The 41,339-nt window shown below is 37.4% G+C and carries 38 protein-coding genes and 1 riboswitch; of the genes, 27 read left to right on the top strand and 11 right to left on the bottom strand.

The features are described from left to right. Positions 1-90: 90 nt before the first annotated feature. Positions 91-288: a helix-turn-helix domain-containing protein gene (locus JOC73_RS13235; protein WP_204404036.1), complete on the bottom strand. Its 198-nt coding sequence runs from the start codon at positions 286-288 to the stop codon at positions 91-93. Positions 289-533: 245 nt separating this feature from the next. Between JOC73_RS13235 and JOC73_RS13230 the strand changes: the two genes are divergently transcribed. After that, positions 534-728 carry a type II toxin-antitoxin system HicA family toxin gene (locus tag JOC73_RS13230; protein ID WP_204404035.1) on the top strand — a complete coding sequence of 65 codons (195 nt, stop codon included), beginning with the start codon at positions 534-536 and terminating at the stop codon, positions 726-728. A 280-nt stretch (positions 729-1,008) separates the two neighbouring features. Further along, on the top strand, positions 1,009-1,449 hold the full coding sequence (locus tag JOC73_RS13225) for a type II toxin-antitoxin system HicB family antitoxin (RefSeq protein ID WP_204404033.1): 441 nt from the start codon (positions 1,009-1,011) through the stop codon (positions 1,447-1,449). A 535-nt stretch (positions 1,450-1,984) separates the two neighbouring features. Here the strand turns inward: JOC73_RS13225 and JOC73_RS13220 are convergent. Both JOC73_RS13220 and JOC73_RS13215 read right to left on the bottom strand, forming a co-directional pair. Further along, on the bottom strand, positions 1,985-2,506 hold the full coding sequence (locus JOC73_RS13220) for a DUF2812 domain-containing protein (protein WP_204404031.1): 522 nt from the start codon (positions 2,504-2,506) through the stop codon (positions 1,985-1,987). A 3-nt stretch (positions 2,507-2,509) separates the two neighbouring features. Continuing rightward, complete coding sequence (locus JOC73_RS13215; protein ID WP_204404029.1) at positions 2,510-2,842, bottom strand: PadR family transcriptional regulator; 333 nt, start codon at positions 2,840-2,842, stop codon at positions 2,510-2,512. Positions 2,843-3,054: 212 nt separating this feature from the next. On the opposite strand from JOC73_RS13215, the gene JOC73_RS13210 reads away from it, so the two are divergent. The 3 genes from JOC73_RS13210 to JOC73_RS13200 all read left to right on the top strand — a co-directional run bounded on the left by JOC73_RS13210 (position 3,055) and on the right by JOC73_RS13200 (position 5,838). Next, positions 3,055-3,927: a DegV family protein gene (locus JOC73_RS13210; protein ID WP_204404040.1), complete on the top strand. Its 873-nt coding sequence runs from the start codon at positions 3,055-3,057 to the stop codon at positions 3,925-3,927. Between the two features lie 166 nt (positions 3,928-4,093). Further along, positions 4,094-4,978: a metallophosphoesterase gene (locus JOC73_RS13205; RefSeq protein WP_204404027.1), complete on the top strand. Its 885-nt coding sequence runs from the start codon at positions 4,094-4,096 to the stop codon at positions 4,976-4,978. 146 nt (positions 4,979-5,124) lie between these two features. Next, a complete protein-coding gene (locus JOC73_RS13200) occupies positions 5,125-5,838 on the top strand; it encodes a pirin family protein (protein WP_204404025.1) in 714 nt (237 codons plus the stop codon). A 67-nt stretch (positions 5,839-5,905) separates the two neighbouring features. Here the strand turns inward: JOC73_RS13200 and JOC73_RS13195 are convergent, their stop codons facing one another. Then, a complete protein-coding gene (locus tag JOC73_RS13195; RefSeq protein ID WP_204404023.1) occupies positions 5,906-6,502 on the bottom strand; it encodes a nitroreductase family protein in 597 nt (198 codons plus the stop codon). A 222-nt stretch (positions 6,503-6,724) separates the two neighbouring features. On the opposite strand from JOC73_RS13195, the gene JOC73_RS13190 reads away from it, so the two are divergent. Continuing rightward, positions 6,725-7,297 carry a class I SAM-dependent methyltransferase gene (locus JOC73_RS13190; protein WP_204404021.1) on the top strand — a complete coding sequence of 191 codons (573 nt, stop codon included), beginning with the start codon at positions 6,725-6,727 and terminating at the stop codon, positions 7,295-7,297. Positions 7,298-7,372: 75 nt separating this feature from the next. Here the strand turns inward: JOC73_RS13190 and thiT are convergent, their stop codons facing one another. After that, entirely contained in the window at positions 7,373-8,011 is a 639-nt protein-coding gene (gene thiT / locus JOC73_RS13185) for an energy-coupled thiamine transporter ThiT (RefSeq protein ID WP_243427978.1), read from the bottom strand. Positions 8,012-8,087: 76 nt separating this feature from the next. Then, positions 8,088-8,179: riboswitch (TPP riboswitch) on the bottom strand. 210 nt (positions 8,180-8,389) lie between these two features. On the opposite strand from thiT, the gene trhA reads away from it, so the two are divergent. Further along, on the top strand, positions 8,390-9,028 hold the full coding sequence (gene trhA / locus JOC73_RS13180; RefSeq protein WP_204404019.1) for a PAQR family membrane homeostasis protein TrhA: 639 nt from the start codon (positions 8,390-8,392) through the stop codon (positions 9,026-9,028). A 109-nt stretch (positions 9,029-9,137) separates the two neighbouring features. After that, positions 9,138-9,851, top strand: coding sequence for an FAD-dependent oxidoreductase (locus JOC73_RS13175; RefSeq protein WP_204404017.1), 714 nt, complete (start codon positions 9,138-9,140; stop codon positions 9,849-9,851). A 49-nt stretch (positions 9,852-9,900) separates the two neighbouring features. Here the strand turns inward: JOC73_RS13175 and JOC73_RS13170 are convergent, their stop codons facing one another. Then, complete coding sequence (locus JOC73_RS13170) at positions 9,901-11,517, bottom strand: cell shape-determining protein (protein ID WP_204404015.1); 1,617 nt, start codon at positions 11,515-11,517, stop codon at positions 9,901-9,903. Positions 11,518-11,830: 313 nt separating this feature from the next. Here JOC73_RS13170 and JOC73_RS13165 point away from each other — a divergent pair, with 313 nt between their 5' ends. From JOC73_RS13165 to JOC73_RS13145, 5 genes are read left to right on the top strand one after another with little or no spacing between them, the layout of a single operon-like run. Further along, positions 11,831-12,991, top strand: coding sequence for an efflux RND transporter periplasmic adaptor subunit (locus tag JOC73_RS13165; RefSeq protein ID WP_204404013.1), 1,161 nt, complete (start codon positions 11,831-11,833; stop codon positions 12,989-12,991). After that, positions 12,988-13,680, top strand: a complete 693-nt coding sequence (locus JOC73_RS13160; RefSeq protein WP_204404011.1) for an ABC transporter ATP-binding protein — start codon at positions 12,988-12,990, stop codon at positions 13,678-13,680. Before JOC73_RS13165 ends, JOC73_RS13160 begins: the two co-directional genes overlap by 4 nt. Positions 13,681-13,690: 10 nt before the next feature. Further along, positions 13,691-14,902 (top strand): ABC transporter permease, encoded by a 1,212-nt coding sequence (locus tag JOC73_RS13155; RefSeq protein ID WP_204404009.1) that lies wholly within the window; start codon positions 13,691-13,693, stop codon positions 14,900-14,902. Positions 14,903-14,920: 18 nt separating this feature from the next. After that, positions 14,921-16,438 carry a sensor histidine kinase gene (locus JOC73_RS13150; protein WP_204404007.1) on the top strand — a complete coding sequence of 506 codons (1,518 nt, stop codon included), beginning with the start codon at positions 14,921-14,923 and terminating at the stop codon, positions 16,436-16,438. Further along, positions 16,416-17,105 (top strand): response regulator transcription factor, encoded by a 690-nt coding sequence (locus tag JOC73_RS13145; protein WP_204404005.1) that lies wholly within the window; start codon positions 16,416-16,418, stop codon positions 17,103-17,105. The genes JOC73_RS13150 and JOC73_RS13145 overlap by 23 nt, the downstream gene beginning before the upstream one ends. A gap of 314 nt (positions 17,106-17,419) precedes the next feature. Here JOC73_RS13145 and JOC73_RS13140 read toward each other — a convergent pair whose 3' ends face one another. Next, a complete protein-coding gene (locus tag JOC73_RS13140; protein WP_204404003.1) occupies positions 17,420-18,652 on the bottom strand; it encodes an LL-diaminopimelate aminotransferase in 1,233 nt (410 codons plus the stop codon). A 253-nt stretch (positions 18,653-18,905) separates the two neighbouring features. Between JOC73_RS13140 and JOC73_RS13135 the strand changes: the two genes are divergently transcribed. Together JOC73_RS13135 and JOC73_RS13130 are read left to right on the top strand one after the other, a co-directional pair. Further along, the gene (locus JOC73_RS13135) at positions 18,906-19,637 is read left to right on the top strand and encodes a M48 family metallopeptidase (RefSeq protein WP_204404001.1); all 732 of its coding nucleotides are present in this window, start codon (positions 18,906-18,908) and stop codon (positions 19,635-19,637) included. Between the two features lie 51 nt (positions 19,638-19,688). Continuing rightward, entirely contained in the window at positions 19,689-19,928 is a 240-nt protein-coding gene (locus JOC73_RS13130) for a YdbC family protein (protein ID WP_204403999.1), read from the top strand. Positions 19,929-19,994: 66 nt separating this feature from the next. Here the strand turns inward: JOC73_RS13130 and JOC73_RS13125 are convergent, their stop codons facing one another. From JOC73_RS13125 to JOC73_RS13110, 4 genes are all read right to left on the bottom strand, one after another. After that, positions 19,995-20,783 carry an ABC transporter permease gene (locus JOC73_RS13125; RefSeq protein ID WP_204403997.1) on the bottom strand — a complete coding sequence of 263 codons (789 nt, stop codon included), beginning with the start codon at positions 20,781-20,783 and terminating at the stop codon, positions 19,995-19,997. Positions 20,784-20,798: 15 nt separating this feature from the next. Next, positions 20,799-21,422, bottom strand: a complete 624-nt coding sequence (locus tag JOC73_RS13120; RefSeq protein ID WP_204403995.1) for an ABC transporter ATP-binding protein — start codon at positions 21,420-21,422, stop codon at positions 20,799-20,801. Between the two features lie 15 nt (positions 21,423-21,437). Next, positions 21,438-21,746 carry a PadR family transcriptional regulator gene (locus JOC73_RS13115; RefSeq protein ID WP_204403993.1) on the bottom strand — a complete coding sequence of 103 codons (309 nt, stop codon included), beginning with the start codon at positions 21,744-21,746 and terminating at the stop codon, positions 21,438-21,440. Positions 21,747-22,185: 439 nt separating this feature from the next. After that, the gene (locus JOC73_RS13110; RefSeq protein WP_204403991.1) at positions 22,186-23,190 is read right to left on the bottom strand and encodes a calcium/sodium antiporter; all 1,005 of its coding nucleotides are present in this window, start codon (positions 23,188-23,190) and stop codon (positions 22,186-22,188) included. Positions 23,191-23,904: 714 nt separating this feature from the next. On the opposite strand from JOC73_RS13110, the gene JOC73_RS13105 reads away from it, so the two are divergent. From JOC73_RS13105 to JOC73_RS13050, 12 genes are all read left to right on the top strand, one after another. Next, positions 23,905-25,647: an ABC transporter ATP-binding protein gene (locus tag JOC73_RS13105; RefSeq protein ID WP_204403989.1), complete on the top strand. Its 1,743-nt coding sequence runs from the start codon at positions 23,905-23,907 to the stop codon at positions 25,645-25,647. Beyond that, positions 25,644-27,425 (top strand): ABC transporter ATP-binding protein, encoded by a 1,782-nt coding sequence (locus tag JOC73_RS13100; RefSeq protein ID WP_204403987.1) that lies wholly within the window; start codon positions 25,644-25,646, stop codon positions 27,423-27,425. The genes JOC73_RS13105 and JOC73_RS13100 overlap by 4 nt, the downstream gene beginning before the upstream one ends. Positions 27,426-27,727: 302 nt before the next feature. Next, positions 27,728-28,099 carry a hypothetical protein gene (locus tag JOC73_RS13095; RefSeq protein WP_204403985.1) on the top strand — a complete coding sequence of 124 codons (372 nt, stop codon included), beginning with the start codon at positions 27,728-27,730 and terminating at the stop codon, positions 28,097-28,099. Positions 28,100-28,543: 444 nt separating this feature from the next. Beyond that, positions 28,544-28,969, top strand: coding sequence for an NUDIX domain-containing protein (locus JOC73_RS13090; RefSeq protein WP_204403983.1), 426 nt, complete (start codon positions 28,544-28,546; stop codon positions 28,967-28,969). A 215-nt stretch (positions 28,970-29,184) separates the two neighbouring features. After that, positions 29,185-30,318 (top strand): efflux RND transporter periplasmic adaptor subunit, encoded by a 1,134-nt coding sequence (locus tag JOC73_RS13085; protein ID WP_204403981.1) that lies wholly within the window; start codon positions 29,185-29,187, stop codon positions 30,316-30,318. Next, the gene (locus tag JOC73_RS13080) at positions 30,318-33,434 is read left to right on the top strand and encodes an efflux RND transporter permease subunit (protein WP_204403979.1); all 3,117 of its coding nucleotides are present in this window, start codon (positions 30,318-30,320) and stop codon (positions 33,432-33,434) included. The genes JOC73_RS13085 and JOC73_RS13080 overlap by 1 nt, the downstream gene beginning before the upstream one ends. 15 nt (positions 33,435-33,449) lie before the next feature. Further along, a complete protein-coding gene (locus JOC73_RS13075; protein WP_204403977.1) occupies positions 33,450-34,031 on the top strand; it encodes a TetR/AcrR family transcriptional regulator in 582 nt (193 codons plus the stop codon). Between the two features lie 670 nt (positions 34,032-34,701). After that, complete coding sequence (locus tag JOC73_RS13070; protein ID WP_204403975.1) at positions 34,702-35,259, top strand: GNAT family N-acetyltransferase; 558 nt, start codon at positions 34,702-34,704, stop codon at positions 35,257-35,259. 19 nt (positions 35,260-35,278) lie between these two features. After that, entirely contained in the window at positions 35,279-35,836 is a 558-nt protein-coding gene (locus JOC73_RS13065; RefSeq protein ID WP_204403973.1) for an AAA family ATPase, read from the top strand. A 367-nt stretch (positions 35,837-36,203) separates the two neighbouring features. After that, positions 36,204-36,419, top strand: a complete 216-nt coding sequence (locus JOC73_RS13060) for a hypothetical protein (protein WP_204403971.1) — start codon at positions 36,204-36,206, stop codon at positions 36,417-36,419. Positions 36,420-36,889: 470 nt separating this feature from the next. Then, the gene (locus JOC73_RS13055) at positions 36,890-38,056 is read left to right on the top strand and encodes an exonuclease SbcCD subunit D (protein WP_204403969.1); all 1,167 of its coding nucleotides are present in this window, start codon (positions 36,890-36,892) and stop codon (positions 38,054-38,056) included. 1 nt (position 38,057) lies between these two features. After that, positions 38,058-41,207 (top strand): AAA family ATPase, encoded by a 3,150-nt coding sequence (locus JOC73_RS13050; protein WP_204403967.1) that lies wholly within the window; start codon positions 38,058-38,060, stop codon positions 41,205-41,207. Positions 41,208-41,339: the final 132 nt, after the last annotated feature.

Genomic DNA, 41,339 nt, shown 5'->3' with positions numbered 1-41,339 from the left:
AATTCTATCAGAAGGAGTATTCTTATTGTACTATATTGGAAATTATTCTCCGTTTTTGTTTGCCAAAATCTCTCCATTTTATTTTACCATTTACAGATGTGAACAGTTGTTAAAAGCTCTACCATAAGATCCAGTCTTTTTAAGTATTATATGTTTTTTTATTTCTTTAGATATAGAAGTGCAATCACGATGGAGCTCTCTTGCGATAGCTTTAAAAGAAAAAGAATCCTTAAGCATGTGTTCTATGGAAACTCTTTCATCTAGGGTAAAATGTTTGAACTTAGCCATAAATGGTCTCCTTATTTAAAGAGAGGTATCGCTAATTGGGGTATAGTATAATTGTAAATATTTGCAACACTAAAGTCCACTCCATAATTTGTAAGACTTATTTCCACTATTAAATGAAACTAGGGTGGAAGTTAATTTTACAATTGAGTAATTGTGAAAATATTGTAAGTTTATGTAAAAAATAGGTTGACACGGCCTAGGATACGTGCTATAATTTCCTTAATTTAATATACAGAGGTGATACCATGGCTACATATGCTTCTAAGGAACTGTTAAAGTTACTATTTGAGGATGGATGGTATGAGAAAGCTCAAAAAGGTTCTCATGTTCATTTAGTTCATTCAATAAAAAAAGGTAAAGTTACTGTTCCTCATCCCAGGAAGGATGTTCCGGAAGGAACTGCAAAAAATATCCTTCGCCAAGCAGGGCTTTTAAAATAAGCCTTGTTTGGAGGGAAAATGGCATATAAGATACATTTTGGGTAATAAAGTATTACACAATATATGTTACTTGTATGGTATAGAGATACTTGGATCGAAAGACATGTTTAGAGGCTATGTAGTCTAGTTTCACTTCTGTTATTAAAGAGAATAGCGAAAATTATCGTTTGTTTTGAAACTGATAATATTTCGCTATTTTTATAAAATGCATATTGACACGCATAAAAGTACGTATTATAGTATATAATATATTATAAAATTATATTAAGAGGTGTTATAAATGGATAGATATGTTTATGTTGCTATATTTACAAAAGATAATGAAGTGTACAATATTAGCTTTCCAGATTTACCAGGTTGTTATACCTATGGAGGTACAATTGAGGAGGCATATAATATGGCTAAAGAAGCATTGGAATTACATTTATATGGTATGGAAGATGATGGAGATGAAATTCCAAGCCCAACACCTGCAGAATCTATACAAATTAATGATAAAAAATCATTTACTACATTAGTAGAAGCATATATGCCACTGGTGCGTAGTCAAATGTTAAATAAATCAGTGAAAAAAACGCTAACTATTCCTAAGTGGCTAAATGATCTAGCTGAAAAGCACAATGTAAACTTTTCTCAACTACTACAAGATTCTTTAAAAAACTACTTAGGTGTTTATGATCATAAACACCTTTTTGAAAACAAAGCAGCATATAAAAAATGAATTAATATTTAAATTTTTGTTATTTGACTTAGAACTTTTTATGAATATGCTTTTGTAAAAATGATTAGACTTTTTTTAAAAATATAATATGATCGAAAATTATATAAAGTTTAATCTGATCAAACTTTTTAAAAAAACTAAGTACTTAATTTTATAATAAATCAATACTTTCATCACTTGTTTTCATCAAACTTTTTTTAAAACCAACAGTTATTTGATTCCTAAAGCCCTGAGGGTATTTGCAGGAGAAGTCTTACGAGTATTCACAGGGTTTTTTATTTTTTGCTGTGTATGTAACCCCTGCTAAGACTAGTCATGAGTATCGCACATAAAAAAAAATAAATAATAAAATAAATAAGTATGGTTGTAGGCTAGTCTATTCAATGCTTTGAACCACTTGATATAGCCGTAGGCTTGTCACCAATCTTTACTATGAATTAACATCCACCTATAAAAAGGCGATTATCCCACGATAATCGCCTTTCCTTATTATTACAATCAAGTCAAATACAAAACTATCTCTTTTAATAACGCCCTACCCCTTTCTTAACCTTCTAACCCGAATCCCATAAGCCAAATAAGGCATACCAGTGAAGACCAAAACAACCATTGTCACCAATAATAATGCAAGGATAACTGGACTCACCCAGATCGTTAGTAGAGTAAGAGCCCAAACAACAGACAATACGAGGGCTGGTAAAGCAACCTTCTTCATCTGGACCTGTTCCCGTTCATATTTTTCAATCAAAGACACTTCATCCGTATAGATGGGCTTTGTTCCCGATGGAGCACTGAAAATATGCATTTCATTACCGGCAGAACACACATGACTCCAGCCAGCCGACTCAAAGAAGGAGAAATATTCCTCATCTGGCTTAGTTTGATAATCAAGACTATATTGAATATCCTGAGGCGCTCCTTTTCTAAGCCTATAGAAAAGAAAACTACTAAAACCCTCCAGTATCCAACCTTCTTGAGCCAGCTTACTCAATTTTTTAAAGTCTTTCTCCTCAAAAAAAGCTAAACCTCCACAAGCAACAAGTTTTGTATCATTCAATTTTTACACTCCCTTTTCATTAAATATTTTCTCAGCATGGGATACCATATCTTTGCGTCGTTGGACTTCCTTCTTTAGTAGTTCGATCCCCTTATCGGTGGTTATGTAGGTCTTTCTATTGTCGCTATGATCTTCCACCAGTCTGATCAAGCCCACCGACAACAATTTCTTGATGGTGGTATACATAGAGGCAGGACCTATGGAGAATTTACTGTCGGTTAGTTCTTCAATAGATTTCATAATCAGGTACCCATGATTAGCCTCGATTAGCGTTAGCAAAATATAATAGGCGGTGTCGGTAAGTTCACCTGTTTCCAATGAATCATTTCTTGGCAAGGTCATTCCTCCTTCTGTATCATTAAATGATATATCATTATATATAATATATCATTTAATGATATATTATTCAATAGTAAATTAAAAAAAAAGAATATTACTTAAATAAAAAGTAGCAATAAAGTCTGTTTAAATATTATCCAAATAATGATAAAATAATAAAGAATATAAATATGAAAATGTTCTTACTATTTTTATAAGGAGGGGTATTTATTAAAACTAAAATTATTACCGATTCATGTTGTGACCTTTCTCCAGACTATCTTAATGAAAATAATGTACATGTAATACCTTTCACATTTCACCTTGATAATCTAGACTATGAAGATGATTTTGGTAAAACCTTGGGATACAAGTCATTTTATGATTTAGTACGTAGTGGAAAGATGTCTACCACATCCCAGATTACAGCCTATACCTTTGAGAAAGCCTTTTCTAAGTATATAGAGGAGGGACAAGCGGTAATTTATATTGGGTTTTCCTCTGCCCTAAGTAAAACCTTTGAAAATGCATTGATGGCCAGCAATAATATACTAGAAAAATATCCAAATGCAGATCTTAGCGTTATCGATTCCCGCAGTGCTACTGTAGGTTTAGGGTCACTGGTATACTGTGGCTGTGAAATGCTCAGTGGGGGAAAAAACAAAGAAGAAATTGTTAATTGGTTGGAGGACAACAAACTCAAACTAAACCACTGGTTTACAGTTGATAGTTTAGATCATCTAAAAAGAGGTGGTAGGATATCCGCAACCAGTGCTGCTATAGGGAGTTTATTAGATGTAAAACCTGTCCTAAATGTAGATGACGAAGGAAGACTTAGAAGCATTAAAAAGGTGCGGGGTAGAAAAAAAGCAATCAAATCATTAGCTGATGAATTAAAGGCACAAATTGTTAATCCAGAAGAACAGACGATTTTTATTAGTCATGGAGACTGTCAAGAGGAGGCAGAGAATTTAAAAAATCTGATCACTAAGGATGTTAAAGTAAAAGACGTCATGATAAACTACATAGGACCAGTCATAGGAACCCATACAGGTGCAGGGGTATTGTGTGTAACCTTCTTTGGAACTGGTAGAGATTCATAGCTTTGTAACAGTAACAAAACAGTATAATCAATTTTTAATGGGTGTTCACTCTACTTGAACACCTGTTTTTTTATGGGCAGTTAGAAAGTTTACACCCTAAAATGAATATGATAAGATTAATTAAGCAAATTTCTTAGAGAAAAAATATAAATAATGGGGTAAAGAGATGATTAAGATAGAAAAACTCTTCAAAAGAAAAGGTCTTAAAAAAATAGCATTCCTTCTTATACTAATACTGGGAATCCCAGTCTTTCTATATCAACAGAATAATATGATCACAACCACCAATATTATCGTAGAGTCCAATCGGCTACCAGAACGCTTTGATGGTTATAGAATCCTACACTTATCAGATCTTCATAGCAAATCCTTTGGAGAAAACCAAAAGTACTTAGTCAATAAAGTTAAAAAAGCACAGCCAGATATCATTGTATTTACTGGTGACTTAATCGACAGTAGGCGATACAATGAAGAGCATAGCATCATACTAATGGAGGAACTTGCAAAGATTACTGAAGTCTATTACGTGAATGGAAATCATGAAGCACGGAGATGGAACGAATACCCAAATCTAGAAAAGACTCTTCAGCAGATGGGTGTCAAGGTTCTTCGGAATACCCACCTTCCCATTAATAGAGATGGGGATCAAATCTATATCATAGGCATTGATGACCCTAACTTTGATTATGCAATGAATAGAGAAGGCAAATCAGTAAGGGATGTACTGGAGATAAACCGATGGAAAATTGATGAAGCTCAGACGAATTCCTTCAAGATATTACTTTCCCACAGACCAGAGCTGTTTTCTCTTTATGTAGAAAGCAATATCGATATAACCTTTTCAGGTCATGCCCACGGAGGACAAATTAGGCTACCTTTTATAGGGGGTTTATTCTCACCAGGACAAGGTTTTTTACCAAAATATAGTTCTGGTAAGTATGAAGAAAAAGATTCAACATTGATTGTCAGTCGGGGGTTAGGTAATAGTATTTTTCCCCAAAGACTCTTCAATAGACCTGAAATAATTGTAGTAGAACTCAAAAACAAGTGAGTATAGGTAAAGTCCTATGACTCATTTTTTTTTCTAAGCATATATAAAACATAGTAATGAATTTAATATTGTTAAATACTATTATATATATTGAGTCGGGGTATATAAAAAATAACACTCAACATACAAAAAAGGAGGTAGTTCAGTTGATTAAGAAAATAGATTATGAAAACATGGGAAAGAACAAATTATCATGGCTTGAAGCCACCTACCATTTTTCTTTTGGAGACTATCACAATCCTGAAAATATGGGGTTTGGGGCTTTAAGGGTATTAAACGATGACATCATCTCAGGCAATAGGGGGTTTGAAACCCATCCCCATCGAGATATGGAAATTGTCACTTATGTTGTAGAGGGTCGGTTGACCCATGAGGATAGTATGGGTAATAAAGGCTCTATAGGTAAAGGACAAGTACAATACATGAGTGCAGGAACCGGTGTATATCATAGCGAACACAATCTAGAGGATCAACCCATCAGAACGTTACAGATATGGATTCTTCCCGATAAAAAAGGCCATACTCCCGACTACGGAGATTATAAATTTGATTGGAATGCCCGATTAAATACATGGTTACATTTGATCTCCAGCAAAAAAGGAAGTGCGCCAATTAAGATGAATCAGGATGTAAATTTCTACGCCCTAGAGCTTGAATCAGGGAAAGAAATAGACCTTGCAGTTAAGGATGGCCGCCAAGCTTATTTAGTACAAATAGAGGGAGTTTCAATAATCAATCAACACATACTAAATGAAAGGGATGGGATGAAAATTGTAGAGGAGGATGTTAAAATTAAGGCTACTAAAACCTCCCATATATTAGTCATTGAGATGGCAAAGAACTCTGGTAAAACCCATTAGCATAAAAAAGGTGTTAGCTCTTTGGAACTAGCACCTTTTTTATTCAAGTAGTTGTTTGGCTGTTAACTTATTTGAATACTTTTATGCGACCTTCCAATGGCATAAATTCCTTAGCTGCTGCTGGTGCAGTAGGTTTACCAAAGGGCATTTGAGCAATAAGCTTCCAATCCTGTGAAATATCCCATTCTTTTTTTACTTCGTCGTCAATCAACGGATTATAGTGTTGTAATGAAGCACCTAAACCTTCTGCTTCTAAAGCAGTCCAAATTATGTATTGTAGCATTCCGGAGGACTGTTGGGACCATATAGGGAAGGTTTCTTGATAGCTGGGGAACTTCTCTTGAAGTCCTCTTACGACTATTTGATTTTCGAAAAATAGAATGGTTCCATAACCACTACGAAAAGATTTGATCTTCTCCTCAGTTGATGCAAACTTTTTAGCAGGAACAATTCTTCTTAAAGTTTCTTTAGTAATATCCCATAGTCGATCATGATGCTCTCTAAATAAAACTAAAATCCTTCCACTTTGGGAATTGAAGGCAGTAGGGGCATAGGTAACAGCGTGATTAATGATTTCCAGAATCTTTTCGTCGGAAACCACCTCTTCTTTACTAATTCCATAAATGGAGCGACGGTCTTCAACTGCTTTATAAAAGTTTTTCACGGTTTTTCCCTCCTAAAGTAATGAGTATTATAAACTTATAGTATTCTTACCCACAAAATGAATGGATATGTAAAGAAATTAACGTATATTTGGGGAAAGATTAGTTAATGAATATACTACATACTTAATGGATTTGTAGTTGATTTGATTTGCTACATGGGTCTGTGCTACAATATAAAAATTAGAGTTAGTATTAAATAATCAAAAGGTAAAGGTGATTAAATGGCTCATAAATTTAATATTGCTAATAAAGAGAGACTAGACAATGAGAAACGGCGGGCAGCTCTACCCCCCTATAAAGTATTAGAGAACTTAGGCTTACAGGAGGGGGACATCTGCGCTGATATAGGTTGTGGTATCGGATACTTTACGATCCCAGCAGGAGAAATAGTAGGGGAGTCGGGAAAAGTATACGGAATGGATATTTCCTTAGAGATGATTGAAGAACTGGAGAAGAAAATTGAAGAGCAAGAAATCCTAAATATCAAAACCATCATCACTAAAGAAAATGATATGAAGGTTGAGGATGATTTTATTACATATGCTTTTATTTGCACAGTTCTCCACGAGGCGGATGAGATTCAATTATTTCTAAAGGAAGTACAAAGAATTCTGAAACCAAAAGGGAAAATTGTCATCGTAGAGTGGAAGAAGGAAGAACAAGACTGGGGACCACCGATGGAACATAGATTACAGCAAGAAGAAATAGGACAAAGCCTACAGGAAATAGGGTTTAAAGATGTAAAGTATCATGAAGTGGGAGATTATTTCTATGGAGTTGTAGCAGAAAAATAAAAATATAAACTAACTCAAAAAGTAGAAAAAGACTTGGATCAGAGATTCAAGTCTTTTTCATTAACTAAAATATAGTTAGAGGGTGGCATTTCCTTGTACATATCGAGTAATATTTCTAATCTGAGGCAGGATAGCAATGGCAGCACAGATCAGTAAATCAACCCCAAGAAAAGAACCATTATAGATTAATGAATAGAGGGCAACCGGTGTACCTTCTGGGGCATACTCTGCGAAGAAAATAATTCCCGATAAAAAGTGCATCGTAAATCTACCTAATCCACCGATAAAAGTAGATACCACTAGATTTTTTCTATAAAGACCAGCTAATCCCAATAGGCCAAAAGCTAATGGGTAGTCCAGGAAAAATTGTGCCCAGTGAACAACATAGCCATCTTGGAAATATTGAAGCATACCATAGGCAAGACCTGCAATGATGCCAGGAATTGGACCAAACATAACAGCAAATAAAATCATTGGTAGCATACTGGCTGGTGTAATGGTTCCCCCTTGAGGCAACCTACCTAATCGAATAAAAGATAATACAAAGGATAAAGAGATACAAAGACTCCCGTAAACAATCATACGGGTGGTAAATTGTACTTCTTTACTTTTCTTTAAGAATACTAAACCACCAATACCAATAATAGCCAGTACAGCTAATATTGAAAGGGTAGCAGGTGTAAATTCAAACAACTTCTCAAACATTTCCTTCATCATACATCCTCCTAGTCTTTTTATTTATCACTAGAAATAAAAAAAACATGAAAAGGAAACTTTTCATGTTTTAAATGCATTCATGTAATAGCTTCCCTACGCAGGTATTAACCTACAGGTTCAAAGGGTCGGATTATCCTCTCAGCAAAAGCTCCCCTAGCGATAAATATTTATTTAAACCATTATATCATATTAGAATCAAAATGATAAGACATATCAATGACATTACAAAATATTTTCCTAATTTGCTAGTTGCTTTTTCCAATTTAACAAGTATAAATCTCCTACTTATTATGATAAAATGGTATTAATGAAACATAATACCAAATATATTGTAGTGTAATTTAATCGCAATGTAGTTTGAAAAGGAGGAATTTTATGAAGAGATATACCATAAAGGAAGAAATAGCCAATAGCATTACCCATGGCATTGGAATACTCTTTAGTATTGTAACCTTAACGATTCTACTGGTTTTTGCAATACAACAACGGAATCCCATTTCAATTGTCGCCTTCAGTATATATGGTTTTTGCTCCATAGCACTATACAGTTCATCCACCCTATACCATAGTTTTCAGAAGGAAAAATTAAAAAAAATTTTGAGGGTATTTGACCACGCCTCTATTTTTCTTTTTATAGCTGGTACCTACACACCTATTTCTCTAATTACCATGAAGGGCTATTGGAGAATAGGTATATTATCAGCAGTATGGGCCATAGCCATAGGAGGAATTTTATACAAAGCCTTCACCTACAATAGTTTTGATAAACACAAGGCGATATCCTTGGGTTTATACATTCTAATGGGATGGTTAGTAGTGATAGCCATCAAACCGATGTTGAAATCAGTACCGATTGGATTCTTTGGTTGGTTGTTGTCAGGAGGCTTGGTCTATACAGTAGGAACCTTCTTTTATGCCATGAAGAAAATACCCTTCAATCATGCCATATGGCACGGATTCGTATTAATGGGGAGTGTATTTCATTTTGTTGGAATTGTAAAATATTTAGTTTAAACTAAAATTAGTGGTTAGTTAGAGAAAAAAATGGTATTAATACCATATAAAAAAGCCTTGGAAAATTAACATTGAGGTTTTAAAAATCATGATAAGGGAGTGAAGTGTAATGGGTTTTTTACAGGATATCCTACCAATCTTTAAGAAGCATACTTTAGTACTTCAAGAAAAAAGGAATGAAACTGGAGATATAGTAACCTTCATTTTCAAACCCCAAGAAAAACTACAATGGAAGTCTGGACAGCATGGTATTTTCTTTATAAATCACGTGAAGATAAAAAAATCCTCTAGAGCCTTTAGTATTGCCTCCACCCCAGATGATGGAGAAATAATGATCTCCATGAGAATAACAAAAGAACCCAGTGAATATAAAAAAGCTTTAATGACAATGGCAGAAGGCACAACCATTACCATGAGGGGACCGATTGGCTCCTTCTATGTAGAGGAGAATAATCCTGTGTTGATGGTGGCTGGAGGAATCGGTATAACCCCATATCGTGCATTGATAAAGGAAGTTTCTCAATCTCAGAACACTAAAATACTGCCAAAATCAATTACACTTCTCTATCTAGATAGCAAAGAACAATACATCTATCATAACGAATTCCAAGAGATGAGTCAGGATCCTAAGATTAACATTAAACACTTGAATAGTCGAGAATCGTTAAAGAAGGAGATGGAGGATTTTATTAACCAACATAACAATGAAGGGAAGTATTATTTATCAGGCTCAGGGACTATGGTAAAGGAACTGAAACAGACACTAAAGGACAAGGGAATTAGCAAAAAACAAATTAAAAATGATATATTCATCGGTTATTAAACAAAATAAAAACACAGGTAGGCCAAGATAAAGCCACCTGTGTTTTTTTTTAATTATTTGTCCCTGCTTCACCAATATCAAGATTTTTGAAATTAGATAGGTTGACACTGGAGGATGGACTATCAAAGTAATGAATCCTTACCTGATCCCCCTCTTTTGTAAGGGGTAGTTGATTACTCATGGAAAGGGGCGCAATGAAGACTTTTTCTGCCTTAGTATCCAGCAACAGATAGTAGTAGGTGGCGGCATCTATGGTTGTCGTACCGATTCTCACTACTTTACCCGTTAGCTCCACCTCTTCATAGGCATTTTCAAGTGGTGACCATTGTCCTCTATCCCTTAGACGAGCGACATAATTTGAACTGGCCTGTTGCTTTGATTCACCAATACCAACAATACTATAGTCCTTCACATTAACAAATGCAAATTGCTTAATTAATCCTTGGCGATCCAATAGAGTCATATAGTAGGTGGGTTCCCCCTCAAGATTGATTAAGACAGGGAAAGTAGCCGTATATTCAAATTGTTGCACGGCTCCTTCGGCTGACCGCATAGCAGCATTCTCAGTAGCTCCAGAAATACGATACAGTACAGACTCCTTACTTCTAGTATCCACCAACATAAATCCGATGGTGGATTCATCTGCTCCAGCAGAGGTGATGCCAGTATAATAATAGCTTCTACCGTTGTTGTAGACAATTTTTGTCCCATCGGTTGTTTGAAGCATTCCCCTCTTCGAAGGGTTCCACCAACCATTTACATAACGGCCCCAATAATTGATTTGATCTATAGCAATATCCATTGGGATTGCCCGATCTACCCATGTGGGCATATTGTCTAAGTCATATTCCTCCATGTCTCCTGTGGCAGGGTCAACAATCACCACCCCCACTGGATCAGACCCAGAAGCACCTACACGATTTTTATATAGCGTTACAACCCAATGGGGTTTGAATTCATCGTCCAGCTCAAAGGAGAAATCTGTCAGACCAATATTTCTATATCCAGAACGATAAATCTTTCTTTTTAAATCGTCCCCTAGAAAACTGCTGGGTTGATATTTGATACGGATTGCCTCACCATCAATTTCCCTGACAAGCTTTACATCCCTTTGATTTGCTGCATTAATAATTATATATCCTGGGGTTCCTTCCTTATTATCCAGCCATCTGAAAAAGCCTGAATGGGCTAAGGGAGCAACATAATACAATTCACCATCCACATGGTTTGCCCAAAAAGATTGCAAAGTCACTTGACTACCCAAAGCAAGGTCTTCACCCAGACGTTTATCCCCGAGATTTAGTGCCATATTTGGGGTGACTTCCGGTAATTTAGTCAAGTCAACTGGAGAGATTTCGGTGGTAAATTGCTTTTCTTGGATATCACCAATCAGTGCCCTCTTTTCGGCATGGTGAAAAATACTGGTACTTCTAAAAAATTGCCCCACAATTAAAACCAATACGATAGCCACCAATAAAAGACTAGAGTAGGCCACTTTCTGTCGGACTAATCCAATAATGACCCCTGATGCAATTGCGGCTAAAACCAGTAGAGCAATCAATGTCAAAGGATAGTTTAAAGACCATACTGGCATGATGACATAGTCAATGAAGAATACAAAGCCGATAATTAAAAATCCTAAAAAAAACAGACCGATTTTTTTCAATTTCCTTCCCCCTTTTACTTATAGTTGAGGAAATTACATAATTCCTTAACAATGGATGTCATTAGAATCCAAATTTTGAATTAATACAAATCTAAAATTTTATATGCAATTTCCTCGGGTATAATCCACCAAAATAGTTGTATCTCTATATAACTATTATATCAAAATAATAAATATAGTATAGAACTTAAATAATTTAGTGATAGTTAATAATAATTTAAGAAATGATTTATACTGAGTTTAGATTAAAGGGTTACAATTAGAGATAGGAAGATGATAGAGCTAAAAAGAGCTAAGACCTAGGAGGTATTTTATGAAAAAAAGATGGATTATTGCAATTGTTGTTGGATTAGCACTATTGGGGGGATTATATACCCGTGACAATGCCCAAGGCAGGAGGGGCATAGAGGAAGTAAAGACAGCCACCGTGGAAAGGGGAAATATCAAGTCATACCTATCCACCACAGCTGTCATTCAGTCAAAAAATAAGAAGGACTACTATGGACTACAGGCTAGAGTAGAGGAGGTGCATGTGAAGGTGGGGGATATTGTGAAGGAAGGAGATACACTGATTTCCTATGAAGTACAGGATATGAGCACCTCCCTTCGACAAGCAGAGATCCAATATAGCAATGCCCTACTACAACAGAAAGAATTATTGAATCAAGATAAGCAAATTCGAGAAAAAATTACAGAGCTTAAGGTAGAAATTAAAGAGCTGGAAGAAGAGAATAACCCCATGAATCAAGCAAAGTTAGAAACCCTCAAGCAGCAGAAAAATTCCCTGCAGCCAATATCAGAGGAACGTCTCCAACAGTCAGAGAACTCTGTAGAGCTTGCAAAACTATCTGTGGAATCAACAAAGGATAGAATCTCAGAAAATAAAGATAGAATAGTGGCAGAGAATAGTGGCGTGGTGACGGCAGTATCAGCGACAGTAGGAGCAGTGGGTAATGCTATGCAAGCAGCGGTGGTGGTACAGGATATTGAGAATTTAAAAGCAGTAGCTTCAGTTGGAAGATATGATGCAAATCAAGTGGCGGTGGGACAAGCAACCATCATTCGTAGTGGCAATGAAGAATACAAGGGGGAGGTTTCTTTTGTTGATCCAGTTGCCACAAGAACCATGTCGGCAGCAGGCAGCGAGACCCTACTGGGAATTGAAATTGATATTTTAGAAGCGGCCCCCCAGTTGAAGGTGGATTTTGGAGTAGATATAGATATTTTATTGGGTGAAGCAAAGGATGTCCTGAAGATTCCAGCAGAAAGCATCCGTACCAACAAAGAAGGTAGATATTATGTTTTGGTAATGGAAGAAGAAGAGGCAAAGGAGAAGGAAATCACCCTAGGGCTTCAATCGGATATGGAAGCACAGGTGGTACAAGGGCTTGAAGAAGGGGAAGAGGTTATTTTAAATCCTAGGGCAAATATAAAGGATGGAACCCCTGTAAGAACAGGGGGCGATAAGGAATGATTGTCGTAACAGATGCAATTAAAACCTATAGATCTGGAGACGAATCCTTCAATGCTTTGAACAATATTAGTTTGCAAATCAACAAGGGGGAATTTACCGCCATTATGGGTCCCTCGGGGTCAGGAAAATCAACTCTGATGAATGTCCTTGGATGCTTAGATCGCCTCAATAGTGGGGAATACACCCTAAATGGGAAGCAGGTCTTCAAGATGTCAGATGAAGAATTAGCTCATATCCGAAATAAAGAGATCGGGTTTGTTTTCCAAGCCTTTAACCTTTTACCAAGGATGAACATATTAGAAAATGTAGAACTCCCTATGGCATATGCAGGGTTTCCACTTAAAGCAAGAAGGGCAAAGGCTTTAGAGGCTTTAGAAAAAGTAGGGCTAGGGGATAGGATTACCCACAAGCCCAATGAAATTTCAGGAGGTCAAAAGCAACGGGTGGCCATAGCTAGGGCAATTGTAAACAACCCAAATGTGTTGATGGCGGATGAACCAACAGGAAATTTAGACTCAAAATCCTCTATAGAAATCATGAGAATCTTTCAAGACTTAAACAATGAAGGTTCGACAATCATTATGGTGACCCATGAACCAGACATAGCCCAACATTGTAAAAGGGTTGTTAGTTTTCGAGATGGAAATATTGTAGAGGATTCATTGGTTAAAGATAGAATTTTATTATAGGAGGGAAAGGATGAAATTCATAGAAAATATTAAAATGGCATTAATCAGTATCATGGCCAACAAAATGCGGTCCTTTCTTACTATGCTGGGAATCATTATCGGAATTAGTTCCGTCATCACCATCGTATCCCTAGGGCAAGGGGGACAAAAAGCCATTACTGGCGAGTTTGAGAAAATCGGCGCCTCCACTATAAACATTAATGTAGAGGGAAACAATGTGGAATTTCGAGACTATATCACCTTAGAGGATGTAAAGCACATTAAAGAGCGGGTGGATACAGTACAATATATTTCACCAACTGTTCAAAAAAGAGGTGTGGTGATTTCGGAAAATCAAAATAGAACCGCCATTATCAGTGGTGGTAATACGGATCTAAGCTATATCAACAACGTCAATATTCTTTACGGTAGATTCTTTAATGAAAGGGAATACCTGGAGGGAAGACCGGTAGTGGTCATCGATAGCAATGCAGCTTTTTCGTTATTTGGCTATGAGGACGTGGTGGGAAATAGTATACGGATTGGTAACAACGCTACTGCAAGGAAAGCTACCATAATCGGAGTAGTAGAGGGATTTTCAATGCCCTTCAGGGGAGGAAATCCTGAGAATATGCCAGTGTTTGCCACAGTCCCCATTACGTTTCTAAACAATTTATACCCAGATAATTTTATCATTGAAACCATCTCTATCATGGCAACCAGTCAAGAGGAGGGGGAGACTGCTGGAAATGCAGCCGTCAATATTTTAGAGGCAAGACACAACAATCGGGGAAGGAACCTTTATCAAGCTGAAAATGCCCTAGCCCAGTTGGAGCAGATTAATACTGTTCTAGGCATTTTTACTGCCTTTATCGGAGCAGTTGCCGCCATTTCCCTTTTAGTGGGGGGTATTGGAGTAATGAATATTATGCTGGTATCGGTAACGGAGCGAACTAGAGAAATCGGTATTAGAAAAGCAGTGGGGGCCACCACTAGAAATATATTAATACAATTTTTAATGGAATCGGCGATTATTTCCCTTATTGGAGGGATTATCGGTATGATTCTAGGGATTGCGGGGGCCCAACTGATTGGAATGGTGGCGGATATCACCCCATCTGTATCAATTGCCTCCATTATTGGAGCAATAGTATTTTCATCGGCTGTTGGGATATTCTTTGGGATTTATCCAGCTAAAAAAGCAGCGGCATTAAATCCAATAGATGCATTACGTTATGAATAATGAAAGGGGGAGGGGGATGTGTCCATAAGGGATCGATTAAGGCTCTCCTATGGGGCAATGTTTGTTATACCTATTGTGCTATCTCTTATTGCAGCCATATTTATATCAAAAGCATATATTCATGAGATAGAAAAAAACTATAACATTCAAATTAGTCAAAGGCCCCTGGGGGACTTTATGGTGGAGGAACCCCTTCTACTGGAAAAGGTAAAGGGGTTTTCGGAGGGTGAGCTTGGACAATTGGCGGAGTGGAATTACCTAAGCAATTTAGATGAAGAATTAAGCCAAATGAATGCAGGAATTCTGATTCGGAGGGAAAATCAAATATTCTATAAATCTGATTTAATTAGGGACTTTGATATTGAAGGAAAACTCCCCAGCTTTGGAGATTTTCAAGAAGAAAAACATAAAAAATTGATGCTTGAAGGGAATCCTTATTTATTGAGGCAGTTGGATTTCCTTTATGATGATGGTGCGGCGGGGAGTATGTTTTTAGTGGTTGATTTAAGCTTTGTTGCGAAGAGTTCTAGAAGCTTTATTATAACCCTATTAATCGTTATTCTTGTCATTATAACCCTCACCAATGGAATCTTAACCCTGTCGGTTTCCCATAGTATATTAAATCCCTTAAAAAAACTGGAGGATGCCACGAAGGAGATCAAAGAAGGAAATTTAGATTTTGAAATAGATTGTCATTCAAGGGATGAAATTGGCCAACTATGCCATGCATTTGAGGATATGCGTTCAAAGTTAAAGGAATCCATAGAAATACAGCTGCAATACGAAAGGAATCGGAATGAGCTAATGAGTAATATATCCCATGATTTAAAAACCCCCGTGACTGCCATCAAGGGCTATGTAGAGGGGATCATGGACGGGGTGGCAGATTCTCCGGAAAAACAGCAGCGATATATAAAAACCATCCACAACAAGGCTAAGGATATGGACCGGTTGATTGATGAGCTACTGCTATATTCAAAGCTAGACATCAAAAAACTTCCTTTTCATTTTGAGGGGGTGGATATTCTACAGTTTTTACAGGATATTATCGAAGAGTATCAATTTGATTTAGAGGAAAAAAATATCACCTTAAAGCTTCAACACCATGAAGGGGACTTTAAAGAAATGCCATTAATCCTAGCAGATCGCGAAAAGCTGAAGAGGGTAATAGGCAACATTGTAGATAATGCAGTAAAATATATGAAAAAAGATATTGGAAAGATTGATATTCTTTTGTCTAACACCCCAGAGGAAGAAGCATCAATTCAAGTTGAAATACAGGATAACGGACAGGGCATCCCCAAAGAGCATTTGCCTTTTATTTTTGATCGATTCTATCGGGTGGACCCTTCAAGAAATTCTGCAACTGGAGGAAGTGGGCTAGGATTAGCCATAGCCAAGAGGATTATTCAGGAGCATGGAGGGCGAATATGGGGAGAAAGTCAGTTGAATAGAGGGACCAGTATATTTTTTACCTTAAGAAAATTTACAGAAGACGACAGGGGGGAAGATTATGAAGAAAATCTTAATTGTTGAGGATGATGTTACCATTGCAGAGTTACAACGGGACTATTTAGAAATCAATGGTTTTTCAGTGGATATTCAGCATCAAGGAGACGAGGGGTTGAAACAAGCTAAGGAAGAAAACTATGACCTTATCATTTTAGATGTCATGTTACCAGAATTGGATGGATTTGAGATATGTAAACAAATCCGAAGGGATATGGATATTCCTATATTGATGATTTCTGCTAAAAAAGAAGATGTAGATAAAATCAGAGGGTTGGGCCTAGGGGCAGATGATTATATGACGAAGCCCTTTAGCCCCAGTGAGCTGGTGGCAAGGGTAAAGGCACATCTTGCCCGTTATGACCGTCTTTCTGGTAATAGAAATCATGAAAAGGATGAAATCAAAATCAGAGGATTAAGTATTGATAAAATTTCCCGACGAGTCCATATGAATGAAAAAGAAATCATCCTGACAACTAAGGAGTTTGACCTCCTAACTTTGTTAGCTTCAAACCCCAATCGTGTTTTTACTAAGGAGGAACTTTTTGATAAGGTTTGGGGAATGGACTCCTTTGGAGATATTTCTACAGTAACGGTCCATATAAGAAGAATAAGGGAAAAAATTGAATTAGAACCCTCAAAGCCCCAGTACATCCATACCATATGGGGAGTTGGTTATCGCTTTGAAGTCTAAGAACAAGTAAAAATAATATAAATAACAATATGAAATACACCTTTTCCTAATATATGGATATAATATATAGATTTATAATCAAATGAAGGGAAGGTGTATATTTTTATGCGTGGTGGGACAAACCTAGCTAGACTATCCTGTGGTGGTGGGAATGAAGGATGTTTGAGCTCAACAAAGGATTAATAACACAATTTATTGTTTATTAAAACAATTGGTAAGTGATCAAGGCTACTATCAAGATCCCCGTACCAGCATTGATGGAAGGAGAAGATCATCTTAAAAAATGATCTTCTCCTTCTTCATTGATCCCAGTGCTAAAACACTAGCTTCAACTTCAACAATCGCTCCTTCATTTCATCAATAATCCGAACTTCCTCTTCTTCACTATTGGCTTCAAAGGTGACTGAAAGACGAATATATGGCTCTGGGGTATTCCAAGGAACAGTACAAATAAAGGCTTTTCTTAATAAATACATACAGAAATCATCAGCATCCTTAAAGGTGACGCCATCCTCAGTCCCCTTGGGAATTGGTAAATAGCAGTAGAAGGTGGCTTTTGGTTTTTTGATTTCAAAGCCCACTTCCCTGAGGGCTTCCACCAGCAAGTCAAACCTTCTAGAATACCTTTGACTATTTACCTCTGCAATCTCTGGATGTTGTAAAGCATAAATCCCAGCCTTTTGAATGGCTCGGAACTGACCGCTGTCAGAATTAGCCTTCACAGTAGCAAAAATATCGATGGCATCTGGATTCCCTGCAATAAAGGCCAGTCGCCAACCTGTCATGTTGAAGGCTTTTGAGAGGGAATGGATCTCTACCCCCACATCCTTTGCTCCATCGATTGATAGGAAACTCAAGGGTTTTTCCCCATCAAATGTAATAGATGCATAGGTGGAATCCGCCACCACAAGAATATTATACTTGTGGGCAAATTCGATTACTCCCTTATAAAAGTCCTCTGTAGCAACTTGACTAGTGGGGTTGTTGGGATAATTAATATAAAGTAGCTTTGAACGATACAATATGATGTTTGGTATCTTTGTAAAATCAGGATAGAAGTTATTGGCCTTTGTTAAAGGAAGACCATAGACCACCCCCCCCAGATACTTTGTATGGGTGGCAATAATGGGATAGCTGGGGAGGGTGGTGAGGGTAATATCTCCTGGGTTAATAAAACATTGGGGCAACATAGACAAGATAGACTTAGCTCCAATTCCATGTAAAATTTCTTCGTTGGGATTAATATTATATACCCCAAAGACATCTCTTAAGTACTTTCCTGCAGCTTCTTGAAATTCTTTGATTCCGTTATCGGCATACCAGCGATTTTCAGATTTTCCTGCTTCTTCTGAAAGAATTTTAACAATTTCTGCATTGGCGGGCATATCTGGCTCACCAATACCCATATCAATAAGTTCCACGTTTGGATAATGCTCCTTGATTTCTTCCTTAGCCTTTTTAATCTTCATAAATTTATAATCCTGTTGGGCTATATCAAAGCTTTGATCTCTAAACCTATCGGCAATTAAATCTCTAATAAAACTCATGGGCAAACTCCTCCCTTCTAAGAAGTTGACAAAATACACAACAGATACTTTATAGAATAGTGTATTCTGGAGGGGGAGGATGTGTTCACAGGAGATGTATTTTTTGTAGAAAGAATAGGAGTAGCGTGTCCTAATAGGTTATAATAAAGTGTAGGTCATACAAAAGATGAAACAGAAGAGAAAGTACATAAAGAAAAATACAAAAGAAAATTACATAAAGAGAATACATTGAAAAAGGATTGGAGTATTTAAAATGGATAAAAACCACAGAATCACCCTAGAAGGTAAGACATTAGAATATATCCTCACCAAAACTAGACGTAAAACCGTTGGGATCTCTGTTGATGTTGAAATGGGTGTGAAAGTGGCAGCGCCTAAAAACATTTCCATGAAGCAGATTGAAGAGGTGATTTTGAAAAATAGCAAATGGATTTTTGAAAAATTAAAGGACTTGGAAGGGAAGAAACAGACTCAAGCAGAATTTAAGGCAGAAGAATCTTTTTCTTATCTAGGTAAAGAATATACTTTAGCGGTAATCGAGATTAATAATAAGGAAAAGGAAAGGGTAGAGCTGGAGGAACAGGCTCAGCCAGTACCACTTATAAAGCTATATCTCCACGAGCATACCCAAGAAAGTATTAAGAAGGTTCTATTAAATTGGTATCGACAAGAGGCAAGTCGGATCATAAAGGAACGGTTAGAATGCATAGGAGAAAAAACAGGACTATGGCCCCTATCGGTTGCGATTAAAGATCAAAAGAGCAGATTTGGCAGTTGTAGCTCAAAGAAAAACATTAATCTAAATTGGAAGCTGGTGATGGCACCTATGGAGGTTATAGATTATGTAGTCCTTCATGAATTATGTCATCTGAGGGAGATGAATCATTCTAAGGATTTTTGGAATTTGGTGGAATCCTTTATGGTGGACTATAAGGAAAGAAGAAGATGGTTGAAGGAGTATGGCGGATACATACGTTTGATTTGATGGGAGGTAATACTTTATCAAAAGCGAAAGAGAAAAGAGGAGATGATTAAAATGGCAGAGATTAAATACGATATTATTAAGCAGTTGGGAAGCATCGGAGAAGGTAGTAAAGGGTGGAAAAAGGAAGTCAATGTTGTTAGTTGGAACAATAGAAAGCCTAAGATTGATATTCGAGATTGGGATGAAAATCATCAAAAGATGGGCAAGGGCATCACTTTAGGGATGGATGAAATAAAGGCTTTAAAGGAAATTTTAGATGGGATAGATTTGGATAGTCTTGGGTTAGATTAGTTAATAAAAACTACAAAAGAAGGTAAGCCTCAGCACAATGAAAAAGGCTTACCTCTTCTACTAAGATTAATTTTCCTCCAACACCAGTTGGTGCTCTTGATTAAAAAAGGTACGGTAACCCAGTTGAACAAAAAGAATCACCGTCAAAGAAACACTACCTACGATCCCCAGCATGATGGCAATTTGATACTGGATTGCTGTAACTGGGGAAACCCCCGAGAGAATTTGACCCGTCATCATCCCTGGTAAAAACACAATTCCCATTCCCACCATAGAGTTGATAGTGGGAAGAATGGCAGAGTCAAAGGCATTGTTAACAATTGATTTAGAAGCCTCCTTGGGAGTAGCCCCCAACATCAAGGCTGTTTCCACTAGATGTCTTTGGTCCTGCATACCATCTACTAATCGACTTACCCCAAGGGAAATACCCGTCATGGAATTTCCAACGAGCATTCCTGCCAAGGGAATAAAATATTGGGGGTCATACCATGGAGTGAGTCTTACTACTACTAAAAGAAAGTAGAATAAACTAGACATAGTACCAACCACCATAGAAAATGCAATGACTAGCTTCAATTTTTGACTGATGGTGGATTTGCTCCGTTTAAAGATATTAAAGATGGCAAAGGTCTCCATTACTGCAATGACAATGATGGTGAAAATAGGATTAACATTATCAAATAAGTAGACCAACACATACCCTGTCACCACCAATTGTAGGGACATACGGATAGTACCTATTAAAATTTCCTTTTCCCGTGGGATCTTCTTAAATCGAACAATGAACAACAGTAGCACAATGAACAAATAAGCAGAAATCATCTGCCACATTTGTAGTTCTATAATACCCTTCATAACGTCACCCCTTTATTAAACGATTTCTCCATTTTTAATTTCAATAATATGTTCCCCAAAGGTGGTGGCAATCCTTTTGGAATGGGTCACCATAATGAGGGATTTGCTCTTTTCTGTACAGTAGTCCACCAGCTTTTTGATAATTAAATCCTCAGTGCTTTCATCCAGAGCAGAAGATGGCTCATCCAACAGAAATATATCTGGCTCCATTAATATTACCCGCCCTAGGGCCAACCGTTGCTTTTCTCCCCCCGATAACTTATCAGCCTTTTGATCCAGTTCCTTTTTCAAAGATACCATTTGAAGCGTTTGATTTAGTTGATCATCGGAGACTAGAGGCTTTTCTGAAAATTTAAGCCCTATAAGTAAATTATCCTTAACAGTCCCAGGGAAAATAGCAGGAGCTTGGGGAAGCATAACCACCCGTCTTCTCAGCTCCACTGAATCCATCTCCTGTAGGGGTGTACCATTGTGATGTATTGTACCACCATCAGGGCTAATCATTTTATTTAGGAGTCTAAGGAGGGTAGTTTTACCACTGCCACTTTCTCCTATGATACAGGTAACCTTCCCTTGGGGAATGGTTAGATAATCAATATTTAATATGCTTTTATACTTCAAGTTATTTAATTGAAACATCCCTTGAACTCCCTCCTATTCTTCTAATTCCTTAACTAATTCATAGGCCTTAGCCTTGGCCTCCTTTAAGAGCTCCTCCCCAGCAGGTGTAATAGAATAGTATTTTCTAATCTTACCTTCATAGGTTTCCTCATACATCCGTAAAAATCCGTTGGATTCTAGACTATGGAGAATAGGGTAGAGGGTGCCAGGACTAATCTCATAACCATGCTCCCTCAGCTCCTCCATCATCCAACTACCAAAAAAGGGATCTTTAGCAGCATGATGAAGTATATGGATATGGATAAAGCCAAGGAAAAGTTTCCGTAAAATCTTGTGGGGCATCTCCATCCTCACTTCCTTATATCGAATTTCGTTATCGTAATACGATCATTATACAATAAGAAAAAGAGTTAAACAATAATGAAAAATAAAAAATAAAAAGACCAGCGGTCGTAGCGTATAAAGCAATACGGGAGAATGCTGGTCTTTGGCAGTGACGAAGAAGAAGGTGGCTTTTAAAACAACGGCGTAGCCTGTTCAAAAGTCATTAGATTCAAGAAGCAAGAAAGACCAGCGGTCGTAGCGTATAAAGCAATACGTGAGAATGCTGGTCTTTGGCAGTGACGAAGAAGAAGGTGGCTTTTAAAACAACGGCGTAGCCTGTTCAAAAGTCATTAGATTCAAGAAACAAGAAAGACCAGCGGTCGTAGCGTATAAAGCAATACGTGAGAATGCTGGTCTTTGGCAGTGACGAAGAAGATGATGGCTTTTCAACAGGCTACTAGATGAAAACCATTAGCATAGTCAAAATATATCCTATATAGATAAGGAATAAAGCTCCTCCGATAACCTTGTTAATTTTTTTGAAGAAAAGCCCCCCCAGTAAAAGTACAGCAGATAAAGCTAATACGATCGGCAAATCAAATCTTACTGTTTGAGGAATATTAAAGGTTCCAAAGGAAGTAGTGGCAGTCTGAATGGAAATCATCAATCCACTTTGGGTAAATTGAGAAGAAAGACCAATCACTAAAAGTCCATTTAAAATATTAGCCCCTAAGATATTACCAACTGATAGACCGTATTCCTTCTTAAGCAGTGTTGTAACCCCTGTTACCAGCTCAGGTAGAGAAGTTCCTAAAGCCAATAGGGTAAGACTTACGATTTGTTGTGGAACTCCAAGAAGTTCTGCAAGGGCAACACCATTATCTACTAGTAATCTTGCTCCAATAATAATGAAGGCTGCTCCAAATATGAATAGTAAAACATTTCTTTTTACAAAGGGTTTGGAGGATAAGGCATCATTATTCGGATCGGAGGAAGGTTTTTTGTAGCTTTTCTTAGCCTCCCATAGGTTGACAGCCAAGAACACAACATAACCGATTAGTAATAAAGCACCCTCTAGCTTGGTGATGGTTAAGTCTAAAGCAAAAGCTAATAAAAGTGCCACAGTAGTCAACATGAAGCATCCCCTAGTAAAGAAACTCTTTTGGATTGACTGGGCAGGGGATAAAATCGCTAAAAGACCTAAAATCAGACCGATATTGCACACCATAGAACCTACTGCATTTCCAATTGCCACATCATAATATCCTTGAGAGCTGGCCATGGTTGAAACCAGTAGTTCTGGAAGGGTGGTGGCGGTACTGACAATCGTTGCCCCTATAATTACATTGGGGATACCAGTAACCTTTCCCATCCATACGGAAGATTCCACGAACCAGTCCCCACCTTTGATTACCATAAACATACCAATAGCGAATAAAATAAAAATAATAACGTTTTCCATATATGCCTCCTAAAATAAATTTCTTGATTACTAAGGGGTTACAACAAAAAAGACCTTTAATACCAGTAGATATAATCGTAATCTACTGATATTAAAGGTCTTGCTTCCCATTGGGACTATGGACCAGGCTTTTTATTAGCCGACTGTTGACCCGATAGTTTACAAGCTACTCCCCCTTAATGATTCTTTCTTAATATAACATAATATGCCATCAAATACAATAGGAGGCTTGGCTACAGACTTATTTACGGGAAAAAATTCATAGTATAGGTAATGTTTAAAATATTGCACCAATTAGCCTTTACTAATTAATGTAATTTTGCTATAATTTGTATAGAAAACTAAGGAGGTTGGTAAGATGATTATGACTACTTGCTAATTATTTCATTTAGAAATAGTTGAAAAAGGGATTCAAAAGACCTAATTTTCATATGTCATTAGGTTTATTTGGTGTTCTTTGAAGCAGGTAGAAAGTAGTCTTTTTATGCAACTGGAATGATTATTTGAACTAGAAAAAGAGAAGTTTAAGATGATTACTAGGTAGGGTTGTTTAGTGATACTAAGACTTAAATTCTATGTATTTTAGTTCTATAAATAATGTATAAATTTCAGACTGTAGGAGAGCTATGCTTTCTTACGGTCTTTTTGTGTTTGTACTATTTTCATAGGCAAAGGAAGGGCACCATTTTACATCATTGAAAGGAGCCGGAAATAATGAAAAAATCAAATGGATATTTATCTTTACTTGGGAAGTATTTAAAACCCCAATGGCGACAAGTGCTGTTGTTGGCAATATTATTTTTCTTCGGAATAGGATTACAGTTAGTTATTCCCCAGATATTAAAGTTTTTTATTGATTATGCACGGGAAGGTCGGGCTTTGGAGACCCTACTAAAGGCTGGTGGGTTGTTTATGGCACTATCATTTTTACAACAACTGGTGGAGGTGGTGGTAACTTATTTCAGTCAGAATATTGGTTGGAAATCCACCAATGCCCTGAGGGAGGACTTAGTAAGTCATTGTCTAGGATTGAATATGGGATTTCATAAAAATCATCTTACTGGAGAATTGATTGAAAGAATTGATGGAGACGTAACCGCTATGTTCAACTTCTTTTCAAACCTTTTGGTGGAGTTGTTGAGTCATATCTTCTTGATGCTAGGGGTTTTAATCCTTTTATACAGAGAGAATGGATATATTGGGTTGGTGATGACCTTCTTTGTTGTCTTTGCAGTATTTGTTTTGAAAAAACTTCAAAGAATGGCAGTACCCCGTCACATTGAACTAAGAGAAAAGAAAACAAATTACTATGCTTTTCTAGGGGAAGCATTAGGAAATATAGAGGATATCCGTGCCAATGGTGGGGTAGTCAAGATTAATAATAAATTGAAGGGACTTTTTAGGGAATGGGTACCTGCTAATGTAAAAGCCTCCATTGCCTCCATGTCTATGTATACTTCAAAGGTATTTATATTTGCCATTGGGAATGCCTTAGCCTTTGGCATCGGGGGGATCCTTTGGAGTAAAGGCATCATCACTGTAGGAACAGTATACTTAATATTTCACTACACAGAAATGCTCAGTGCTCCCCTAAGGGAGATTCAGCGACAATTGACGGATCTACAGAAATCAGGGGCAAGTATAGAAAGAGTAGAAAATCTCTTGAAAACTCAATCCGCCATAGTCGAGGGCATGGGTTCAGAACTACCAAAGGGGGCTTTAGCCCTTGAAATAAATAAAATTCATTTCTCCTATGAAGACGGTGTAGTGGTTGTGGATGATCTCTCGTTAAAATTAGAAGCTGGCAAGGTCTTGGGGGTACTGGGGAGGACAGGAAGTGGTAAGACCACCTTAGCTAGGCTTTTGACCAGATTTTATGACATATCTCAAGGGGAAATTTGTATAAGTGGGCATAGGATTAATTCAATTCCTATGAAAAATTTGAGAAATCAAGTAGCCTACGTCACCCAAGAAGTACAATTATTCAATGCTACTGTAAGGGATAATCTAACCTTCTTTAATACTAATATAACTGATGAAAGAATCTGGAATGCACTTGATGACATGGGACTTAAGCAATGGATTGATTCCCTCCCACAAGGACTAGACACAATCCTTGCATCTGACGGTGGAGGACTATCGGCAGGGGAAGCTCAGTTATTAGCCTTTGTAAGGGTTTTTCTAAAGGATCCTGGAATGGTGATTTTAGACGAAGCATCATCAAAACTTGACCCGATTACAGAAAACTTGATGGAGGGGGCCATTGATAAATTATTGGAGGGGAGAACTGGAATGATCATTGCCCACCGTTTGCAGACGGTGGAACGGGCAGATGAGATCTTGATTCTTGAAGAAGGAAAAATGAAGGAATATGGGGACCGAGTGGCTTTAATGGAGGATGAAGAAAGTCAGTTAAATAAATTGCTTCAGACGGGAATAAAGGAGGTGTTGGCATGAAGCCAATGAAACAGCTTTGGGAATTGGTTAAATATAAACCAGGATTATATATAGCTAATGTTGTGGTATGGTCAATTGTAGAGTTAATTCCCCTGTTACCGATTTTAGTAATACGGGAGATTTTAGATAGCTTTACCAATAATGTAGCCCTAGACCAGCGATTCTGGTGGTTGATTGCTTTAACTGTAATCATCTATTTAGGACAGATTCTATTCATCTATATGGGGGTTGTGGTGGGGGTACTTTATGCCCTTTTTATAGAAGGCTTGATGAGGAATAATTTATTTAAAGCCCTATTAAATAGACCCGGAGCACAGGCGCTGACAATATCTCCCGGGGAAGCCTTGAGTCGTTTTAGGGATGATGTATATGAAGCCTGCGATGTATTGGGGTGGCCTCCAGATATCGTTGGTAAGGGACTACGGGCTTTTATAGCTGTAGTCGTTTTAGCTACAGTCAATTTGAAGATAACATTTCTAGTCATTATACCCCTTTTAGTGGTATCCGCCATCGTGCAACAGGTGAGAAAAAGGGTTCAAAAATATCGTGAAGCCAGTAGAGAAGCCACCAGTAAAGTAATTGGAGCCATGGGGGAAATCTTTGGTGCTGTTCAAGCCATTCAGGTGGCAGGGGCGGAGGAAAGTGTTCTGCAACACTATCGTGAGCTGAACAAAAATCGACATAGTAAAATGTTAAAGGATACACTGTTTGTCAAAGTTGTAGGCTCTGTTCTGAATAACGTGGTTCACTTGGGAACAGGTATGATATTACTGTTTGCTGCTGGAGCCATGAAAATCGGAAACTTTTCAATTGGAGACTTTGTTCTATTTATCAACTATTGGTTCTTAATTGCTAACTTTACAGAGCATTTTGGAGGAATGCTCTCCTCATATCAACAAGCAAAGGTATCTATGCAGAGACTATGGGACTTCCTACAGGATACCCCTGATGATGAATTGGTAAGGCATGAGGATATCAATATGATTGGAAAGTTGAAGGAAGAAAAGGGAAGTAATAGTAACAGCCCTAAAGAGGATTTGGAATCGTTAGATCGTCTGGAGGTTAGAAATCTCAGCTATTGCTTTTCTAATAATAAAGTAGGTGTAAAGAATGTAAATTTTACAATTGAAAAGAATTCCTTTACTGTCATCACTGGTCGTATTGCCTCTGGAAAGACAACTTTAGTGAGGTTAATTTTGGGTCTGTTGCCCCTGCAAGAAGGGGAAATCCTTTGGAATGACAAGTCGGTGGAGGACCCAAGTTCCTTCTTTACACCTCCCCGCAGTGCCTATACAGGGCAAGTCCCCCGTCTCTTTAGTGATACCGTGAGGGAGAATATCCTATTGGGACAGGAGGATATGGGGGAAAATGTAGTAGTAGAAGAAGCAATCTATTCTGCTGTATTAGAATCGGATATAGCGTCTCTAGAAAAGGGATTGGACACAGTGATTGGTCCTAGGGGTGTAAAATTATCAGGGGGACAACAGCAGAGGGTGTCGGCTGCTCGGATGTTTGCTAGTCAAGCTCAGCTATATGTGTTTGATGATCTATCCAGTGCTTTAGATGTGGAGACAGAGAGGACGCTATGGAATCGTCTACTCCAAAAGAGGGATTCTACTTGTATAGCCATTTCCAATCGACCTATTGCCCTACAAATGGCCCACCAGATTATTGTTATGAAGGATGGAGAGATGATTGCAAAGGGAACAATGGATGAATTACTAGAAACCTGTGAAGAATTTCAACAAATCTATGGACAGAAAAACGCAATGGCATAGGTGGTAATTTGTTGTAAAATCAAACAATCTTTAACCTTTATTACTTTAATACTACAACAATGAACGAAGGACACGCTGAAGCTATGCAAGGAATTTTGGGACAACATTGGCTCTATAATGATAGAATGGTAAAATTTAATATAATCACTTTAGAATTTATGGTATATAATAAGAACACTGGTCAAATTATAACTTACTTTTTGCCTAAGTGGAGTACTAGTAACGCTACGAATATAGCTAGATGGAGTCAAGAAGCATATAATTACTTCTTAAATAACATGAAATAAAGGAGATTAATCACTATGGAAAAGTTTTTTTGTCCAATTTGTGGAAATCAACTAATTGAAGAATTTGCTATTGGGGATATTTGCTCTTGTTGTGGTAATGAATCGTGTGTGGACGACGATATATTATCAAATGAATTGGCAAAATTCAACGACGAAGATTTTTTAATTGCGGGCTGTAACAAAAGTGAATTGAAAAAGCTCACACGAATGCCATTTGAAGTAGCACATCGATTATTAAGAGCAAAATGGATAAATGATGGATGTAAGTGGGTGTTCAATAGTAGAAATGAAAAGCCTAATGATTGGAGTTTGGAGAAAGCAAAACAGCAATTAAGTAATATTAATGAAGATATTGATAACTACATAAACGGGATAATAAACTATTAATTTGTCATATGTCATGTTTCAGAAATGAAGAAGCATATAGGGTGGAGTAGAACCCAATACAGAGTAAGATAGAATAAAATGACAAAGAGAATAAAAAACCTTCACCTTTTTGGAGGCTGCTGAAAAAGTATATCGAATAAAAGAAAAGCCTTATCATAAAAATGGTAAGGTTTTTCTTTTGCCAAAAAGGAAATAGCCCCAAAGAAGAATTATGCAATTTGCTCGAATGATAAAATATTGTAAAATTATTGGAAAATCAAGTTGAGGGTAAAATTTTATAATAAAAGGTGTTTTATTTAGTATGGAGAATTCTATAAGTAGTGGACTATTCCACCCATTCGAAGATTTCCTGACTGGAGGACGCTAGTAATAAGATAGAAATGGCATGTGGTGGATTCATGTTAAAAAGTTTTAAATTAATAATACATTAAGGAGTATTTAGATATGAATAAAAGAGAAGTATTTAAGGATTGTACAGGAATAGCAGTAATGAAGGAAGGCAAAGTATTGCTGGGACTAAGACAAGATGGACAGGGGTGGGGACTAGCTGGAGGCAAAAAAGAAGCTGGTGAAACCCTTGAAGCATGTGCTCGACGAGAACTGAAGGAAGAATTTGGACTAGAGGCTATAGATTTAGAATATGTAGGAATTGTGGAGGCGGAAGCAACCATTAAAGGAGTAGAAAAGTTGGTGGCTCCTTCCATCTATGTATGTAATCGTTATATAGGTGAATTGAATATCGATAAAGATGAACATGAGGAATACATTTGGGTGGATTTAAGGGAAGCTTTAAAAATAGAAAAGATCTTTCCTCCAAGCAGAGAGGGAATTAAACTGGTACTAGAATATTTTGGTATAATCATCAATTAAAAATTAAGCCTTAAAAGTATATCTGAATAAATACAAACGAACCCTCTTATGACTGGATTTTTTTGCTTGTACAAATTATTAAATATCTATTAATTCTCCTGTGAGTGTATTTACATCATTTAACATCTAATATATAATTTAAATTACTGACTGACCAGTCAGTTTTCAATGTTTTGAACAATAAAAATTTCAATATGAATGATGGAGGGAAAAGGATGAAGAGGTGGTCAGTTTTATTAGTACTTATGTTGGTTATGTCATCCCTATTAATTGGGTGTAGTAGTGGTGAGGGAACTGTCAAGGCAGTAGAAGAAGTAAAGGTTGACTATGTTCCTGTAGAGGTGGAGACTGTGGCAATGGGTATAATCTCCGATGAAATGGTTTTCAATGGTAGGGTTCACCCTCAAAAAGAAATCATGGTGCTACCAAAGCTTCCAGGAAAGGTAAAGGAAGCAAAGGTGTCTGTAGGGGATCAAGTTAAAAAGGGTGATGTTCTGTTTTTATTGGAGGATCAAGATATTCGACGACAGGTACAGCAGGCAGAAAAGGCAGTAGACCTTGCGAAGATTAACTATAACCGAACAAAAGAGAGCATAGAAAAAGCGAAGGAAAACCTAGAAAATATGAAAGAGCTTTATAAACAAGGGCTAGTCCAAGAAGCACAGTATCAACAAGCAGAAATGGCGGCTTCCGAAGCACCGCTTGAGGTGGCTCAAATCCAACTAGAGCAAGCGGAATTAGGGTACCAACAGGCTTTAGGTGGATTAGACAGTGCTAAGGTTACTGCTCCTATTGATGGGGTGGTTTCAGTAATGAATGCAAAGGCAGGGGAAATGGTTTCGAATGCTCAACCAGCAGCGATGTTGGTGGATACGAAGGAATTACTAATCAAAATGGACGTAACTGAAACTATGGTGAATAAGTTGGCAGTAGGTCAAGAGGTAGCAATTAAAATAACAGCTCTTGACATGGAAGGGGTAACTGGAACAGTGGAGACGGTATCTCCAGCTACAGATGCAAGAACTAGATTATACCCAGTACAGATTCGTATGAAGAGTGTTGACAAAGCTGTAAAACCAGGAATGTTGGCGGCTATTTCTATTAATACTGATTCTGTAGAAGGAATTGCTGTGAAGACAGAAACAGTTTTAAATCAAGGCAACAATAAGATGGTGGTTTATGTAGTTGAAAATGATATAGCAGTGGAAAGAGTGGTCACTATTGGAATGGAAACAAACACGACGCTTGAGATTCTTGAAGGACTTAAGGAAGGCGACGTAATCATCACAAAAGGTCAGCACTATGTAAAGGACGGTTCAAAAGTTAAGGTAGTAAGAGGTGAAAAATAATGAATTTATCCACATTATCGGTAAAAAGACCAGTTACAGTGGTAATGCTCACCCTGATGGTGGTAATTATGGGGGTTGTTTCATTAACTCGTCTACCCATTGACTTGCTACCAGAGTTTGAAATACCAGTGGTTGTTGTATCTACCTCCTATAACGGAGCAGGGCCAAGGGAAGTAGAGGAATTGATCACAAGACCTTTAGAGAATGTCATTTCGACAGTGAATAATATCACAAGTGTTACCTCCACTTCATCAGAGGGGAATTCACTGGTAATCGCACAGTTTTCCTTTGGTACAGATATGAACTTTGCATCTTTAGATATGAGGGAAAAGGTTGATTTAATAAAGGGGATGCTCCCCAGTGGTGTAGGTAATCCGATGATTCTAAAAATCGACCCAAACTCTATGCCGATTATGCAGATTGCCATTGCAGGTACGGAGGATTTAGCAACGCTACAGGTCTTTGGGGAGGATGTAGTTAAACCAAGACTTGAAAGACTTGAAGGTGTTGCTTCTGTCAATGTCTCAGGAGGGCAGGAGTATCAAGTTGAAATCGTTATAAATCAAAACAAGATGTTGGGATACGGCATTTCAATGGATCAATTGGCGCAAATGCTAAGGGTAGAGAACTTAAATCTTCCAGGTGGAGAAATTACCAGAGGTCAGCAGAAGATTTCCATTAGAACAGTTGGTCAGTTCACTGATTTGGAGGAAATTAAATCCCTAGCCATTCCCCTAGCAACAGGGGGCAGTGTTCCTTTAGAAGAAATCGCAGAGGTTAAACTAAACTTTAAGGACAGCAATTCCTATTCTAGAGTGGATGGACAGAGAAGTATCAATGTTTCTCTACAAAAGCAATCGGGAACAAACACTGTATCGGTTGCAGATTTAGTTAATGAAGAAATTGGAAAGATTCAAGAAGAATATTCAGATATGAAGGTTCAAGTAATGTTGGACCAATCTATGTATATCAAGAAGTCCATTAATAATGTAATGAAGAATGCGATATTTGGTGGGTTATTAGCCATCATTATTCTATACCTATTTTTAAGAAATATTAGAACAACATTAATCATTGGTGCGGCAATTCCGATTTCAGTTATTGCCACCTTCATTTTGATCTATTTCAATGGTATTACCCTAAACCTAATGACCTTAGGTGGATTAGCCCTAGGGATTGGTATGTTGGTGGATAATGCCATCGTTGTATTGGAAAATATCTATCGTTTTAGGCAGGAAGGATTTTCAAGAAAAGAAGCAGCCATTAAAGGGGCAAACGAGGTGGCAATGGCAGTAGTGGCCTCCACCCTTACAACAGTAGCGGTTTTCCTACCCATCGTATTTGTTCAGGGAATTACTTCAACCATCTTCAAGCAGTTGGCCCTTACGGTATCCCTGTCTTTAGGAGCTTCTTTAGTGGTTTCTTTGACTTTGATCCCAATGCTGGCATCTAAGCTACTAAAGGTAGAGGCAAAGAAGGAAAACAGAAGAGGGATTTTAAGATTATTTGATGGGATATATAATGGTTTTGATAGAATATTTAAAGGCTTTGAAGCAGGATATAAAAGTATATTAAGCGGTGCATTTAAACGAAGAAAAACAACTGTAACAATTGGAATACTGGTATTTGCTGTGAGTATGGCATCTATTGGTGGAATCGGGGCAGAATTCTTCCCTACGATGGATGAAGGACAATTTACAGTGACGGTGAAGTTACCTGTCGGCTCATCCCTTGCCAGTACCAATGAAATTGTCTCGGAGGTAGAGGCTGTATTAGGAGATATCGAGGAAATCACCTCCGTAGCCACAACCATAGGCTCTTCGGGAATGAGCTTAGCTCAAACTTCTGCTAAAAATACTGGCTCCATCAGTGTTTCCTTAAAGCCAGTGGCAGAACGTCAACGTAGTACAGGAGAAGTTGTGGTAGAAGTCCGAGAAAAAGTAATTGATATTCCTGGGGCAGAAATCACGGTAGAAGAGGCCTCCAGCACTATGGCATTTGGTGGTGGTGGGGCACCCGTGAATATCTCCATTAAAGGCGATGATTTAGATGAATTACAGACTATTGGAAATGATTTTGTAGACATCGTTAGGTCTGTAGAGGGAACTCAAGAAGTGAAAAATAGTTTAAGTGAAGGTGTTCCAGAATTAAAAATTCAAGTAAATAGACAGTATACTTCTCAATATGGATTAACAGCAGGACAGATTGCTTCTGCCATTAGAAATTCTATCTCAGGGCAGGTGGCTACTAGATACAAGGTAGATGGAACGGAGATTGATGTGGTGATTAAAGGAGACCCCGTGTATCAAGAGGGAGTATCAAAATTAAACCAATTAACCATATCTAGTCCTATGGGAGTGAATGTCCCTCTAAATCAGTTGGCGGATATCTCAATTCAACAAGGGCCATCTACTATTAATCGTGTGGATCAAGTAAGGGTAATTACAGTGACCAGTGATATAAGTGGTAGAGACTTAAGGGGAGTTGTACAGGATATTGAGGAGAAACTACAGGACTATCAAATGCCTACTGGTTATGAATATGAAATAGGTGGGGAAAACAAAGAAATGGTGGATGCCTTCAGCGATCTGGCATTGGCTCTATTATTGGCAGTGGTGTTTGTTTATATGATTTTAGCTTCTCAGTTTGAATCTCTAATTCATCCATTTACAATCATGTTATCAGTACCTTTAGCCTTTGCAGGAGGGATACTAGGATTATTTATAACAGGAAGAACCCTAAGCGTACCAGCCTTTATCGGGGTGATTATGCTGGCAGGGATCGTTGTAAACAACGCCATTGTATTGGTGGACTATATCAACATCAGAAGAGGTGAAGGGGAAGAAAGAAAAGAGGCCATCTTAAACGCTGGGCCGATCCGACTTCGACCAATTCTAATGACCACCCTGACAACTGTATTGGGACTTCTACCCCTTGCCTTAGGAATCGGTGAAGGAGCAGAGGCACAGGCACCAATGGCAACAGTCGTAATCGGAGGTTTACTATTATCAACCCTATTAACCCTAGTGTTTATACCGGTGATGTATACTATCTTTGATGATTTTAACCAATTTATCAAGTCAAAAATCCTTAAGAAGAAAGCAACAACCCTGTAAAAGGAGGCTGGATCAGTGGCAATTACAAAGGAAGAGCGAAAAAGACAAATTCTTGAGATGTCTATAAAGGTCTTTGCAAAGCAGGGATTCCACAAAGCAAAAATTGAAGATATAGCCATCGAAGCTAATATAGGTAAAGGTACGGTTTACCAATATTTCACCAGTAAAAAAGAACTTTTTAAGGAAATGGTGGCATATTGTATGATGGGCTATAACAGTCAATTGGAGGCCATCATAGTAAGTCAGTTGGGTATTAAAGATAAATTAGTGGCTTTGGTAGATTTTTATGATGTATACATTAGGGAACACTTTGATATTGCTCAAATGATTTTGAGTCAAACGGAGCTTCTGTCAAAGGAAATGAAGGATTGGATCATGAGGGAAAAAGTCAAGACCCATCTATTGATTGAAAAAATGATTGATATAGGTATTGAGAAAAAGGAAGTAAGACCAGACATTGAAAGGGAAGTGGCAGCTTTGGCCATCATAGGAACTTTAAATCAATACTTGGGAAAGAAAGTATTAATCCAAGGGCATAAGGGTCCTAAAATAGATTCAGCTCCACTGGTTAGTTTTTTGTTGAAGGCGATACAGTAAATCCAAAACTCGAACAAATATAATACCGAAAATATGACAGGTTTTGAACCGGCAGAATGTACAGGGCTATTCTCTAGTGACTTAGGGAGTAGCCCTTGTTCTTAATCAAGTTGAGCATATTTATAATTATTTTTAGGGTATAGGTTCATTTAATATTTGTAAGCCCTATCTTTTTAGCAATCTCAACAGCCCGTTAAACTCTGTCTTTGATAGTCTTATATATATCTTCGTACTCATATAATATTTGAAAATAAAACCAATTCTTGGTATAATAATTGAATAATTAGAAAATTGCAATTATCTACGGAGGAATTTATATGCTAAAACTTATTCGTATTCTTGCTTAATTCATTAATTGAATAGACCATGAAGTAGGCAAAGTTTTAATAAAACTGAGGCTTCTTTTTGGTGGGCAAAAATAAGGATAACCATTTTAGAGTGAATAAGTTAGAGTATATCAATCCCTCAATTAAAATAATTAATTTTAGTTATATGGGATTTTGAATTGTGTTTGAAACATATTGAATGAAAAATATGCTAATGAACATGATTCAATCTACTACTTAAATACTGCTGTAACTGGGTCTATACCTGTTTACAGCTTTTGTTTTGGAGACTCTGTTAAAAGTATTCCCATATAAAATAACCCAAATCGTAAGGAGAGAGATCAATGAGTAATCAAATAATCAATCAAATAAACAATCAAATAAACAATGAAATAAATGAAGTGAAGGAAATCAATGGACTTGAAGAAAAGAAGGATTTAGAAATCACGATTGAAAGAATCACCAAAGACAACTACCATATGTATGATGATATGGTGTCTTGGCGAATTCATGGAAAAGAAAGAACCCCAGAAGAAAAGGACTTGAACAAACTAAAGGATTTTCAGGATGCCTATACATTACTGGAACAACAGGGCTACTATGCCTACGCTGCTTTAGTTGAAGAAAGATACGTGGGATGGATCACCCTAATCAATGTCCCAAAAATAGGAAAATGGAATAGGGGAGTCATCTATGTAGAGGAGGTCTGGACAGAGCCAGGATACAGAAGAAAGGGTATTGCCTTAAATCTCATGAAAAAAGCCTTTGATGTTCAGAAGGAAACAGGAGCAATTAAGGTAAGGCTCTATACTAATACTGAAGGGGCTAGAAAACTATATGAAAAGAGTGGACTAAAGGTGACGGCAGAAAATGTAATCTTTATGGAATCGGAAGAATTTTAGTGGAGGTGGAGATTCAAAGATGAACAAAGAAAATGCTGCAAATAGCAAAAATATCAGAAATAGCGTAGAGCAAAAGAAACTCATCGTTGTAAATGGGACAATGGGGGTGGGGAAAACTGCTACCTGTCGTCTCTTAAATAAAAAACTAAATAACTCAGTCTGGTTGGACGGAGACTGGTGTTGGCAGATTAATCCCTTTGTGGTGAATGAAGAGAATAAAAAAATGGTGGAGGACAATATTCAGCATCTTTTAAGGAGTTATTTAAGTAACTCCACCCTTGAATATGTGATTTTTAACTGGGTAATCCATCGGGAGGATATTATGGATATGGTGCTAAATATGGTTAAGGATTTTGATTTTCAGTTGTTTAGAATTACCTTAACTTGTAGTGAAGAGGCTTTGATTAAAAGAATTAGTAAAGATGTAGAGGAAGGGCTTCGGAAAGAAGAGCAGATTGAATGGAGTCTCGAAAAATTACCGATGTATGGGGAGCAACAGACTATTAAGATTGATACCAGTGATATTGGGGTAGATGAGACTGTGGAAAGGGTTTTGGAGATTTTGGAAGGTATTTAATAATTGAGGTGCTATATAAGGCATATTTATATTTGTGGTCGTTGATGCAAAAACTATGTAAAAGTTAAAACAGTCTAGATATCAATTTGATACATATATATTAATGTCGCTTTGATGGACAAAAAATAGATAAACAACTAAAAATTCTAAAATAAAATAGATATTGCGTTATTTAATAAACGATGATATACTGATTTAGTGGATAATTGGAAAATATAATTAAGTTTGGTATTCATTGTTACTTCCAAAATCTAATAAAGAACTTGAAAAGTTAGGCTATAGCAAAAAACAAATAGACTCCATAAATAAAATTAAAGAAAAAAACAGGTGTTTCATCTGTTCTAGTATACGTTGGGAGGATATATTCTTGAAAAAATCTACTTTTTTTGACTTAATATTTTCATTAATGATTGGTGCAATAGGAGTATATTTAACTATCTTAATATCAATTAATACGGGACATCTTATTCATGGCGATGAAGAGGTCTATGGAGTATTTTTAGTTGCAATTAGTATCTTAATAGGAGTAGTTATTGGATGTTCATCTTTAATATATTTAAGGTTATCTAGCTTGTCTAAATAATGCTTAATGTTTAAATATGAAAGCCTACGAAATAATACTATGCAATATTGAGATGAATAAGAAGGTGGAGAATGTGAACTTCTTTTTTAGATTCGGAAAGACCTCAATAGAAAAAGTCTGCAGGTTGTTATACCCTTTGATTTTTATTTTAGTTTGTATGAGATTATATTTTGTTGAAATATCAATGTCAATGGGTGATTTTTTATATGACAAGATGTTTTTACAACATTTACTTTTACAACTACGTTTAATATACTTTTTAATCCTTGAACCAATACTTATATTAATTTTGATAAAACTATCTCTTGAATTAGTTTTATTGTTCTATAAGAAAAATGAAAAACAAAATTAATGGAGTTCCATTAAAAGGGAGGTGCTTTGACCTCTCTTTTTCAATGCTGAAATTCCCCACAACCTAAAAGAATGATACAATAATAGTTAAGAAATTTCATTAACAAGGGGGAATCAACATGAAAATCTTCCATACCAGCGACTGGCATATAGGTAAGCTGGTTCATCAGGTCCACATGACGGAGGATCAAAAACATATATTAGAAGAATTTATAGAGTTGGTAAAAGAAGAAAAACCCCATGCCATTGTGATTGCAGGGGATTTATACGATAGATCAGTTCCACCTGTTGAAGCGGTGGAGCTTTTAGATGATGTCTTTTCAAAGATATTAATTGATTTGGAAATACCCATACTAGCCATAGCAGGAAACCATGATAGCCCAGACCGTCTGGGCTTTGGCAGTAAAATATTAAAGAATAAAGGGTTATATATAGTAGGGAAACTGACTAAAGAAATAGAGACTGTTGTCTTAAAGGATGAATTTGGTCCTGTCAATTTCTATTTAGTTCCCTATGCAGACCCAGTAATCGTTAGGGACATTACTGGCAATAAGGAGATTCAGAGCCATGACCATGCCATGAAGGCATTGATTGAAGGTATTAAGGAAAAAATGAATCCACAAGAAAGACATGTTATGGTGGCCCATGGGTTTGTCACTGGGGCAGAGGCATTGGAAACAAGTGAATCCGAGAGACCCCTTTCCATAGGAGGGACAGAATATATTGATGCCAACCATTTTAAAGATTTTCACTATACTGCCCTAGGGCATCTCCATAGTCCCCAAAAGGTGATGTGGGACAAGATACGTTATGCTGGTTCATTAATGAAATACTCCTTTTCAGAGTATAGACAAAAGAAGTCCATTACCATTGTAGAAATGGATGAAACGGGAGAGGTCTCCATTCGTCAAGCCTCCTTGAATCCTAAACGGGATCTAAGAAGAATCAAAGGGGAACTAAAGGAACTACTCCAACCCCATGTTTATGAGGGAAGCAATGTGGAGGACTATTTGATGGTGACATTGACGGACGAAGGAGAACTGATTGATGCCATTGGTAAATTGCGTTCTGTTTATCCTAATGTACTGAGATTAGAAAGGGTAGCCACTGCCATTAGACAAGGAAACGAAAAAATCTCCGCAGGTAAAAATCATCACCAAAGGACAAAACTAGACCTATTCCAAGAATTTTATAAAAAGGTGACGGACATAGATTTTACGGAAGAAAAATCGGAGATTGTTGCTAAGGTCCTCAATCAACTAGAAGCAGAAGAAAGGGGGAAATAGGATGCGACCATTGAAGTTAACCATGACAGCCTTTGGCCCCTATGCAGGGGAGGAAGTCATCGATTTTACTCAATTGAAGGATCAAAATATTTTCCTGATAACAGGCCCTACAGGAGCAGGGAAAACCACCATATTTGATGGAATTAGCTATGCCATCTATGGAGAAGCCAGTGGTCAAGAGCGGGACGGCGAAAATCTCAGAAGTCAATTTGCTGACTTGGATACCTTGACTATGGTGGAGCTGGAATTTATGCTGAGGGGCAAGCATTACTATATCAAACGGATTCCTCGACAGGAAAAAAGAAAAAGCCGTGGAGAAGGGACAACAGAGCAGAGTCCAGAGGCAGAACTAAGGATTTTAGGGGAAGAAGATCCTAAGACTGTAACGGGGGTGACAAATGTAAAGGACAAAATCCACGAACTGATGGGGATTACCAGCGACCAATTCCGCCAAATCATGATGATTCCCCAGGGGGAGTTCCGAAAATTATTGACCTCCGATAGCAAAGATCGGGAGAAAATCCTTCAAAAAATTTTTGGAACTGAAGGCTTTAAACTGGTGGAGACTCGATTAAATGATCTGGCAAAGAACATTAGAACTGAGATTGGCTCCTTAGTCACCCGAAGACAGGATACTTTAAAAAGGGTGGAATTAAAGAATCAAGATTTCATGAAGGAGCTATTGGAGAAGAAGGATTTGAATTATATTGAAATTATTCAAATTATTAATAATGAAATCCTTGAGGATGAAAGGACGAAGCTACAAGTAACAGAGGATATCAAAAAACAAGATAAAAAGCTGGAGGAAGGCCACGGGAAAATCCTAAAGGCAGAAGAAAATAACAAGAAGATCACCACAAGGGATGAATTAGAAAAAGGAAAGTACAAGCTGGAAGAACAAAAAGAAGTAATGTTTAAGGAAGAAGCAAAGCTACAGCAGGCAAGAAAAGCAGAGGGAATCATCCCCCTAGAGGAAAACTATCGGGAAAAACAGGGGGAAGTTGTTAAGAAAGAACAGGATTTAAAGACAAAAATAAAAGAATTAGAAGTATTGGAACAACAATTTGAAAAGGCTGTGGACTTGTTTCAACTGGAAAAGAGTAGGGAGCCAGAGGCAGAAAAATTAGCTGAGGAGCTGACCACCCTAAAGGGCTATGAAGAAAAGGTAAATTCCTTTGAAGGACGAAAAGAAGGATTGAGAAAACTTGGCCAAGATTTTAAGTTGGTGGAGAAAAAACGAGATGACAAAAAGAAGGAAATTGAAACCCTAAAGGAAAAGGCTAAAGAGATGAATCAAAGCCTAGAGACGGCTAGAAATGCTGCTACAGATTTACTAGAAGCAAAGACAGTCTTAGAAAAGTTATCCATCACCTATGAACGACTGGAAAAGCTGGATATTGAAAATGATCAGTTGGATAGCTTGAGTGAGTATTACAAAAAAACCTACAAGCACCATCAAGATATTGAAAAGAATTTTAAGGAATGCAAGGAAAAATACGAAGGATTGATGGAAAGTTGGTATCGAGGACAGGCTGGACTATTGGCTAAGGAACTAAAGGAAGGTGCTGAATGTCCTGTTTGTGGTTCTACCCATCATCCTCAACTTGCTCAACATGGGGAAGGAATTCCTACTGAGGAAACCCTTAAGACAGAGAAGGAAAGACTAGAGAAGCTAGAAAAAACTCATCAAGAAAGCCAAAACAAGGTTAACAATGCTATGGCTGAAGGAAAAGCTCAAAAAGCCATTGTAGGTAGAATGAAGGAAGAACTAGAGGAACTGATGGCTACAGCCCTACAGGAGCTAAAGTTCAACGAATTAAAAACCTTGATAAAGGAAAAATTAAAGACCTTTTCAACTGAAAAGGAATTCCTAGATAAAAAAGTAAAGGCATTGGAAAAGGAGAAAAAGCTAGTTGAAGAACTTACCAAGCAATCGGAGGGATTGGTTAAGCAAATAGAGGAAGAAGAAAAAAATCTTGAAGGATTGATTAATCAATATACTGAAACCAGTGGTCGTTATCAAGGGGAAAAATCTGTGGTGGAGGCATTAGAAAAGGAGCTACCCCAAGAAATCCGATCCCCCCAGAAATTACAGGAAGCTATACAACAGAAGGAACTAAAGCTACAGGAAATAAAAAAGGCATACAAAGAAGCAGAAAAAAGGCATCAGGATACACATGTTGCTGTAGAAAAAGCAAAAACCCAACTGGTGGGGTTAAAGGATAATCTACAGGAATTAAGGGATTCTGTGGAAAACTCTAAGAAAAAATTAGAAGAAGCTGTGGAAAAGGCAGGGTTTGAAAATATTGAGGCTTATGCTACTGCCAAATTAGGTAGTCAGCAAATTAAACAGTTGGAAAAGGTAATCAAAGAATTCAACGAAGCCTTAAAATCTATTCAAGACCAATTTGCGGTAGCCCAAAGGGAAGCCGATGGATTGAAGCTGGTGGATATTGAAATATTACAAGAGGACTATGGAAAAATGAAGCAGGAGAAGGACCAATTGGAGGGTAGTAAAACCCTTCTACATTCTAAAATAGAAAAAAATAAAGATGTTTTAAATACCATAGAAGGTTTGCAGGAGGCCATAGGAGGTAAAGAGGAAGAATATCGTATGGTGGGGCATTTAGCAGAGGTGGCAAAGGGAAATAACAGTGAACGAATGACCTTTGAAAGATATGTGCTGGCTGCCTTCCTAGATAATATATTAGAAGCCGCCAATGCTCGACTGGTGAAGATGACAGGCAGTCGTTATGAACTAGCCCGTACCGACGAAAGAGCCAGAAGCAATGCCCAGAGTGGATTAGAGTTGGAGGTTTATGATCACTATACTGGAAAGTCCAGACATGTAAAGACGCTATCTGGGGGAGAAGGCTTCAAGGCATCCTTATCATTAGCTTTAGGATTAGCAGATGTGGTTCAGTCCTATGCAGGGGGGATCAATATCGATACAATATTTATAGATGAAGGATTTGGAACCCTTGATCCTGAATCCTTAGACAATGCAGTAGAATCTTTAGTGGAGCTACAAAAGACAGGTCGATTGGTGGGGATTATATCCCACGTACCAGAGTTAAAGGAACGAATTGGAGCAAAGCTAGAGATTATTCCTTGTAATAGGGGAAGTCGGTCAAGGTTTAATATTGCATAACTGGTAAGAAAAAATTATTATATAGAACAATTATAGATTACCACAATTGGGCGTAAAGCCCCTAGTTTTTAACTATGGGGATATAAGCCCTCTTTTAATTTTTCTTTAAGAAAAGCACTTGTATTATACAAG

Source organism: Alkaliphilus hydrothermalis (assembly GCF_016908555.1).
GTDB lineage: Bacteria > Bacillota > Clostridia > Peptostreptococcales > Natronincolaceae > Alkaliphilus > Alkaliphilus hydrothermalis.
Note: the sequence above shows the minus strand (reverse complement) of the source record. Positions and strands in the feature narration are given on the sequence as shown.

Coding starts and splice junctions, on each gene's coding strand:
- JOC73_RS13130 (WP_204403999.1), top strand. CDS start 19,689: ATGGCAGAGATTAAATACGATATTATTAAGCAGTTGGGAAGCATCGGA.
- JOC73_RS13120 (WP_204403995.1), bottom strand. CDS start 21,422: ATGTTTCAATTAAATAACTTGAAGTATAAAAGCATATTAAATATTGAT.
- JOC73_RS13080 (WP_204403979.1), top strand. CDS start 30,318: ATGAATTTATCCACATTATCGGTAAAAAGACCAGTTACAGTGGTAATG.
- JOC73_RS13190 (WP_204404021.1), top strand. CDS start 6,725: ATGGCTCATAAATTTAATATTGCTAATAAAGAGAGACTAGACAATGAG.
- JOC73_RS13070 (WP_204403975.1), top strand. CDS start 34,702: ATGAGTAATCAAATAATCAATCAAATAAACAATCAAATAAACAATGAA.
- JOC73_RS13055 (WP_204403969.1), top strand. CDS start 36,890: ATGAAAATCTTCCATACCAGCGACTGGCATATAGGTAAGCTGGTTCAT.
- JOC73_RS13065 (WP_204403973.1), top strand. CDS start 35,279: ATGAACAAAGAAAATGCTGCAAATAGCAAAAATATCAGAAATAGCGTA.
- JOC73_RS13230 (WP_204404035.1), top strand. CDS start 534: ATGGCTACATATGCTTCTAAGGAACTGTTAAAGTTACTATTTGAGGAT.
- JOC73_RS13110 (WP_204403991.1), bottom strand. CDS start 23,190: ATGGAAAACGTTATTATTTTTATTTTATTCGCTATTGGTATGTTTATG.
- JOC73_RS13135 (WP_204404001.1), top strand. CDS start 18,906: ATGGATAAAAACCACAGAATCACCCTAGAAGGTAAGACATTAGAATAT.
- JOC73_RS13165 (WP_204404013.1), top strand. CDS start 11,831: ATGAAAAAAAGATGGATTATTGCAATTGTTGTTGGATTAGCACTATTG.
- JOC73_RS13085 (WP_204403981.1), top strand. CDS start 29,185: ATGAAGAGGTGGTCAGTTTTATTAGTACTTATGTTGGTTATGTCATCC.
- JOC73_RS13050 (WP_204403967.1), top strand. CDS start 38,058: ATGCGACCATTGAAGTTAACCATGACAGCCTTTGGCCCCTATGCAGGG.
- JOC73_RS13100 (WP_204403987.1), top strand. CDS start 25,644: ATGAAGCCAATGAAACAGCTTTGGGAATTGGTTAAATATAAACCAGGA.
- JOC73_RS13175 (WP_204404017.1), top strand. CDS start 9,138: ATGGGTTTTTTACAGGATATCCTACCAATCTTTAAGAAGCATACTTTA.
- JOC73_RS13225 (WP_204404033.1), top strand. CDS start 1,009: ATGGATAGATATGTTTATGTTGCTATATTTACAAAAGATAATGAAGTG.
- JOC73_RS13105 (WP_204403989.1), top strand. CDS start 23,905: ATGAAAAAATCAAATGGATATTTATCTTTACTTGGGAAGTATTTAAAA.
- JOC73_RS13235 (WP_204404036.1), bottom strand. CDS start 288: ATGGCTAAGTTCAAACATTTTACCCTAGATGAAAGAGTTTCCATAGAA.
- JOC73_RS13140 (WP_204404003.1), bottom strand. CDS start 18,652: ATGAGTTTTATTAGAGATTTAATTGCCGATAGGTTTAGAGATCAAAGC.
- JOC73_RS13090 (WP_204403983.1), top strand. CDS start 28,544: ATGAATAAAAGAGAAGTATTTAAGGATTGTACAGGAATAGCAGTAATG.
- JOC73_RS13160 (WP_204404011.1), top strand. CDS start 12,988: ATGATTGTCGTAACAGATGCAATTAAAACCTATAGATCTGGAGACGAA.
- JOC73_RS13205 (WP_204404027.1), top strand. CDS start 4,094: ATGATTAAGATAGAAAAACTCTTCAAAAGAAAAGGTCTTAAAAAAATA.
- JOC73_RS13155 (WP_204404009.1), top strand. CDS start 13,691: ATGAAATTCATAGAAAATATTAAAATGGCATTAATCAGTATCATGGCC.
- JOC73_RS13125 (WP_204403997.1), bottom strand. CDS start 20,783: ATGAAGGGTATTATAGAACTACAAATGTGGCAGATGATTTCTGCTTAT.
- JOC73_RS13145 (WP_204404005.1), top strand. CDS start 16,416: ATGAAGAAAATCTTAATTGTTGAGGATGATGTTACCATTGCAGAGTTA.
- JOC73_RS13095 (WP_204403985.1), top strand. CDS start 27,728: ATGGAAAAGTTTTTTTGTCCAATTTGTGGAAATCAACTAATTGAAGAA.
- thiT (WP_243427978.1), bottom strand. CDS start 8,011: ATGAAGGAAATGTTTGAGAAGTTGTTTGAATTTACACCTGCTACCCTT.
- JOC73_RS13115 (WP_204403993.1), bottom strand. CDS start 21,746: ATGCCCCACAAGATTTTACGGAAACTTTTCCTTGGCTTTATCCATATC.
- trhA (WP_204404019.1), top strand. CDS start 8,390: ATGAAGAGATATACCATAAAGGAAGAAATAGCCAATAGCATTACCCAT.